The organism is Candidatus Neomarinimicrobiota bacterium (assembly GCA_022573815.1).
Taxonomy (GTDB): Bacteria; Fidelibacterota; SORT01; order SORT01; family SORT01; genus JACZTG01.
Window position 1 is genome coordinate 1 of sequence record JACZTG010000012.1, and the last position, 57671, is coordinate 57671.

The 57671-nt window shown below is 45.9% G+C and carries 53 protein-coding genes and 2 tRNA genes (1 of these 55 running past the window's edge); 15 read left to right on the top strand and 40 right to left on the bottom strand.

The features are described from left to right. The 3 genes from IIB39_06330 to IIB39_06340 all read right to left on the bottom strand — a co-directional run. A partial coding sequence (locus tag IIB39_06330; protein ID MCH8928319.1) for a tetratricopeptide repeat protein occupies positions 1-935 on the bottom strand: 935 nt, incomplete at its 3' end. 15 nt (positions 936-950) lie between these two features. Continuing rightward, complete coding sequence (locus tag IIB39_06335; GenBank protein ID MCH8928320.1) at positions 951-1205, bottom strand: hypothetical protein; 255 nt, start codon at positions 1203-1205, stop codon at positions 951-953. 200 nt (positions 1206-1405) lie between these two features. Beyond that, a complete protein-coding gene (locus IIB39_06340; GenBank protein ID MCH8928321.1) occupies positions 1406-1996 on the bottom strand; it encodes a response regulator in 591 nt (196 codons plus the stop codon). A 385-nt stretch (positions 1997-2381) separates the two neighbouring features. On the opposite strand from IIB39_06340, the gene IIB39_06345 reads away from it, so the two are divergent. Together IIB39_06345 and IIB39_06350 are read left to right on the top strand one after the other, a co-directional pair. After that, positions 2382-4160 (top strand): DUF885 domain-containing protein, encoded by a 1779-nt coding sequence (locus tag IIB39_06345; protein ID MCH8928322.1) that lies wholly within the window; start codon positions 2382-2384, stop codon positions 4158-4160. A gap of 10 nt (positions 4161-4170) precedes the next feature. Continuing rightward, positions 4171-7020, top strand: coding sequence for an insulinase family protein (locus tag IIB39_06350; GenBank protein ID MCH8928323.1), 2850 nt, complete (start codon positions 4171-4173; stop codon positions 7018-7020). A gap of 368 nt (positions 7021-7388) precedes the next feature. On the opposite strand, the gene IIB39_06355 is transcribed toward IIB39_06350, so the two are convergent. From IIB39_06355 to ltaE, 11 genes are all read right to left on the bottom strand, one after another. Then, positions 7389-9119: a DUF885 domain-containing protein gene (locus IIB39_06355; protein ID MCH8928324.1), complete on the bottom strand. Its 1731-nt coding sequence runs from the start codon at positions 9117-9119 to the stop codon at positions 7389-7391. An 83-nt stretch (positions 9120-9202) separates the two neighbouring features. Continuing rightward, entirely contained in the window at positions 9203-10561 is a 1359-nt protein-coding gene (locus IIB39_06360) for a hypothetical protein (protein ID MCH8928325.1), read from the bottom strand. Between the two features lie 100 nt (positions 10562-10661). Beyond that, a tRNA-Gln gene (locus tag IIB39_06365) sits at positions 10662-10732 on the bottom strand. A gap of 191 nt (positions 10733-10923) precedes the next feature. Then, the gene (gene dacB / locus IIB39_06370) at positions 10924-12414 is read right to left on the bottom strand and encodes a D-alanyl-D-alanine carboxypeptidase/D-alanyl-D-alanine-endopeptidase (protein MCH8928326.1); all 1491 of its coding nucleotides are present in this window, start codon (positions 12412-12414) and stop codon (positions 10924-10926) included. Further along, the gene (locus IIB39_06375) at positions 12411-13439 is read right to left on the bottom strand and encodes a dipeptide epimerase (GenBank protein ID MCH8928327.1); all 1029 of its coding nucleotides are present in this window, start codon (positions 13437-13439) and stop codon (positions 12411-12413) included. Before IIB39_06375 ends, dacB begins: the two co-directional genes overlap by 4 nt. After that, positions 13436-14479, bottom strand: a complete 1044-nt coding sequence (locus IIB39_06380; GenBank protein ID MCH8928328.1) for a DUF1611 domain-containing protein — start codon at positions 14477-14479, stop codon at positions 13436-13438. The genes IIB39_06375 and IIB39_06380 overlap by 4 nt, the downstream gene beginning before the upstream one ends. After that, positions 14479-15702 (bottom strand): 2-isopropylmalate synthase, encoded by a 1224-nt coding sequence (locus IIB39_06385; protein MCH8928329.1) that lies wholly within the window; start codon positions 15700-15702, stop codon positions 14479-14481. The genes IIB39_06380 and IIB39_06385 overlap by 1 nt, the downstream gene beginning before the upstream one ends. Before the next feature lie 31 nt (positions 15703-15733). Next, positions 15734-16516, bottom strand: a complete 783-nt coding sequence (locus tag IIB39_06390) for an enoyl-CoA hydratase/isomerase family protein (protein MCH8928330.1) — start codon at positions 16514-16516, stop codon at positions 15734-15736. Between the two features lie 15 nt (positions 16517-16531). Next, complete coding sequence (locus IIB39_06395; protein ID MCH8928331.1) at positions 16532-17917, bottom strand: TrkH family potassium uptake protein; 1386 nt, start codon at positions 17915-17917, stop codon at positions 16532-16534. Between the two features lie 99 nt (positions 17918-18016). Continuing rightward, positions 18017-19360, bottom strand: coding sequence for a Trk system potassium transporter TrkA (trkA, locus tag IIB39_06400; protein MCH8928332.1), 1344 nt, complete (start codon positions 19358-19360; stop codon positions 18017-18019). Further along, complete coding sequence (gene ltaE / locus IIB39_06405; GenBank protein MCH8928333.1) at positions 19357-20412, bottom strand: low-specificity L-threonine aldolase; 1056 nt, start codon at positions 20410-20412, stop codon at positions 19357-19359. Before ltaE ends, trkA begins: the two co-directional genes overlap by 4 nt. A 90-nt stretch (positions 20413-20502) precedes the next feature. Between ltaE and IIB39_06410 the strand changes: the two genes are divergently transcribed. Continuing rightward, positions 20503-20697: a hypothetical protein gene (locus IIB39_06410; GenBank protein ID MCH8928334.1), complete on the top strand. Its 195-nt coding sequence runs from the start codon at positions 20503-20505 to the stop codon at positions 20695-20697. A 419-nt stretch (positions 20698-21116) separates the two neighbouring features. Here IIB39_06410 and murA read toward each other — a convergent pair whose 3' ends face one another. From murA to IIB39_06445, 7 genes are all read right to left on the bottom strand, one after another. Continuing rightward, positions 21117-22379 carry a UDP-N-acetylglucosamine 1-carboxyvinyltransferase gene (gene murA / locus IIB39_06415; GenBank protein MCH8928335.1) on the bottom strand — a complete coding sequence of 421 codons (1263 nt, stop codon included), beginning with the start codon at positions 22377-22379 and terminating at the stop codon, positions 21117-21119. Beyond that, the gene (gene recN, locus IIB39_06420) at positions 22372-24054 is read right to left on the bottom strand and encodes a DNA repair protein RecN (GenBank protein ID MCH8928336.1); all 1683 of its coding nucleotides are present in this window, start codon (positions 24052-24054) and stop codon (positions 22372-22374) included. Before recN ends, murA begins: the two co-directional genes overlap by 8 nt. Further along, entirely contained in the window at positions 24038-24442 is a 405-nt protein-coding gene (vanZ, locus tag IIB39_06425; GenBank protein MCH8928337.1) for a VanZ family protein, read from the bottom strand. The genes recN and vanZ overlap by 17 nt, the downstream gene beginning before the upstream one ends. Continuing rightward, positions 24439-26004 carry an NAD(P)H-hydrate dehydratase gene (locus tag IIB39_06430; GenBank protein MCH8928338.1) on the bottom strand — a complete coding sequence of 522 codons (1566 nt, stop codon included), beginning with the start codon at positions 26002-26004 and terminating at the stop codon, positions 24439-24441. Before IIB39_06430 ends, vanZ begins: the two co-directional genes overlap by 4 nt. Continuing rightward, the gene (acpS, locus tag IIB39_06435; protein MCH8928339.1) at positions 25979-26350 is read right to left on the bottom strand and encodes a holo-ACP synthase; all 372 of its coding nucleotides are present in this window, start codon (positions 26348-26350) and stop codon (positions 25979-25981) included. Before acpS ends, IIB39_06430 begins: the two co-directional genes overlap by 26 nt. Then, positions 26347-27033 carry an HAD-IA family hydrolase gene (locus tag IIB39_06440; GenBank protein ID MCH8928340.1) on the bottom strand — a complete coding sequence of 229 codons (687 nt, stop codon included), beginning with the start codon at positions 27031-27033 and terminating at the stop codon, positions 26347-26349. Before IIB39_06440 ends, acpS begins: the two co-directional genes overlap by 4 nt. 196 nt (positions 27034-27229) lie before the next feature. Continuing rightward, positions 27230-27550, bottom strand: a complete 321-nt coding sequence (locus IIB39_06445; GenBank protein MCH8928341.1) for a hypothetical protein — start codon at positions 27548-27550, stop codon at positions 27230-27232. 255 nt (positions 27551-27805) lie between these two features. On the opposite strand from IIB39_06445, the gene IIB39_06450 reads away from it, so the two are divergent. The 7 genes from IIB39_06450 to IIB39_06480 all read left to right on the top strand — a co-directional run bounded on the left by IIB39_06450 (position 27806) and on the right by IIB39_06480 (position 31807). Beyond that, the gene (locus IIB39_06450) at positions 27806-28195 is read left to right on the top strand and encodes a winged helix-turn-helix transcriptional regulator (protein MCH8928342.1); all 390 of its coding nucleotides are present in this window, start codon (positions 27806-27808) and stop codon (positions 28193-28195) included. Then, the gene (locus IIB39_06455) at positions 28188-28532 is read left to right on the top strand and encodes a mercury transporter (protein MCH8928343.1); all 345 of its coding nucleotides are present in this window, start codon (positions 28188-28190) and stop codon (positions 28530-28532) included. Before IIB39_06450 ends, IIB39_06455 begins: the two co-directional genes overlap by 8 nt. Before the next feature lie 15 nt (positions 28533-28547). Further along, positions 28548-29069 (top strand): (2Fe-2S)-binding protein, encoded by a 522-nt coding sequence (locus IIB39_06460; GenBank protein ID MCH8928344.1) that lies wholly within the window; start codon positions 28548-28550, stop codon positions 29067-29069. 362 nt (positions 29070-29431) lie between these two features. Then, positions 29432-30025, top strand: coding sequence for a hypothetical protein (locus IIB39_06465; protein MCH8928345.1), 594 nt, complete (start codon positions 29432-29434; stop codon positions 30023-30025). 19 nt (positions 30026-30044) lie between these two features. After that, positions 30045-30539, top strand: a complete 495-nt coding sequence (locus IIB39_06470; GenBank protein ID MCH8928346.1) for a DUF302 domain-containing protein — start codon at positions 30045-30047, stop codon at positions 30537-30539. A gap of 18 nt (positions 30540-30557) precedes the next feature. Further along, positions 30558-31286: a hypothetical protein gene (locus IIB39_06475; GenBank protein ID MCH8928347.1), complete on the top strand. Its 729-nt coding sequence runs from the start codon at positions 30558-30560 to the stop codon at positions 31284-31286. Between the two features lie 2 nt (positions 31287-31288). Beyond that, complete coding sequence (locus tag IIB39_06480) at positions 31289-31807, top strand: (2Fe-2S)-binding protein (protein MCH8928348.1); 519 nt, start codon at positions 31289-31291, stop codon at positions 31805-31807. A gap of 245 nt (positions 31808-32052) precedes the next feature. On the opposite strand, the gene IIB39_06485 is transcribed toward IIB39_06480, so the two are convergent. Beyond that, the gene (locus IIB39_06485; GenBank protein MCH8928349.1) at positions 32053-34473 is read right to left on the bottom strand and encodes a TonB-dependent receptor; all 2421 of its coding nucleotides are present in this window, start codon (positions 34471-34473) and stop codon (positions 32053-32055) included. 467 nt (positions 34474-34940) lie between these two features. Between IIB39_06485 and IIB39_06490 the strand changes: the two genes are divergently transcribed. The 3 genes from IIB39_06490 (at position 34941) to IIB39_06500 (ending at position 37939) form a co-directional block, all read left to right on the top strand. After that, a complete protein-coding gene (locus IIB39_06490; GenBank protein MCH8928350.1) occupies positions 34941-35717 on the top strand; it encodes a hypothetical protein in 777 nt (258 codons plus the stop codon). Positions 35718-36431: 714 nt separating this feature from the next. Further along, a complete protein-coding gene (locus IIB39_06495; protein ID MCH8928351.1) occupies positions 36432-37013 on the top strand; it encodes a sigma-70 family RNA polymerase sigma factor in 582 nt (193 codons plus the stop codon). Continuing rightward, on the top strand, positions 37010-37939 hold the full coding sequence (locus IIB39_06500) for a hypothetical protein (GenBank protein MCH8928352.1): 930 nt from the start codon (positions 37010-37012) through the stop codon (positions 37937-37939). The genes IIB39_06495 and IIB39_06500 overlap by 4 nt, the downstream gene beginning before the upstream one ends. 523 nt (positions 37940-38462) lie before the next feature. On the opposite strand, the gene IIB39_06505 is transcribed toward IIB39_06500, so the two are convergent. The 7 genes from IIB39_06505 to IIB39_06535 form a co-directional block, all read right to left on the bottom strand. Next, entirely contained in the window at positions 38463-39578 is a 1116-nt protein-coding gene (locus IIB39_06505) for a tetratricopeptide repeat protein (GenBank protein ID MCH8928353.1), read from the bottom strand. Between the two features lie 38 nt (positions 39579-39616). Then, positions 39617-39700 (bottom strand) — tRNA-Leu (locus IIB39_06510). 9 nt (positions 39701-39709) lie between these two features. Further along, positions 39710-40060, bottom strand: coding sequence for a preprotein translocase subunit SecG (secG, locus tag IIB39_06515; GenBank protein ID MCH8928354.1), 351 nt, complete (start codon positions 40058-40060; stop codon positions 39710-39712). Positions 40061-40068: 8 nt separating this feature from the next. Continuing rightward, positions 40069-40836 (bottom strand): triose-phosphate isomerase, encoded by a 768-nt coding sequence (locus IIB39_06520; GenBank protein MCH8928355.1) that lies wholly within the window; start codon positions 40834-40836, stop codon positions 40069-40071. After that, the gene (locus tag IIB39_06525; GenBank protein ID MCH8928356.1) at positions 40836-42035 is read right to left on the bottom strand and encodes a phosphoglycerate kinase; all 1200 of its coding nucleotides are present in this window, start codon (positions 42033-42035) and stop codon (positions 40836-40838) included. The genes IIB39_06520 and IIB39_06525 overlap by 1 nt, the downstream gene beginning before the upstream one ends. Before the next feature lie 2 nt (positions 42036-42037). Beyond that, complete coding sequence (locus IIB39_06530; GenBank protein MCH8928357.1) at positions 42038-43069, bottom strand: 6-phosphofructokinase; 1032 nt, start codon at positions 43067-43069, stop codon at positions 42038-42040. A gap of 636 nt (positions 43070-43705) precedes the next feature. After that, on the bottom strand, positions 43706-44317 hold the full coding sequence (locus IIB39_06535; GenBank protein MCH8928358.1) for a hypothetical protein: 612 nt from the start codon (positions 44315-44317) through the stop codon (positions 43706-43708). A 447-nt stretch (positions 44318-44764) separates the two neighbouring features. Here IIB39_06535 and IIB39_06540 point away from each other — a divergent pair, with 447 nt between their 5' ends. Next, positions 44765-44971 (top strand): hypothetical protein, encoded by a 207-nt coding sequence (locus IIB39_06540; GenBank protein ID MCH8928359.1) that lies wholly within the window; start codon positions 44765-44767, stop codon positions 44969-44971. Positions 44972-45391: 420 nt separating this feature from the next. On the opposite strand, the gene IIB39_06545 is transcribed toward IIB39_06540, so the two are convergent. From IIB39_06545 to IIB39_06555, 3 genes are all read right to left on the bottom strand, one after another. After that, on the bottom strand, positions 45392-46177 hold the full coding sequence (locus tag IIB39_06545) for a sulfite exporter TauE/SafE family protein (GenBank protein ID MCH8928360.1): 786 nt from the start codon (positions 46175-46177) through the stop codon (positions 45392-45394). 999 nt (positions 46178-47176) lie between these two features. Further along, positions 47177-49090 carry a phage tail protein gene (locus tag IIB39_06550; GenBank protein MCH8928361.1) on the bottom strand — a complete coding sequence of 638 codons (1914 nt, stop codon included), beginning with the start codon at positions 49088-49090 and terminating at the stop codon, positions 47177-47179. Positions 49091-49628: 538 nt separating this feature from the next. Continuing rightward, on the bottom strand, positions 49629-52733 hold the full coding sequence (locus tag IIB39_06555; GenBank protein ID MCH8928362.1) for a phage tail family protein: 3105 nt from the start codon (positions 52731-52733) through the stop codon (positions 49629-49631). A 193-nt stretch (positions 52734-52926) separates the two neighbouring features. On the opposite strand from IIB39_06555, the gene IIB39_06560 reads away from it, so the two are divergent. Further along, entirely contained in the window at positions 52927-53820 is an 894-nt protein-coding gene (locus IIB39_06560; GenBank protein ID MCH8928363.1) for a restriction endonuclease, read from the top strand. 98 nt (positions 53821-53918) lie between these two features. On the opposite strand, the gene IIB39_06565 is transcribed toward IIB39_06560, so the two are convergent. The 8 genes from IIB39_06565 to IIB39_06600 all read right to left on the bottom strand — a co-directional run. Beyond that, on the bottom strand, positions 53919-54767 hold the full coding sequence (locus IIB39_06565; GenBank protein MCH8928364.1) for a hypothetical protein: 849 nt from the start codon (positions 54765-54767) through the stop codon (positions 53919-53921). Between the two features lie 17 nt (positions 54768-54784). Beyond that, positions 54785-55330 (bottom strand): hypothetical protein, encoded by a 546-nt coding sequence (locus IIB39_06570; GenBank protein MCH8928365.1) that lies wholly within the window; start codon positions 55328-55330, stop codon positions 54785-54787. Then, positions 55323-55514: a hypothetical protein gene (locus IIB39_06575; protein MCH8928366.1), complete on the bottom strand. Its 192-nt coding sequence runs from the start codon at positions 55512-55514 to the stop codon at positions 55323-55325. The genes IIB39_06570 and IIB39_06575 overlap by 8 nt, the downstream gene beginning before the upstream one ends. Before the next feature lie 8 nt (positions 55515-55522). Further along, positions 55523-55945, bottom strand: coding sequence for a hypothetical protein (locus IIB39_06580; GenBank protein ID MCH8928367.1), 423 nt, complete (start codon positions 55943-55945; stop codon positions 55523-55525). Positions 55946-55948: 3 nt separating this feature from the next. After that, entirely contained in the window at positions 55949-56440 is a 492-nt protein-coding gene (locus IIB39_06585) for a hypothetical protein (protein ID MCH8928368.1), read from the bottom strand. 259 nt (positions 56441-56699) lie between these two features. Beyond that, entirely contained in the window at positions 56700-57179 is a 480-nt protein-coding gene (locus IIB39_06590) for a hypothetical protein (protein ID MCH8928369.1), read from the bottom strand. Continuing rightward, positions 57131-57442: a hypothetical protein gene (locus tag IIB39_06595; protein ID MCH8928370.1), complete on the bottom strand. Its 312-nt coding sequence runs from the start codon at positions 57440-57442 to the stop codon at positions 57131-57133. The genes IIB39_06590 and IIB39_06595 overlap by 49 nt, the downstream gene beginning before the upstream one ends. Positions 57443-57471: 29 nt before the next feature. Continuing rightward, positions 57472-57671 carry the 3' portion of a hypothetical protein gene (locus IIB39_06600; GenBank protein ID MCH8928371.1) on the bottom strand. Its footprint extends 52 nt past the window's final position, so the window shows 200 of its 252 coding nt (coding positions 53-252); the start codon falls outside the window, past its right edge — the gene reads right to left on this strand; the stop codon is at positions 57472-57474.

Sequence of the window (57671 nt, forward strand, 5' to 3'; positions counted from 1 at the left end):
TCCGTGAATATCTTGAAAGCCTTCGTTGCAAGGAGGATACTTTCGTCTATATCGTCTTTCCGGTGGAATATCTCCGCTCTTTCAAGGTATGAGAGTCCTGCTATGCGTTCATCACCTGCCCGTTCAGAGAACTTAAGGCCGTCACCAAATTTCTTCTGGGCTCTGTCAAGCTCGCCTTTGTTCTTATAGGCGATACCGATGTTATGATGTATCAGCGCTCTCAGCGGGTCGTTGTCGCGTTTGCCCAGTGTGGTCAGTGCAGAGTCGTATGCCTCAAGAGCTCCGTCATGCTCGCCCCGGATATTGAGTATATTGCCCAGGTTCATATAGATCTTAAGGAGCAGGTCGCGGTCTTTCTTCGATGAAGCGAGCTTCTTGGCCGATTCAAACGATTCAAGCGCGCGGGACATCTTTCCTGTCTCTGCGTATAGAATACCAAGCGTGTTCATCGTTGAGGCTAAAGCGATAACGTCGCCTGAGTCTCTAAGGAGAACTTCAGCCGCGTTGAACTCTTCAAGCGCTCTCTCCCAGTTAGCCTGCTTGGCGTATATCTCGCCTAAGAAGCGACTGGCAGATCCCTTGATTGTGCGGTTCGTCTCGCTTGCGGGGCGGCTCTTAACTTCTTCAAGAAGTCTCTCCGCCCTGTCAAACTGTAGGGAAGATATACCGATCCTGGCTATATCTATCAATAACGAATCATAAGCATCACCTTCAAGGTAACCCTGTGATACGCTCAGTATGATCTCGAACTTGGTGTCTATTGATAAGTTGTTACGGTCGTTCGTCGTAAGGTCTGTAGGTAGGATGGTCTGCCACGATTCTTTAAGAGCAGCTTCGTTCTCCTTCAATACACCCGATACTCTCGAACCGAAGTCCCTGCCACAAAGCTTCGTGGCTGCCCTGAGTATCTCTGTGATGAAGTTGTCAGTTACCATCTATCTAAATATCCCTTAGTATGCCCAACCGTAACGTGTAGATTCTTCGTCCTGAGCACTTACCGAACTACCATTATTCTTATCGCTCTTCTTACCTTTTTTGAGGAGAGCATCATCTTCTGAATTGCTCTCATTGGCAGGTAACGCATTCGAAGTAACCGGCGCTTCAATTGCTCCGGGCGCAGTTATCGATGCGTAGTCACACGCAACTGAAAACAACAGCGCAACCGCCATTAAAGTAAGAAGTAATCCTCGTTTAGGTACTTTCATTGGATTTACTCCTGTTTTGATTGTATTACTAAAAGTATTACTAAAATTCAAACTCTGTCTCCTAACATTATCCTTAAGATACAAAATGAAAAAATCTTGACCGTGATAGGTGTCACAAAACTCCCTTTTATTTTTATCTTCCTGTAACTTCTTATTTATTCAGGACTTAAAAAGCGATATAATGCTTATCAGGTTCGCTTTTAGCCCTTACTGCCGTTTAAACCCAGCAAATTAGCCACTTCGGCTTTCAGGTCGGCTAATTTAAACGGTTTTCTGAGGTACTTAGATACCCCTGATTCTTCTAATTTTGCTTCTGCTTCATCGTCAAGAGCAGAAGAAACCACCAAAATCTTAGCGGCAGAGTACTCTTCCGTCTTTTTTACCTGGCGAATTACCTCAAATCCATTGATTTTCGGCATATTCAAATCAATTATGAGTAAGTCAGGCACTGATTTACCTATTTTCATCAGTCCTTCATATCCGTCTGTAGCCGATTCAACGTTCAGGTCAGAATCCATATCTTCCAACGTCATAGCGATAGTCTTAACCATTCCCGGATCATCATCCATAATTAGGACGCTGTTATTAGAGTCATAATTGGACAAGGATTCATCAATCGGCATATTGTTGGCTCTGAGGAATTTAACAAATGCTACCTTTTCTACCCGGAAATGACCCATCGGAGTTTGGAAACCGCTGAGATGTCCCTGTCGTATCCATCTCTTGACAGTTGTAATATTAACTTCACAATATCCGGCAATATCACCTGTGGATAAGTATTTTTTATCCATACTTATACGTAAATCACCCGATTAACTCTTTTGCGCTGATTTGCACGAAATTTTGTAATATATACAGTTTTCAACATAGACTTCAAAATGTAGCATTTTATATGCTTAGAAGCAAACTATTTATTACATAAATTAAGTTAACCACCCCTCACTCCCCTCCTCGAAAATGAGGGGTAAATTTAATGCGGTCATAGGGATTAAATATCATCCTTTGTCATTGCGGGGAGTGATAGAGCCACGACACGGCAATCTCAAATTTCCCTGAATCGGTATATCGAAAATGCCCGTCTGACCGCCGGGCAGGCTTCCACTCTTTCAATTTACATAAGAAAGATGTAAATTAGCTTTCAATAAAATCGAATACTTTTCAAAGGAGAACTTTTCAATGTACAGAAAGATGATTTTAGTAATTGTTTTACTCTTATTCTCATCATGCAGCTCATATACCGGTGTGCAAAAGCAAAATAATCAGGCGACAGGTCAACTCGAACAGCTTTTTGCCGATGACTGGGAATACCAATTAAAAGAAAGCCCGCTCTTTGCCACATTCTACGGTGATAAACGTTATAACGCCGCGCTTCCGTCCGTATCGGTGGCTGATAACCAACGAAGACTCGCTCAGGAAAAAGCATTCCTGACACGATTAGCAGAAATAGACAGGAACGCTCTTTCTGCAACTCATCAACTGAATTATGACATATTCAAACTATTAAAGCAGAACGACATAGCAGAATACCAATTCAAAACTTATCTGACTCCAATTACAAACCGGAGCGGATTTCATGTTTCGTTTCCTCAGTTAGCCGATAGAGTTCCGTTAAATAGCGTGGAAGATTACGAAAATTATATCGCCCGGCTAAACGGATTCGAGGTTTACGCTCAATCATATATTGAGCTTATGCGAGCGGGAATCAGCGAGGGATATGTACTTCCCGGAATCACGCTTAAGGGAATTGAAGGCACGATAGAGCCGCATATCGTCAAAGATGCGTCTGAAAGCTTGCTGTTCGCCGCATTTGAAAAATTCCCCGATGACATAGACGAAGCGGCGCAAGCAAACCTCACAGAAGCGGGTAAATCCGCGATTCTGAATTCGGTTGTTCCCGGCTATGAAGCGTTCTTAAAATTTATTACAGAGGAATACCTCCCTGCCGCAAGAGAAGATATTGCCGCTTCTTCCCTCCCCGACGGAAAAGCGTTTTATGAGCATCGGGTTCGGCTGTTCACAACGCTGGATATAACGCCTAAAGAGGTTCACAAAATAGGTCATTCGGAGGTGAAGCGAATCCGCGGAGAAATGGAGGAACTGATTCGCGAGACAGGTTTTGAGGGAAGTTTTCAGGACTTTGTGCAATTTTTGCGGACAGATGACCGGTTCTACGTTGACAGCCCGAAGGCGTTGATGGCTCAAATCGCTCTGACGCTGAAGCTGATGGACGGACAATTACCAACGCTATTCAAGACACTTCCCAGGTCGCCTTACGGAATCAAAAAGATACCTGATTTCATCGCTCCGAAGACCACAACGGCTTATTATAACAGTCCCGCCGGCGACGGTTCAAAAGCGGGTTTCTATTTTGTAAATACGTATGACCTCAGAAGTCGCCCTACTTATGAGATCGAAGCTCTCTCCTTTCACGAGGCGGTTCCGGGGCATCATCTTCAGATAGCCCTGCAGCAGGAGATGGAGAACATTCCCGAATTCAGAAAATACGCCAGCTTCACCGCCTTTGTTGAGGGTTGGGCGCTTTATTCGGAACGGCTTGGTCTGGAGGTCGGCTTTTACGAGGATCCGTACAGCGATTTCGGTCGATTGACTTACGAGATGTGGCGCGCGCTCCGGCTCGTTGTAGATACGGGCATGCATTATTTCGGGTGGTCACGCCAGAAAGCGATTGATTATATGGCGGAGAATTCCGCTCTGACTATGCATAACATCACAACAGAAATAGACAGGTATATCTCGTGGCCCGGACAGGCGTTGGGATACAAAATGGGCGAGTTGAAGATCAGGGAACTCCGCGCCTACTCCAAAGAAAAATTAGGCGATAAATTTGACGTAAGAGAATTTCACGAAGTCGTTCTCGGCAGCGGAGCGGTTCCTATGAATGTCCTCGAAGCCAATGTCACCGATTGGGTATCGAATAAACTATCAGAAAGGTAGGAATCAGAAGATGACTAAATTCAATCAATTATTTTTAATTATAATAATCTTCTTCCTTACCGGATGCACCGGTCAGAAAGGAAACGAAAGCCTTAAAGGAATCGGACAGCAGTTTTTCCCGTCCCTGGATAGTCCCATACCGGTCAACCCGAATGTGGTTGAAGGAAAATTGGATAACGGTATCAAATATCTTATTCTGAAAAACGGGAAACCGGAAAATAGAGCGGAACTCCGACTAGTTGTAAACGTCGGCTCGGTGTTGGAAGAAGATGATCAGCAAGGTCTCGCCCACTTTGTGGAGCATATGGCGTTCAACGGAACCAAGAATTTCGCGAAGCAGGAAATTGTGGATTATCTCGAATCCATCGGAATGCGGTTCGGAGCCGACATAAATGCGTACACAAGCTTTGACGAAACCGTTTATATGCTAAAAGTCCCAACCGACAGCGCGGAAATGGTCGAACAGGGGTTCCTGATATTAGAAGATTGGGCAAGCGGTGTGAGCTTCGAAGATGAAGAAATCGACAAGGAAAGAGGCGTGGTCATCGAGGAATGGCGACTGCGAAGAGGCGCTGAAGCGCGGATGTTCGATAAACAGCTTCCCGTACTTTTCAAAGATTCCAGGTACGCTGTCCGGTTGCCTATCGGTCAAAAAGCCGTACTCGACAGCTTCAGTTATGATGCGGCAAAACGATTTTACAAAGAGTGGTATCGCCCCGAATTGATGGCTGTCATCGCAGTAGGCGACTTCGACGTAGAATGGATCGAAGGACTGATAAAAGAACACTTTAACCGAATCCCGGCAAGCGAGAATCCGAGAGATAGAGAAGTTTACGGAGTGCCCGACCATAAGGAAACTCTCGTCTCCATCGCCTCCGACAAGGAAGCCACCGGCTCACGGATTTCAATTTACTATAAGCAGGATACGAAAAATGAGAACTCACATGGAGCATACCGGGAAGGAATTATAAAATCAATATACAACGCAATGCTTAATGACAGGCTCGCTGAGATCACCACCAAACTTAATGCTCCGTTCCTTTACGGATTTTCAGCGCAAGGAAGGTTCGTTCGGGAAAAGGAAGTTTACCTCTTAACGTCCGGTGTTCAGGATAACGGAATCGAACGCGGTCTTGAAGCCCTATTGACCGAAGCCGAACGGGTAGCGCTGCACGGATTCACTTCCGCAGAATTGGAACGGCAAAAGATAAATCAGCTTAAAAGTATGGAAAAAGCTTACAACGAGAGGGACAAAACAAATTCCGGAAGTTACGCTTCCGAGTATATCAGACATTTCCTCGTTGACGAGCCGATTCCGGGCATCATATACGAATTTGAGCTATACAAGATGTATATGCCGACCATCACCCTTGACGAAATAAATAGTCTCGCACGCACCTGGCTCTCCGACGAGAACAGAGTCATCCTCGCAAATCTCCCGATAAAAGACAGTATAGTAGAACCAACAGATGCGTCTCTCCTCGCTGTCTTTGACATAGTGAAATCACTGACCATTGAGCCGTACGAAGAGTCAGTGCCTGACCTGCCATTGGTGGCGGATATTCCCGCGCCATCTGCGGTCACTTCCGAATCATATATAGAGGTGTTGGATATTCACGAATTTATTTTGGCGAATGGAATACGCGTTCTGATGAAAAAAACCGACTTCAAAAACGATGAAATACTTATGACTTCGTTCAGCGCCGGCGGCAGATCTCACCTTGTGAGGGATGAATATGTTCCCGGAAAGATATCCGCGAGCGTCATCAATGAAAGCGGTTTCGGAGCGTTCAACAAAATAGCGTTGGAGAAAAAACTTGCCGGTAAAATTGTCGGAGTCTCTCCCTACATCGGGTCGGTGAAAGAGGGAATCTCAGGTTCCTCCACACCCGAAGATATTGAGACAATGTTTCAGCTCATTCATCTTGTCTTTACCGCTCCGAGGAAGGACAGCACCGCATATCTTGCGCTAAAAGAAAGGATAAACGGATTTGTGCTGAACAGGAGCGCAAGCCCCAACGTTGCTTTCAGAGACACTATCAGCGCACTGATGTCCCGCAATCATCCGCGGTATCGACCCTGGTCAACAAAACTTGTTGAAGAGTTCGATCTTAATAAGTCATATAATATTTTCCGAAACGCATTTGCCGATGCAGGCGACTTTACTTTTATTTTCATAGGAAATATCGAACCTGCTGTCATCAAGAAACTTTCCAGGATTTACCTTGGTAATCTTCCTGCTGATGCTGAACATTTATCCTTTAAAGACGACGGAGTTGATCCGCCGGAAGGTGTGATAAAGAAGAAAGTCTTTAAAGGTCAGGAACCGAAAAGTAATACGCAGATTATCTTCACGGGCGATTTTGAATGGAACAGGCAGAACCGCTATAATATCAATTCAATGGTTCATTCTCTCCGAATTAAACTCCGGGAAGTATTGCGGGAAGAGCTGGGCGGAACTTACGGCGTCCGCGTAAGCGCAATTCTTCAGGAGTTCCCCGATGAGGAATATCAGATTCGTATCTCATTCGGCAGCGACCCGGACCGGGTGGCGGAACTGACCGAAACTGTTTTTACCCAGATAGACAGCCTTAGGAATTTCGGAACCACTGATAAAAATCTCGTTAAAATCAAAGAGATCCAGCGAAGGACCCTTGAAACGAGTTTAAAGGAAAACAGTTTTTGGCTCAACACGATTGAATCATATGTGTGGCACAAACAGGATTTTGCTGATGTGATGAAGTTTGATGAATTGGTGGAAGCGCTTTCGCTTGAGACGATCCGGAAAACCGCCCACATGTATTTTGATATGAACAATTACGTTCAGGTATCGCTTTATCCTGAAGGATTTGTAGAATAGAATCTGATAATTAACTGAGAACCACCCCTCTATCCCCTCCTTAGAAAGGAGGGGAAGTTAACCTCTCCCCTTGAGGGGAGTGACCGTTACGTCACTAACATATTAGGAGTGATTTCAGAATTACACCCTCCGTCACTCCGTGACACCTCCCTCAAGGGAGGAGGTTAACTAACTGTTTCCGCCCATATTTTGTTATTCTTTGTCATTCCGAGCGCCTGCCCGACTGATGTCAGGCGGGAAGCGAAAGAATCTCAATTATTTGTTGACGAGTTAATCCTGAGATTCCTTCGTTGCCGTGCTCCTCTGAATGACGACAATGTGCGCGGGTTATCCGTCGGCTGACGGACTGACCGCGCAATCTCAATCTATTAAAAAAGAGAACCGCCATCATCACCCAGCATTGCCTTACGAATCATCGGAATGGGCGGCCCGCCGAATGAGAGGTACATATCGTGATACGCTTTCCACGTTCCGTGCATTCCTCTCGACGCTGTCCAGTCTTCACGGAGTTTCTTTATCATAAGTTTGCCCATAGTGTAGTTCAGATAAGCCGGGTCGTAAGTTCCCCGCGCCGCCTGCTGCCTCGCATTGCCCGGGTCCTGAAAACCCGATTCCATAAAGAGCGCTTCCGATTCTTCAACTGTCATCCCTTCGGTGTGCAGACCGATGGTGGAAAGAAATCGAGCGTTGCGAAGCAGTGCATTAATCAGTTGACCGATATGTATCTCAGGGTCGCCGTCGCTAAATCCGGCATCCCACATCATCTCTTCGGTGTAGTGCGCCCATCCTTCCGCAAACGCATAGCCGACAAATACCTGTCCGAATTTGGAATCAGACCTGTTGGAATGTAGAAATTGCAGGAAATGTCCGGGCCAAATCTCATGCACAGAAACGAACATCAGATCCGCTTTACCCGGAAGGTAATCGTGTTGATCTTTTTCGGACCAGGTGGGATCCGGCGGCGCGATATAATACGTTGACGGCAATCCTTCTTCATACGGACCGGGAATATTTATATACGCGAAATTCCACCTTGCATATTCGGGCGCTTCCGCCACCAGCGCTTTTTCAGTTCCGGGAATAGTTATGAGGTCCTTCTCAATCAGGAAATCTCTGAGCACCGATAATTGTTGACGCGCTCCTTCTACTGCTCCCCCCTCATTCTTCACGCTGCGAGCCTTTTCAACACACTCATGATTTGTCAGTCCGCTCGCGTATTCAGCGCACGCTTCTGTGAGAGATGCGATATTCCGCGCAAGGTCATTTTGTGCGATGACTTTTAGGTCAGCGATAGATACATCAACCCGTTCTGTCGCCCACAGCATTTCCTGAAAATTCTCGGCGCCAATTGCGAATCCATCGGTAGCGTCGGGACGCTGCTCTTCGATCCATGCGTCAAGTTTTTTCATAGCCGCAACGGCAAGCAAGTTCGCTTCTTTCAGATCTGCCTGGAGCTGAGCGTCTTCCACAGTTGCAAATACGTCATAAATATCGTTTTCGAAATAAGTAGCATAACCACCGAAAGTGGTGTGACCTAAATTTACGAATGTCAGTGGAAGCGGAGTGCGCAGGTTTTCCATTATCTGTTCAACCGCTCTTGGGACTTCACCGGCGAATTTTGTGTAAGCCTGCATCCGAACATCAAGCGGAGCATATTCAAGAATTACATAATTGCTCGGATCAAAATGACCCTGGTAAAAATTGGGATTTCGATACTGCTTCTCCGTCGTTTCGAGCCAAAACAGGTCTCCGTCAATGACCGACAGCAAATACTCTCTTTCGAATCGTTGGCCATCACTCAGTGTTGTCCCGTCAAATGCCATTGCGCCAGTTCGTTTGGCGTGAAGCCGCGCTATCTCTTTGTTAAATCCTTCCACGCTCCAATCGGGAAGCTGTCCGTCAAATTCATGCCGACCCGCTCCGATAGCTGTTGTGGGATTTGCGACAAAATAATCTTCAAGGAAATCGGAGACGAATACGTCCCAATCCGCCGAGTGAGTCGGCGACATTTTCACTGTTGATTTTTGACAGCTGACGCTGAGGATTAATAGCATAAAAAGCGTAATAAATCCCGATGTTTTAGTTGAGATAATTCTCATAAGTATTCTCCGGATAAAATTAGTCGGTGATGCTTCGTTTAATCTACGTAAAGTATTTCCAAATGTTCAGAGTGGCAATTTAATTATTCAGAATATTTATTGATTTCAGGTATTTTGAGTTTTCTAAAGATTCGTCTGATTAGCAGGAATATGAGAAGCACTGCCGCTCCCAGATAAGACAAAGAATACTTGCTGCCGAAAATTCCGTCAGACTCCGATACCTGATGTCTAAAAGATTCAGAGAAAAACGGCAAAACTATATTTGTCAAACGAGATGATATTTTGTTCAGATGATCGCCATCATATTCCTGGAAATTGTGATCAATATTACGCTTACTCAATTCTGCTGAAAAACTCATATTCGATATCAACCACTTATCGGCGCTACCAATATCGAAAGACAAAATCTGTCCTCCCCTACGCTGCTCATAGCCCGTCAGGTACTCATCGGTTGCTACCGAAAACTTCATCCATTTTTGCCAAACGTCATCCAAAAATATTTTATTCCCATCTTCATAGACAATCGGCAAATTCACAAAAAACGGCAGATTCAATGGATTAGGAGAAAATGCTGCTCCAAGGGAAATCGCCAACTGTGTCGAAAAACTTAAAGTTTTAAACAGATCAGCGTCGCTGATAAGAGATGCTTCTAACATATTATTTTCAAGTTCTTTGAGCATATTGATTTCAAAATCAAGTCGTGAAGTACTCATTCCATATACAGAACCAAAAATATCCGGGTGTTCCATTCCGAGCCAAACAGCTCCAAACCCTCCCATCGAATGACCTGCGATTCCCCTGCTGGAACTGTTATCTATAGTTTTGAAAGTGGCATCAATCTCATGAACCAATTCTATAGTGATGAAATCATCCCAGTCTCCCATTATCCCTGAATTCACATACCAGCTACCGCCATACTTGTTGTGTGCGCTTGGCATAACGATTATCATCGGCTTGATTTCCCCTGCCTCGATAAGTGAATCGGCAACATTTGTGATGTTCCACCCTTTCCCGAGCCAGAACCGCCCCACCGTCCAGAGATAATAATCCGCATTGAAACCGTGGAGCAGATACAGAACCGGATAACGCCTTTCTTCTGATTCGTTATATCCCAACGGGAGATGTACCATTACCTTTCTGTTAGGTGATTCACCTAACAGATTTCCCTCAAGCGCAATGCTGTGAACTGTGAGAATTATAGTCCGCTGGTCAGGATCTTTCTTTGCAGAAAGAGGTGAAGCAATTAGGATGAATAAAAAGATAGACAAGAAAAGTGGCTTATATTTGGAGGTTGTTCTAATTATCTTTTTGCCTCTTATTGAATCTACAATCTCTATGTCATTCCGAGCGCCTGCCCGGCTACCGTCATGCGGACAATGACAATATTTTTGCCTTTGCCGTGAGCCCGAACGATGATATAGAATTGTGCGGGTTAGTGCCACCGCCGTTGGCGGGACTTACGCTTGCTTTGACCGCACTGAGGTCATCTTTAGGCGTCGGGGCAAGCCCCAGCCGCCACTACGAAAATTTCAAACTCATTTGCTGGGGAGCAGGGATTCGAACCCCGACCGGCGACTCCAGAGGCCGCTGTCCTGCCATTAGACGACTCCCCAAAAGCGACGTGAAATTAATCTGTCGTTCGATTATAGTCAAGGTTATTTACCTGGAATGGCTAAACTTCTGTCATTGCGAGAAGTCTGAAAGACGACGCGGCAATCTCAATATTTACTGTCAGGCGAGAATTGAGATTACTTCGCTTCGCTGGCAATGACAACGGAGGCGGTCAGGACAAGCGTAAGTCCCGCTAATTCCCGCGGGAGTAATTTGAAAGAATGATTCCTATCCGATTCTGAAGTTCATTCGCCATACTCATTGGAAGATTGTAATGATTCACAATGAAACTGAACACAATATCCTCCCCTTCCGCCGTTGTAACGTAACCAGACAAAGCCTTTACATAGCTTAACGATCCCGTTTTTGCTCTAAGATTCCCGGCGGCGTTTGTTCCGCTCATCCGCCTGCGGATAGTCCCGTCCACACCCGCAATAGGGAGTGAATTCATATAATAGTTCGCATACCTGTGCTTCCGCATATATCGGAGCAGCGTCGCCACCTGCTTAACGGTTATGAGATTCAGCCGTGATAGTCCTGAGCCGTCAACGATTTTAACAGCGTTATCGTCAATTCCCGTTTCCCTAAGGAACGACTTGACTACTTTTACGCCCGCCGAAGAACTCCCCGTTTTCTGATATTCCCTGCCAAGTGTTTTCAACAGCTGCTCCGCATAAAAATTCTGACTCGGCTTGTTAACTATTTTAATCATCTCGCTCATTGGAGGTGAAGTGTAAGTCGCCGCCACCATCATATTTTCATATTTTGGTTTAGATGTATGGTCATCGGCGTCCATTGCTTTCCCGCCGACAGATATTCCATTATCCTCAAGTGTTTCTTTAAGTACGGTCACAGTGTATAGCGTGGGATTTCTGACCGAAGCCCAGGTCTTGGATTCTCTTTTCGTCAACGGCATATTACCCCAAAACGTGAAAAGGTTTCCGTCTATTGACCGATTGAAATTATAGTGCATTACAGAATCATTTTCTGTTGTCTTAATATTATTTTTAATCTGTATATATGACGTAGGCGGGTCGATCTCGATAATTGCCGGGTCTCCCGCTTTTTCTCCCGGCTTTATCAAAACATCTATGGCATTATCGTTGAATGACAGCCCGCTGATATGCGCTGAATACCAGTACGGCTCGTCATCCCAGCTCCAGCTATTACCTAATGGAACATCGTCAAAGTAATCATCATCTCCGATAACATCGCCCGTTATTGCGTTGATACCCATTGCTTTCAGACTATCCGCCCAATCGAGAAAAGTGCCGACGATAACTCCCCCGTTGTACCTGCCGGATATAGTCGGGTCTCCCGAACCTTTTACGACAATGTTGCCTTTCAGCGTGCCGTTCTGAACCACGCCATCTGTATATAACCGCGTTTTATATGTGAAGTTGGGACCGAATCTCACAAGCGCCGCAGCCGTTGTGAAGAGCTTCATATTTGAAGCGGGGATGAGAAGTTTATTCTCGTTATGACGGTACAGCACTTCGCGTTTGTCGGGAATTTCGATATAAACGCCCCACGTTGCTGAAGCAAATGCGGGATCATTCAGCAGTTGATCTATTTCAGTTCTTAGATTCCCTAACGGCGTGTCCGGATGTGCCATTTGGGCGGCACAGCCTGAGAACAGTGTGATCAGCAGTATAATCAGTAAGGTAATTTCCAATTTGTTCATTGATTATCTCCAATGGGTTCAACGCCTATTCCCGGTTTATCCGGAAGAATCAGTTTACCGTCAATAACGTCTATTCCGGTGTAAGGATCGTTGCTCAAAAGCAGGTTGCCGTCCAGGTCGGCCCAATCCGCTAATGGAGAGAGATGAGCCGCCGCGCCGATTGCAATCGAACTTTCGCACATACATCCCAGCATAACTTTTACGCCGTAAGAACGCGCTGTATGAATCATCTTGAGGGCTTCCGTCGGTCCTCCGCACTTCATAAGTTTAATGTTTATTCCGTGAAATGCGTCGGCTATCTTCGGAATATCAACCGCCCTGATGCTGTTTTCATCCGCTATGAGTGGAAGCGGAGACCGCTCTTTCAGCCAGATGTAATCATCCAAGTTATCCGCGGGAAGCGGCTGCTCCACGAACTCCACATTTTGTCCGGCGAGCCAATTTATCTTTTCCAGCGCCTCTTCCTTGTTCCAACCCTCGTTTGCATCCACCCGAATGACCTTGTCTGTCAATTCCCGAATTGCAATGATGATTTCCTTGTCGTTTTCAAGTCCCTGTTTCACTTTGAGAATCGGATATTGCTCAGCTTCCCGCACTTTCTGCTTTATAACATCAATCTCGTCAATTCCTATTGTAAACGTTGAAATTAGTGACTTATCCGGGTTCAAGCCCCATAATTTATAAAGCGGCTTGCCAAGTAGTTTTCCGAGAAGGTCCCAATAAGCGATGTTAACAGCGGCAATTGCCGACGGAGTCATAAGAGTGTTGCTTCTGCACGCCTCATCAATATCCTCTATCAGATATGGATCATTGTATGGCGCTGAATCAAAATCGATACTCGCTAAGCCTGTTTCCACCTTTTTAATGTCTTCGCCATAGCGCGTTGTGGGAACCGCTTCACCTAACGCTTTAAGACCCTCGTATTCCAACTCCACAATCATCGAATCGTAGTGCGTCCGTGTACCGCGGGCGATTGTGAACGGATGCGTAAGATTCAATTTTACATATTTCCAGGTCGCTTTCATTTATTCAACTTTACCGCTCTCATTATTGCATTTCCCAGCTTTTCACTGCCGAAACGAACAGGATCATCAGCAGGAAGACCCGTTTCTGCTTCTGCGGCTTCAATTGCGGACAACGCATCTTCTTCATTTAGTTCTGAAGTATACAGACTTACACCGATTAGGTCAACCTCTTTAAAAGGTTTCATCACCGCATTATGCATTTCGATAGCCGCAGTCAATGTTGGTAGTTCACTCCCATAATCGTTCAGTTTCCGCGACGGTTCGTGGCAGATTATCAGTCCGTCCGGCATTGACCCGTGAATTAACCCTAATGTAACTCCGCTATAACCCTGATGAAAAAGAGAACCTTGCCCTTCCACAAGCAGAAGATCGTTATCTTTTTCAATATCCATTATCACGCTCTCAATGGAACCCGCTATAAAATCGCTCACAACGGCATCTACGCAAACACCATAATCAGATAATAATAATCCCGTTTGACCCGTCGCCACGAATGCTGTATTTAGCGGTTGATTTTTCAGGTAAGCAAGAAGTTGTAGTAGTGTGGTCATTTTCCCGATTGCCACATCCGTACCCACCGTCAGCAGGACATACGCTGAACGCTCCCGCCACAGGTCATCTGAAACGCTCAAGTCAACCGGGGGTCGCCTCAAATCCTGTATATTCACGTTGTGTTTTCCCGCGGCTTCCTTGAATTCGTCATCGTCACCAATAAAACTGTGCATCCCGCTAACTATATCCAGTCCGGATTCAATTGCCTGCAACACCATACCGCGCCATTCGTCGGGAAGCCTTCCGCTCATTGGCGCAATACCTATAAGCAGGGCGTTTGGGGCGAATTCAAGGGTTTCTGAAAGAGTGGCCAATACAGGCGTATTATCTCCGTAACCAATCACATCCTCAGCAGTTTTTCCGGCATTGGCGCTGTCTATGAGAGCTACTGCAGAGTCCGGCGCATAACGCAAGATGGCGTTGGCTGTTTTTGACTCTTTTGAGTTGAATTTTCCCTCTACGAGTATTGCGTAACGCCTTAAACTCATTAAGAGTTGGCGTTCTCCACGACGCTCATGATCTCATCACGAGTGAGTATCCTGTCAGACAGTTTCGCCAGGTCAAAGATACCGTCCACCAATGATTTTTCAGGCTCAATCCCCTCATTGCGGAGCCAGTAAATTACGTTGGATTTTCCCGACATAGGACCAATATCGATTATTTGGGTTTTCCCTACCATTCCGGCGGGAACTCCCGAATATATCCGGTCCGCCAACCATTCGTTACCTTTTGCATCCGCTTTAATTACCGCGGCGGCATGCACTCCGGTGCCTGTCCGGAAAGCGTCTTCACCTACCACAGGGTAGTTATGAGCCAACGGGATACCCGTATATTCTGCTGTTTTTTCAACATATTCCGGCAGTCGTGTAAGGTCATTATTTATCACACCTAACAGGCGAAGGTTCACAAGCAGCAAGTCCATCGGAAGATTTCCCACCCGTTCTCCAATTCCCATTGCTGTTCCGTGCACCCTGTCCACTCCTGCTTCAATAGCAGCGAGAGCATTAGGCAGAGCCAATCCTCTGTCCCTGTGTCCGTGCCAATCTAATTTAATTGACTCATCTCTCGTGCTGAGAAATTCCCGTGTCCATCTAACTAAATTTTTCACACCGTCGGGAGTGGCGTGCCCGCAGGTATCGCAAAGGCAGAGTCTGGATGCTCCGGAATCTATCGCAGCTCCGAATAGCGTCGCGAGAGTCTCAGGGTTCGCGCGCACAGTGTCCTCAGTTACGAACATAACCGGTAATCCTTCTTTGTGCGCGAAACTCACCGCTTCGGTAGTCCGTTTAACCATAAGATCAAGGCTCCATTCTTCAGCGTAAACGCGAATCGGACTGCTGCCGATGAAAGCGCAACATTCAATGGGGATGCCCATTTCCTGTGATATTTCCGCTATCGGCTGGATATCCGAAATAACCGTTCGCGCGGCACAGTTAGGCGTTATTTTCATACCGTTTGAAACGATCTCTTTCACCAGAGCAGAAACGTCCGACAGGGCGCGAGGACCCGCTCCGGGAAGCCCAACATCCGCCGTGTGAATTCCTATCTCTTCCATCAGATGCAGAAGTTCTATTTTTTCTTCCAATGAAGGGTCTTTCACAGATGGCGACTGAAGCCCGTCCCTCAGCGTTTCATCATCGAATTCTATTTCGCTCGTTCCCGATAACAGATTACCGTCAATGGTATTCCAATCATAGATAAGTTCGTTCATATCAGGTGTAGATCTTTTATTCAAACCGCTATCATCTCCCTTTGAATTTTGCGTCTCTTTTTTCAAGGAACGCGTTCATCCCTTCCTTCATATCCTCAGTTCCGCAGAGAATGCCGAACCTGTCCGACTCGATAGCAAGACCTTCTTCAAGCGACATATTCATCCCTCTCTGAACCGCCTCAATACACATTTTAACAGCGATAGGAGCATTTGAGATAATCTCTTTCATCATCTCTTTTGCCGCGTTAAGCGCCTCACCTTCAGGCACTACTTTATTAACGATGCCAAGCCTTTCAGCTTCTTCGGCAGTGATGATCTTGCCGGTAAGAATCAACTCTAAAGCGCGACCGGTCCCGATGAGTCGCGGCAACCGTTGAGTACCGCCGAATCCGGGCATAATTCCAAGTCCGACCTCAGGCGCGCCTAATTTAGCGTTCTCGGAAGCGATGCGGATGTGACATCCGAGAGCCAGCTCGAATCCGCCTCCCAAAGCGTAACCGTTAATGGCAGCGATAACGGGTTTCCCCATAAGCTCAAATACTGTCAGAGTTTCCTGCCCTTCGAAAGAAGTTTTCCTCCCCTCCAAAATAGAAGATTTAACCAGTTCATTTATATCCGCTCCCGCCATAAACGCTTTATCCCCTTCACCCGTGACTATCATTCCGGCGACGGAATCATCCTCGCTCACGGCAATTGCAGCGGCTTTCAGTTCAGCGTTCGTTTCGGCATTCATAGCGTTCAGAACATCAGGACGATTTACAGTCACAACGGCGATCCTGTCTTCCACTTCATATTTTATATTTTTGTAGGACATTTCCTCTCCTGTGTATTATCGTTCCTTCCAGAATGTCCTGCTGAATAGGACGATAACAGTAAACAGTTCAAGTCTTCCAAGAAGCATACAGAAATTCAATAAAAGTTTCCCTAAAGCGGGCAAGTGAGCGTAATTATCGGTGGGACCCAAGCTTCCGAGGGCGGGGCCGATATTTCCGATTGCCGATGCCGTTACCGACAAAGCGCTAACCATATCCAGACCCATAGCAGACATAACTATACTTACGGTAACAAATATGCCCATATAGAAAAGGAAAAATCCCAGAACGTTTCTGATTACATCGTCGGAAATGAGACGCTCTCCGAACCGCACCGGATAGACGGCAGTCGGATGAACGAGTTTCCGGATTTCATGGGCGGCGTGTTTCACAAGTATAACAATCCGAATAACTTTCATCGAACCGCCTGTGGAGCTTGCGCATCCGCCGATGAACATCATTGCCAATACGAGCAACTGCCCTGCCGGGATCCAGAGTTCGAAATCTGTAGTCACATAACCTGTGGTGGTGATGATAGCAACGGTCTGAAACACGGCTTTTCGCAGCATTACATCGCCCGTAACGTTTTCGCTGATGGATATTATGACCAGAAATGCCGCCGAAAATATTATCATTAACCCAAGATAATACTGAAATTCCTTATCGCGAAAGTGAGCGGTCAAATCGCCCTTGAACATCCTGAAATGAAGCGCGAAATTAGCTCCTGCAAGCACCATAAAAAAGATGATTACATAATCAATATATGCGCTGTTATAGTGAGCAATGCTTGCGTTTTTAGTGGAAAATCCACCGGTAGCCATTGTTCCGAACGTATGACAGACCGAATCAAAAAAATCCATTCCCCCGACATAAAGCATCACGACTTCAACTCCGCTAATGAGAATATATGTTATCCAGAGCAGTTTCGCCGTCTCTCTGATACGCGGAGTAAACCTGTCTTTCGTGGGACCCGGCGCTTCGGCTTTATAGAGCTGAGCGGCTCCTATGCCTAACATTGGAAGAATCGCAAGGGAAAACACAATAATTCCCATCCCGCCGAGCCAATGAGTCAGCGAACGCCAAAAGAGTATGCCGTGCGGAAGAGCTTCAATGTCTATGAGGATTGATGCGCCGGTAGTTGTAAACCCTGACATAGATTCAAAAAATGCGTCAACGGGACTTGCAATACTACCCGATATAAGAAAAGGTAAAGCACCGAATATCGCGCTTGTAATCCAGCCGAATGTGACTATAGCAAATCCGTCTCTTACTTTTATCTCGGATTCCCCTCTTGTCGTAAACCATGCAACAAAACCTGTCCCAACGGTAATCCCGATAGAGATGAGAATAGCGTTAAAATCGCCATCCCCGTAGTAGAGCGAAAACGGAAGAGCCAGTGCCATTGCTCCGCCGAGGAATATCCAGAGTGCACCTAAAGTATTCAGTATCTGCTTAAATTTCACTTATAATCGTATTTCAGTTAAAGTAACAGTTTATGTACATTATGGAGAGAATAATTTTTCAACTTCCGGGATCGCGTCAGCACGTGTGAAGACCACTACCTTATCTCCCGGCACGATAATACTATCCCCGGTCGGTATTGTAATCTCGTTCACGTGCATCTGCGCGCCGATGATAGTTCCTTTCGGGAAATTACAATCTTTAATAGGTTTTTTTGTTACTTTGCTGTCCAATTGAGGAATGAGTTCAATCGCTTCAATGTCGGTTCCCTCAAGCGAAGTTACAGAAACCACAACTCCTTTTCGCACGAACTTCAGGATAGCGTCCACGGTGGCAACGCTCTTGCTGACCACAGAATCGACTCCGATGTGGTCAACCACAGGCATCAGGTCGGTGCGGGTAACATGCACTATTGCCTTTTTCACTCCCAAATCCTTTGCGAGAATAGCGGAGACGATGTTTTTCTCATCAAGCTGTGACACCGCTACGAACGCGTCAATATCTTTGATACCTTCGCTATTCAGAAGCTCTATATCCGTACCGTCGCCTTTTATTATCAGCGTATTTTTAAGCATTTTTGCCGCTCTTTCAGTCTTTGATACGCTTGTATCAATAATTTTTACAGATATTTTATCTTCAAGGAGCTGCGCAAGACGTCTTCCTATCTTCCCTGCCCCAAGTATCATAACGTTTTCAGCAGGCTCCTGCTCTTTACCGGCTAATTTCATCACATCGGAAATAGAATCGGTTTCGGCAATAATGTACACATGATCCTTCTGTTCAAATATTTCCGTGCCTGTAGGCATAATCGTTTCACCGTTCCTGCTGATTGCCACAGTTCTGTAAGATAAATCGGGATGATTTAGGCCGACATCCGTCAAGCTTTTCCCTATCATAGGCGAATCATCGCGAAGCTTCATCCCTACAAGCTGAACCCTTCCGCCGGAGAATTCCGCTACTTCGCTTGCGGCGGAGCGTCGTATTAGATTTTTAATCTGTTTTGCCGCTTCTTCTTCAGGATGAATCATTTTGTCCACACCAAGCTGAGCAGGCGTTATAAGAGCTCTCGGCTTTGAATATTCGGCGTTTCTCACACGGGCTATCTTCGTTTCCACTCCCAGCCTGTTTGCAAACATACAAGCCATTATATTTACTTCGTCCACACTTGTTACTCCGATGAGCATATCAACTTTCTTTATACCTGCTTCGGAAAGCGTTTCCGCGCTGGCTCCGTTCCCTTCCAACACAAGCACATCCAAATGCTCACGCGCCCGCTGGCACTTTACCGCATCATCGTCAAGCATAGTAATATCGTGGTTCTCTTCTGATAACATTTTTGCGAGATAAAATCCTACTTCCCCCGCTCCTACAATAATGATTTTCATTGGTTGCTTCCTGTGTGAAATGCCTCTGCTTTGTGAACATTATTAAATGCTTCTACCGCTCGATTCGTTCCCTCTTTATTTACATCCAGGTGAAAAACAGCTCTGAGCCGCTGCGGTGCCGTTGCCAAAATTGCCACTCCTTCTTTGCCTAAAGCTTCCGCCCATTCGGCTCCCGTGCCTATAGACGGATCGATGTCTATCATAACTATGTTTGATTGAACCCAATCGAGATCGACAGATATTCCTTCTAAGTCAGCGATTCCTTCCGCAAGAGTCCGAGCGTTTTTATGGTCATCCTTCAATCTTTCAACATTATTCTCAAGAGCGTAAATTCCCGCCTGAGCGATGATACCCGCCTGACGCATCCCTCCGCCGTAAGTTTTCCGGTAGCGGTGAGCCTTTTGAATAAATTCTTTTGTGCCTGCAATCAGAGATCCGACCGGCGCGCCGAGACCTTTCGAAAGACAGATGCTTGCCGAATCAAAATACGACGCCCATTCATCGGCGGCGATTCCTGTAGCAGCGACAGCATTCAGAAGCCGCGCTCCGTCGAGGTGCATATTGATATCACGCTCTCTGGCAAGAGCGGAGATTTCTTTTATCTGCTCTATCGGAAAGATAGTTCCGCCCGCCCTGTTATGCGTGTTTTCCAACGCTATGAGAGCTGACTGCGCAAAATGAGAGTTATCCGGTCTGATATTCTCTTTTACCTGATCGGCAGTGAAAGAGCCCATATGACCCTCGAGTGTCCTGAGCATTACTCCGGAGAGAAGAGCCGGACCGCCCGCTTCATAATTATATAGATGGCACCCCACTTCGCAGATGACCTCATTTCCGGGCTGTGTGTGAACGTTGATGCTGATTTGATTTGCCATCGTGCCGCTGGGCAGGTAAAGAGCGGCTTCTTTACCTAATAGTTCCGCAACGATTTCCTGAAGCCTGTTAATACTCGGGTCTTCACCGAATACATCATCCCCGACTTCCGCATTCATCATCGCCTCTCTCATCCCGGCCGAGGGCTTTGTGACTGTGTCGCTCCTGATATCAATCATGCCGAGCTTCTATTCTCCAGAGGATTGAATTTTTAGCATCCCAAAATTTAAAATAAATGAAGTTAACTAAACAGTAAATTCATACAGCTAATGATAATATTTTTTCGGCTGATTTGGCGTAAAATTGTGTGGGTTAAGGCCACCGCCGTTGGCGGGACTTACGCCTACCTTGACCACATTCTATTCTCTCCCCTTGAGGGGAGTGTCCGTCAGCTGACGGACGAGCCTGCCCGACTGACGTCAGGCGGGGGGTGTTATCGTCTGGTACCGATGAATATTGAGTGAATCTCAGAATCACACTCTCCCGATAAATCGGGATAAACTCACATAACTCAGGGAGGAGGTCTAATTCCCCTCCTTTTCAAGGAGGGGACTGAGGGGTGGTTTAATCTCCATTGCTAAATTGAGATTCCTTCGTCATCCGCCAGCTGGCGGACTCCTCTGAATGACGATAAAACAGTGCGGGTTAGGATAAATAGCCCAGCCATAAACGGCTGGGAAACGAGAAATAGAATAATAAAAATAGGGCGTTCTCGCCCTTTTCATTCTCCCGATTAAAACGCCGTAAACGGCGTAAGATTATTAGTTTAACTAAAAACCCCAGCCATAAATGGCTGGGCTAAACATAATGTGTGCCGGTTAAGGCCACCGCCGTTGGCGGGACTTACGCCTGACCTGACCGCACTTTATGATCAATCTTCTAATTAAACTTCGGGGCCTTTTTCTCGTGTGATGTCGGCTCCGATGCCCCGCAGTTTTTGCTCGATATTTTCGTAGCCTCTGTCAATATGATAGATCCTGTGAATGTCGGTTCTACCTTCCGCCATCAGCCCGGCGATGATAAGGCTTGCGCTTGCGCGTATATCTGTGGACATCACCGGCGCGCCTTTCAGTTTTGAAACACCTTTTACTATAGCGGCATTATCTTTCAAGACCACATCTGCGCCCAGGCGCGCCAGTTCGGGAACGTGAGTGAACCTGTCCTTATAAACGGTATCCGTTACGGTGCAATTCCCATTGGCTCTACTCATAAGCGCTATCCACTGAGCCTGCATATCCGTCGGGTAGCCGGGATAAACAGCGGTAGTCACATCCACAGCGTTCAGCGGAACGCCGCCTTTAACTATAATGCTGCTCGACTTCACATCTAAATTCGCTCCCGCTTTTTTCAAATTATCAATTACCGAAGTGAGTTGTGACGGGTCAATTCCGTCAACGGTCACTTCCCCTTCCAATGCCGCAGCGGCAACGAGAAACGTTCCCGCTTCTATCCTATCGGGAATCACTTCTATCTCCGCGGGTTGCAACACATCCACGCCCTGAATCGTCAGCATGTCGGTTCCGCCTCCCTGTATATCCGCTCCCATAAGGTTAAGAAAATTTATCAGGCAGACGATTTCAGGTTCTCTGGCAGCATTTTCGATGGTAGTTTCTCCCTTGGCTGTGACAGCCGCCATAAGCAGGTTTCCTGTTGCGCCCACGCTTGAGATAGCGAGATTTATTGCGCTGCCTTTAAGCCCGCTTGTTCTCGTCTTGATATATCCTTCAGTGAGGTCAATTTGCGCGCCGAGTTTTTCCAGACCTTTCAGATGCAAATCAACGGGTCGCGGTCCCCACGCGCAGCCTCCCGGCAGACTTATCCTCGCTTCTCCGAAACGCGCCGTGAGCGGCCCGAGAACATAGAACGATGCGCGCATAGTTTTCACAAGTTCGTAAGGCGCTTCGGGATTATTTGCTCCCGCCGCGTCTATCTCAATAACGCCGTCCTCGAATCTCACCTCCGCGCCGATAATAGTGAGAAGTTTCGCCATCGTCCGAGTATCACGCAGGTTAGGCACATTTCGGATAACGCTTTTCCCGCGTGCCAAAAGCGCGGCTGCCATTACGGGCAGGACGGCATTTTTCGAGCCGCTAACTTTGATAGCGCCGTTAAGCGGCTTTCCGCCATGAATTACGAACTTATCCAAGAAGCATCTCCTCCGCCTGTTTTCGCGCGCTGTCGGTAACCTCGCTTCCGGCGAGCAGCGATGCAACTGCTTCTTTCCGTTCGGCGAGGCTAAGTTCCCTAACCGTGGAGAAAGTCCTGCCGGATTTCACGTTTTTTTCCACAAGATAATGTGTGTCGGCTTTGCTCGCTATCTGCGGCAGATGAGTGATACAAATAATCTGATGATATTTGGAGAGTTCGTGCAACCGTTCGCCGACCGCTTCCGCTACCCTGCCCGAGATTCCGATATCTATCTCATCAAAAACGAGAACGGGTATATTGTCCTTTTCGGCGAGCATCGCTTTGATGGCGAGCATGATACGGGAAATCTCACCGCCCGATGCCACCTGAGCAAGCGGTTTCATGTCTTCACCCGGATTGGTGGAAATATAAAATTCCATATTATCAATTCCGTTTTCCGTGGCGAACAGCGTTATGCCTGTGTCCGTCACCCAACCCGATTCAGATTCCTGTCGCCCCATTTCGGTTAGGAATCGTGAATTTTCAATCCCTAATCCCTTCATAGATTGCACTACGTCAGTCGCAAATATTTCTGCCGCCGTTTTTCTCCGGTCCGAAAGTTTTATGCACGCATTCGAGAACGCAGCTTTTTCATCTTCAAAACTTTTCCTCGCCTTATCAATGTCGCCTTCAACTGATTCCAAAGAATCAAATTCCTCTCGCGTCTCTTCGTATAGTTTCAGCATCGCTGCTTCGCTCCCGCCGTATTTCCGCGCCAGCGATACGAGCAGAGTGTGGCGCTCTCTCAGCTGTTCGAGCCGGGCAGGGTCAAGGTCGATTTTATCCGCATAGCTGGAAAGGCTTGCCGCCACTTCTTTGAGAGCGATGGACGCGCCGGCTATTTCCGTAGTTTCTTCTTTCAGATCAGGGTCTATTTTAGAAAGCTCTTCCAAATCCGCGCGTATGAATTCCAAGACCTCATAGAGTGACGCATCTTGCTCATACAGTCGGTTCGCCAATTCCTGACTCTTTTTGAGGAGTGTTTCGCCATGTTCCAAAAGCCTGAGTTCTTCCTCGATTTCTTCGGTCTCTCCAGCCTGCGGATCTGCGGAAGAGAATTCTTTCATCCGAAAACTCAGCAGTTCGCGCCGCTCCTCCGCCAATCGCTTTCGTTCCAACAGCAGGTCGAGTTCGTCCTTCGCCGATTTTGTCGAATAATATCCTGCTTGCACTTTCTCCTTCAATCCGCTTAGTTCGCCTCGCGCATCAATAAAACCGCCGTGACGTTTCGGGTCCAGCAGCGATTGATGTTCGTGCTGTCCGTGCAGGTCGATGAGATGCGAGGCTATTTCTCTCATTGCCGAAGATGATTGAGCCAAATCGTTGATTGACGATTTCGATTTTCCGTTTGAATTTATCACCCGTTTGAAGAGAAGCCGCGTGACATCCAGTCCATCGTCAAATTGAGCCGCGATGTTTTCGTTAATAATGAATTCGGCTTCCACCACCGCTTCATCCGTATCTTTCCTGACGGCATCCGATTTCGTGCGTTTTCCCAGAAGCATACTAATGGAATCTATGAGCATTGATTTTCCCGCGCCCGTCTCACCCGTGATGACGTTCAGCCCTTTACCAAGAGCGATGTCCACCTCTTTGATGAGGCGGAAATTTGTTATTTTAAGTCGTTTTATCATTTATCCGGTTTCTTGATTGATAGCTGTCATAGAAATACGCCAAGCTGAACAACGCTATCGTCACTCCCGAAAGGTCTGCGATAACGTCAAGCCAGCTGGACGTTCTGCCGGGAATAAAACTCTGATAGAACTCATCCGATAAGGGAAATATAATTCCTATTTTCAATGTATAGGCAATCCATTTCATTCTGCGTCTTCGGTCCGGTGAATAAATATACGCCGACGCAATGAGCAAGGTGAAGATAAAATATTCAACAAAGTGAAAAACCTTATCCCACGAAAACACTTCCTGACTTGGAAGGTAGTTTCCCGGAATACTCGAAACTGCAATTATCCCGACAGCATAAATAAAGCTCAGCGTTCGAAAATTTATCTTCTCGAAATTCATTCGATTGCTCGATACATTTCGGGGAACGAGCGAATCAAATCGGACGCTTTCATCGGTCTCATTCCCATTTCATCCGCTGCTATATCCCCCGCCAATCCGTGCAGATAAACTCCGGCTACGGCAGCGTCTTTCGATGAAAGACCCTGCGCAATCAGCGATCCTATCATACCGGTCAGCACATCACCCGAGCCCGCTGTTGCCATTCCCGGATTTCCCGTCGGATTCAGATAAACCGTTCCGTCGGGGTCTGCCGTCACGGATGGAGCTCCTTTCAGCACGATATTGATTCCGTATTTCACCGCTGTTTCCCTGGCAACGGAAATAGGATTCTTCTTTACCATTTCAATCGGATATTCAAATGTATTGGCGAATTCCGCGTGATGCGGAGTAAGAACAGTCGAACTTCCCAAATGGGCAAGCAGCGATCTCCGCTCCTTAAATACCGCAAGAGCGTCTGCGTCTATGACCATCGGAATACGGGTGCCCTCCGCTACCTTCAGCACGAATTCCGCTGTTTCGGGCGTCTTGCCGAGTCCGGGTCCGATGAGAAGAACATCCGCCCATTCATAATAATCTGTCAACGCCGAACTCGATTCAGCTGTGAAGTGACCCTTCGAATCATCCTCCAGCGGAAGCGTCATCTCTTCGGTGAGTTTCACTTCAAAGATTTCGTTCAGACTCGCGGGAACGGCGGTGATGACAAGCCCGCATCCCATTGATAGAGCGGCTTTGCTCGAAAGGGTAATGGCTCCCGTCATCCCGCGTGAACCGCCGATAGCCAGAAGTTTCCCCGCCTGCTGTTTATAAAGGTCAGCCGCCAGCGGAGGAACGAGTTTCCGGACATCACGCTTTTCAAGCATAAATATATCTACTTTTCCCTCGCTAATAGCCGCGGCGGGAAAGCCGATTGGAGCCACACGAATTTCCCCGCAATGTTCAATTCCCGCATTGAAGAATTGACCTATTTTCGGGATTCCCATACTGATTGTTATGTCCGCCTTAACGGCGTTCTTGCTCTTGCTGCCGTCTTCGGCGCTGATGCCCGTCGGCATATCCACCGCCACCACCATCGCGGAAAGAGTTGAAAGATGCTCCACTACGGAATTTATCGGCTCGCGAAGATCGCCCTTGGTTCCCGTGCCGAGGATAGCGTCAACTATCAGGTCATAGGAAGAAAGATCAATATCTTTTGCATCGGTGACGAACGAAATCGTGTCGGGCTGAGATTTTTGGAGAATCTTCAGGTTAGCCAGCGTATCGCCTCTCAGCGAGTTTTTCGCTCCGAAGATAAAAACGTCATTGTCAATCCGCTCTGCCGTGAGATATTTTGCCGCCACCAATCCGTCACCGCCGTTGTTTCCTTTTCCGCAAAGCAGTGCGACTTTCGGCTCGGGTAAATCTTCCAAGAGTTCAAGCACAGCGTCGGCGACATTTAATCCTGCCGCTTCCATAAGCGCTGTTATGGGAACTTTAAAAGATTCAATAGCGCGTTTTTCAATGCTGCGCATCTGATCTGAATTAACTACCGGAATCAATTCAGTTCTGAGAGTTAAGGATGGCAACCGCTACGGCGGACTCGTCTGAATGGGAGACGCTGAGAGAAAGATTATGATTGGAGAACCGCTGAGCCGCTTCGCCGTGCAATCGAACTTTCGGCGCGCCCCCTTTCTGAGTCAAGATTTCCACGTCGCGCCACTTCATCGTAACATCTGAGGAAGATTTTATCGCTTTTGCCACCGCTTCCTTTGCCGCAAACCGAACGGCGAAATGCTGCGCCGGATGATGACGCGCTTCGCAGTATTTAACTTCATCAGGCAGGTAAACTTTGGATTTGAACCTATCTCCCCATCGTTTAAGCGCCGAGCGAATTCGCTCGATCTCGATTATGTCTATGCCGACTTCCGTCATTTAGCGTTTTCCTTTTTAATTATATCCAGGATGTCGTTGAAATCGTCTATCTCGTAGTCCGCGCCGGATTCTTTTGTATCGAATGTGTCGCCATATCGGGCGAAAACGGTTTTCATCCCCACAGCCGCCGCTCCCACAACGTCGCGCTCGGGCCAATCGCCAACCATGAGCGCATCGCTTGCGGGAATGTCAAGCCGCCGCAATATTTCCTCGAACGGAGCCGGATCGGGTTTACGTTTTCCCGTATCGGTAAATGTCACCACATCGTCAAAAACGTTGTGCAGATTGAGATAGCAGAGCCGGAGCCACGCCTCCCTGCTTGGAGCGTCCGACACTATTCCGAGTTTTATTCCGGTTTTCACGAGTTTATAAAGAGTGGAAATTACCTGCGGATACGGAACGAGAGCCGCTTCCTTCGCCCTCCGGTAGCCTACGATTCCCGCTGCGAGAATTTTGTAATCGAGAACTCCGTTGTTGAGTTCAAGAATAAAATCGTTGAACACCTCCTGATATTCCCACCCTTTATCCTCGTAAATCTCCATAATTCTCTTGTGAGCGGAGTCCATATCCAATTTAAGACCCGCTTCCGCCATTCCGGCAAGCCCGGCGTCAATAGCGTTCTCCTTCAATCGAACGAAGTCTATCAAGGTGTTGTCTAAATCTAATATCAGCGCGCGAATCATAATAGGATGTGAATTTAATAGAGAAATGCGGTCAGGGCAAGCCCTAACCCGCACTTAATAAGACAACCACCCCTATATCCCCTCCTTTCTAAGGAGGGGCGGATTTTGTTCCGATTGTTCGGGACGAAAGACGGAGTGGTTCCAATGCTGAGATTCTTTCGTCCGCCAGCCGGCGGACTCAGAATGACGAAGAGGTTTAGTAATCCTTATACGGTATCAAGATTTCACCAAGCTGCAGCTCGTTTCTTCGCAGCGCAATCATGTATGCATCTTCCAATGATAAAATCAGCAGATCGTCCTTCTTTTCGCTTTGGGAAATCCATTCTTCCGCCGAATTTCGCGACTCAAAGAAATTGACATAGTGGCAGAAACTTTTTATCACATCAGACCTGACCTCATCCGTATCGGGGATCATAAAGGATATAACGGTTTCATTTGGCTCAATGTCGGATATTCCGCTATCGGGAGTTACCGTTAGCGAGATGGTTTTTTTGGTCAGAGGGTCTCTTGATTCCACTCCGGCTGTTTTTCCGATAATTTGAGGAATTCTTCATTAATACCATTATAACGTTCAATAACTTGCTCCTTTTTATTATTATTTTACTGTTTGCTCAAATAGGTTTACGGTATCTATTGTCATAATGTTTCATAAATATTTATTAATAATCACTAATATCAATCGATAAAAGTACTTGACATCTAAATTTGTGAAACATATCTTAGCTGCGTACGTATAATCATTTGAACAACTGTTCAAATAAAAGGAAAAGAATTGGAAAAAACAATAGCAAAGATTATCGAACTTTCCGAAATCACCTGTACACGGAAAGAAGTTGATATTGATAATCTCAGAGAACTGCAAAATAAAATGCTCAATCGACCTGATTTAGCTGCGATTGCAAAAGCGTTTGACATTATAGGCAACGAAACACGGATAAAAATCCTCTTCATCCTTTCCGAAGCGGGCGAGCTCTGCGTCTGCGACCTGTCAGACATTATCGGTCACACGGTCTCCGCTATTTCTCACCAGCTCAAAAAACTCAAAGAGATCGGTTTCGTGAAAACACGCAGAGAACCGCCGACGATATATTACTCAATTTCTGATAACTCGTATCTGAATCTCCTTGTGAATCTCGTTAAGATGGGCGGATTGTATGGTTAAAAGTTCATTCGCATCTATGGGCTCGGTATTTACTGCCTTTATTGCCTCGAGTTGCTGTATCGGCCCTTTAGCCTTTACTCTTCTTGGAGTAGGTGGTATAGGATTTGGCGTAGGCTTGGAAAAATACAGACCAATTTTGTTGGTCGTCACTTTAGCGCTTCTCGGAATCTCTTTTCAAATGGCATATCGCCCTATAGAGGAAGCCTGTGTTGATGGAAAATGCGAAGTTGAACCTATAAGGAAATCGAGAAAAATAAACAGAGCCATCCTTTGGATTTCCGCCGGCGTGGCGGTTGTGTTTATGTTTGTCCCTCAATTACTGCTGATAATCACTTAGCCAGAAGAAAATATTTTGACAGATACAAATATCATAATTAAAGAAGCAGAATCCACGCATTCAGCTGAAGTGGATTCTTGCGGCTGCTGTGTTGTTCCGGAAAAGATTGAAGCGCCGGCAAAGGCTGAGTGTCCGGAATCAGGCACGCTGTCTAAAAAAGTTTATCATGAAACTTTGGAAAACCTCATCGTTCAGGATAAAAAACATCTAATCTCAAAAGATGTTCAGTATTATAATTGCAGCGACCCTGAATGTGAAGTTGTATATTTTTCGAATCAGGAAGCGCCTTCATTCAGCGTCGATGATCTTTCAGTCAAGGTATTCGCAAAAGATCCGGGCGATGATGTGAATGTCTGTTACTGCTTCGATTGGACGCGAGAACGCATCATAGATCAAATCGAGACTACGGGCAGCTCAACGGCTTTTGATGAAGTTACAAAAGAAGTGAACGCTGATAATTGCGAGTGCGAAAGGAAAAACCCTAAAGGCGCATGCTGTCTCGGTGACATAAATAGATTCATGAAAGAAATTGCCTAATGCTTAATAAACTTTATCTGTTCATATTCGTCCTGATAATTTCTTATGCCTCCCCTGCCTGGGGGCAGTGACCCCTTTGAGGGAATATAACGCTTCCGGTCGGCAGCGCAATTGAAGGTATAGGTCTTCGGAAAGACCAGATTCTCATCGGAAGCGGAGGAACACAATCGTATTCTTCTGAAATTCTCAGCAGCGATAACGGCAGTGGCGAATCCGGGCATGCCGGAAGTCTTACTATAACCGAGCTGAATCTGTTTGTAGGTTACGGGGTCTCAAGCCTTCTCAATCTGTATGTCAATTTACCTATTAAGCGTATATCACAAAATCCCGCTGAAGAAGACTTCCATCACCGAACTGAAAGCTTGAACGGAATCGGAGACACGCGGATAAGTCTTAAATGGGTGTTAAGGAATCAGCGTTTAGGTCCCGGCTGGCGATTATTCTTTGGTTCCGACTTTGTTCTGCCAACGGGCGATTCTTTTGACGTCAATCCATTTTTGACGTCTGCCGATTTCAGTGATCACAGGCACTTTGCTCTGGGCAACGGAACGAAACTTGCTGATGTTTCTCTTGAAGTATGGAACCGCTCAGAATTTCCGTTCATAATAGGCGCAACTATCAGACAGGGAGTTTATTCTTCAACAAGTAACGTCGGCTTTAATCCCGGCTTAAATTCCAAGATAACCATTCACGCTATCAGGCAGCGAGCGCTGTTCAGGAATGTATTTCCATATCTCAAACTTACAACGCGAATTAAAAGAAAAGACGAGTGGAACGAAATCAATCCGCCAAATTCGGGCGGCACTTTTATCGAGGGAATGTTAGGCTTGAATCTCGAGATAAACGACAGAGTGTCCGGTCTTATCAATTTTGATTTTCCCATCTGGAAGTCCGCTACGGGTAATCAGCTGGATTCGTTTAGATTCGTTTTTTCGTTCAGGCGAATTATTAATTAAATATCTTAGGGGGGGGAATATGAGCGCTGAATCAAAAATTAAAGTATTGCTGATAACTGTTCTTACTTTTTTAATCGGCAGCAGCGGTTTCAATTCCGCAATGGCGCAGAATAAAAAAATGATGAAAGCGCCTGATTTCCATCTGATTACAAAATCAATTTACGATTTCTCTGACACTGTAGAATTGCTTAAAGCAAGTATTGAAGAGCAGAACCTGATGGTTATCAACGAAGTTGACCCTCAGAAAATGTTACGGCTTGTTGGAGTTAAGACAAAAGGAATGAGGCAAATATTCTTTTTCCATCCGCGTTATATGAAACGAATATATGAAACGAACAAACTGGCATCAATTGAACCGCCACTGAAGATTGTAGTGATGGAAATGCCCAACGGTAAAGTGATGGTACGCTATATAAGACCTTCTCACAAGTTCAATCCTTATATGGGTCTTAATGAGCTTGCTGCAGAGCTTGATGAATTATTGGTAACGATAGCTAAGACTACGACCAAATAGTATTTTTTTACCGCTGTTTTGCTTAAAAATAATCAAAGAAAATATCTCATTCTTCTCGCGCTGTTCACCGGTGGAGCTGTTCCTATTCAGTTCGTAACTCTTTCGTTTGGTTACGCTCAGCTCATCAAGCAGGTATCGTTAGGTCCCAAAGTAGTAATTACAGCTCACGAGTTTGCTTCATATTATATTCCACTGATTTATATTCCGTCCATACTGGTTCTTATTGCGATTACAGTTTACAGCCGAAAAAAATATCCCGATCTATTCAGAAGAATTGTTGTAGGATTAGGTACGGGAGCTATCGCCACTATCGCTTTAGACGCGGTCAGACAATCGGGAGTTATTCACGGCTGGCTGCCTGCTGATATGCCTATTCTTTTCGGAAAAGCTGCAACAGGAAGCGGGAGTTTCGCCGTTTATTACCCGGTTGGATTATTCATTCATTTTTTCAACGGCGCAAATTTCGGATTAATCTATGCTTTCATCTGGGGGAAACGGAATAATTATAAATCAGCTGTTTTGTGGGCTACTTTTTGGTTGTTATTGATGGAACTCGGTATGATGACCGCACCGCCTATGGGTCCCATGGTCGGTCCATTCGGAATCAATTACCTATGGCCACAGTTATTTATTCTTACTCTCATCGCTCATGTAGCATTCGGAGTTGTGTTAGGCTTGTTAACACAACACTTTTTAAAAGAGGACGACAAGGTCGGGTTTTTACAATTTATTAAAAATAGAGGATAGCTATGCATGACTGCTGCGATGTTTCGATAGATAAAATTATGGCGAACGAACACAAAGCCGGCGGAGTTTGCTGCCTTGTAACGGAGAAAACAGATGCTCCCCTGCGAGCCGACTGTCCACAATCGGGAACGAGCTCCCGAAAAATTCAGCGCCGAACTGTTGAGCATTTGGTAAAACCTGAATTGATTGGAAACTTATCAGATTCGCAGTATTACTATTGCGACGCTCCTGATTGCCTCGTAGTATATTTCAGTCAGAATGGTTCCGGTACTTTTACCAAAGGTGATTTGCAGGTGGCGGTATTCGCAAAAGATTCGGGCAGAGATGTGAACGTCTGTTATTGTTTTGATTGGACGCGAGGACGTATTGAAGAAGAGATCAAAGAAACAGGCGCCTCCACCGCATCCCGTGACGTGGCTGAAAAAGTCAAAGCAGGTCTTTGTGAATGTGACATAAAGAATCCAAAAGGAACTTGCTGTCTTGGTGATCTGAATCGGGTAGTAGCGGCGCTTCAGGAATAAAATAATTCCTCTTTCAATCCTATCTGTCATTACGAGGAGTCGCAGACGACGTGGCAATCTCTGATATAGCCTGTAATTACAGATCTGAGATTCTTTCGTCCGCCAGTCGGCGGGCTCGGAATGACGAAGAAGTGTGCGGGTTATCCGTCGGCTGACGGACTGACCGCTCCAATATGACAACCACCCCTCCTTAAAAAGGAGGGGTGGTCGATAGAGTCAAAAGATGTAGGTCTTACCCCTCTTACCTATAGAAAGTAATCGAAACCTACCGACATCTGTCGGAATAGACCCGGTTTTATCCCTTCAGGTCTGCGGGAAGCTATGTATTTGCTGTTAAATATATTTTTCAATGCGAATGACACCCGCATCGGAAGCGTGCGCAATTGATATTGACCTGTAACATCCCAAATCTGGTACGAAGGTATAAGTCCTATGCGTCCATTGGCAGAACCTTCAATCGTATTGGCATTATCAGCGAATTGTTCGCTTACAAAAGTACCGTTTAACCCTAAGTTAAATCCGCGTTGACCAACATATTGAAACCGCAGCGAAAAAATATTCTCCGGAGCGTACGGGAGTCTGAATCCCTTTACGTTCACGCCGTTGATAAACCTGTCGGAGGAAAACTTGGCGTTTGTATGCGTGAAAGTCAGATTGGCTGTCAGGCTCGAGTTCACATCAAATAGCCGGGCAAAATCATAACCGATATTTCCTTCGATTCCTTTATGTTCGGTCTCTCCCTGATTGACTTTCGGCAGATCGGAAACCGCGCCGCCTGATTCGGATGTGGGGATTATCTGGTTGGAAAAATCCATCAGAAACAGTGTCGTTTCAAATGACAATCCGCCGTCTGTTTCAAATCGGGTGCCGACTTCGAGATTCAGACTCCGTTCAGCGTCCAATAAGATAGAGATCGCCTGCGTTCCATCTGCTGTTATGGCAATCGCATCTTTAATTCTGGGCGGAGCGAATCCCCGGAACGCGCCTGCGAACAGCGTAAAAGAGTTGTTCGGCACATAGCTGATACCGAAACCGGGAATCAATTCAAAGAGATCGTCTCCTGACCTGATATCAACATCTGTAGGGACCCTAACGCCTTCAGTATTGGTAACTCTTGTGCGCAGAATATGCCTGTTATAGGAAAACCGCTCCAATCTAATTCCGGGAGTCAGCCGTAATTTTTCATTAATGAATATGCTGTTTTGGATGAAAGATGAAAACGCTTTCCCCGAACGCACTTCATCGTCGCGAATAATTCCTGTATTGGAGTCCCCTCTCTCCCCGTTTATCCGCTGTTCGTGAGCCCGTTCGGAGTGAACACGGACGCCCGCATCAAGTTCATTCCTGAAGTTGGCTATCGAATAATCTATTTTCAGGCGGGGCTCAAGACCGACAACCTCAAATGTTCGGTTCCGGTTGCCTGTGCTGTTCTCAACAATTATTTCCGTTCCATCGTCCGAATAGTGATAATCCTGCCTCTGCCAATTCCTTGTTGTCTGATACGCATAAAACGTGGTCTTTAGGCTTGCTTTCGAGCTGAAGTTATATTGATGCGTGGCGCTTGTGGAATACCGCCGAATCTTCAACCGGTCATCAGGCACGGGATTAAAGTTAGGATCTGTATCATATCCTTTTTGGGTAAGCCCCACATAGGTCGAGTTAGAGGCTTCGTCATACGCATTCACCTTGAATCCGACAGTTGACCGCGCACTCAGGCTAACAGTCGTCTTTACCAGAATATCGGTGACATTAAAAAAGATGCTGCGGATGCTGTCGCCCTGCTTTCGGAGAACGTTCAGAAGCACAGCCGCTTCTTCGTATTTTTTGGCGAACTGACCCTGAGCGATAAATAAGCCATTCTGACCGCCCTGGAAAATAAAGCGTCCTTCGGGAGCTTGACGGGGATCTATGGTTACATAATTTATGACCCCGCCTATGGTTTGAGGTCCGAAAAGGATAGACCCGCTTCCCTTCACGACTTCAATTTTACTCATCCTATCTATGGGAGGCGTGTAATACATTTCAGGTTCTGAATATGGCGCAAGCGCAATAGGAACTCCATCTTCCAACATAAGAACCGTTCGGCTCCTGTCGGGATCAAGTCCTCTGATACTGATATTCGCGCGCAATCCCAGTCCTTCTTCTTCCTGAATATGAATTCCCGGAATTTGCCTGAGAATCTCATTTCCGCTAAGCGGCTTTGTGTTCATGAGCCTTGCGGACGAGATAAGAGTTCCCGAGCCCGGTATGCGTTGGAGCGCCTGACTCCCTTCGCCTATGATGAAAACCTGCGGAGAATTAAGCGTGGTTATCTCCATAAACAATTCGACCGAGGAAGCGCGACCGCTGCTGACAAATACGCTTATATTTATTTTAGAGTAGCCGATATAACTTCCGGTAAGGATGTGCCCTCCGGCAGTGATATTCTCCAAAATAAATCTTCCGTTCAAATCTGTCGTAGTTCCCCTTCCTATCTCTTTAATTATGATATTCGCACCCGCTAACGGCTCATTCGTCCCGGCATCAATGACTCTTCCAAGTATTGAGCCGAACTCCTGAGCAAACAGTTCTGTGGCGTTTTGACTGCTTATCAGTAATATTACAAATATAAATAACCGTGTAAACGAATGGCTGGGTGTATTGTTTTTTAGTTTACTGTATTTCAATTACATGCTCCATAGTATCAAATTCTTAATTGAGAACGAGTCTCATTCACAATAATCAATCTATACTCCATAATGAAGACTGTCAAGGTATAATTTATAATCAGATGAACTTTTCTGAACCGGCTATTACCTCATATAGGTAACCACCCCTTAATCCCCTCCTTGAGAAAGGAGGGGAAATACCCACGTGCCGTCGGTTGATAAGATAATTATCGTTGCCTGTCTGTCTTCCGGACGAGCGAGGAGTCGAAGACGACTAAGCGCGAGTCAGAATTTACGTCAGTTCCGCCAATAGCAGTGGTCATAACCGCTTAATAACCTGATTGGAAAGTTGTTTCTCATATCACTTAAACCAAATGTTATAACAGTTAAATCCTTTTATGTGATTTGCAGCAAAATTAATTGGAACTTTACTCTTATGTTGCTGTTTAAGACTGAGTGAATGCAAAAATAAATAGGAGAAAAATATGAAGGTAATTATACAGTTTCTTTTCGTCGCTGCAATATTTACAGCGTGCAGTGATGATCCAACAGCGCCTGCTGGGGATGGGACAGCTACATTTACTATGCAGCTATCATCTTCAACGGGCAGTGCGTCAAAATCCACTTTAAACTCAGTAGTCACAGATACAATATTTTCAGTGACCGACTTGAGTGGAACACTCTTCTCCATCAAAGAAGCGCGCGTCAGTGTCAGGAACATTCAATTCGATTTTCCCGATGGCGTAGTTGATACTCTCGGCGAAGATAAAATCAGTATTGATGGTCCTTTCGTCATTGATCTGATGACAGGTGTCAGCACTCCCGCGATAAGTGAGTTCACAATAGAACCCGGAATATACAAGCGTATTGACGTCCGGTTAGATGATTCGAAAGCGAGTGACGGTCTTGTAGATTCAAGCGATGCTCTTTTCGAAAATACTTTAGTTGTGGCAGGAAATTTCGATTACGATGATGTAACGGGAAGATCTTTCTCCATAGTCTTGAAATTTAATGAAGACGTACGGTTTGAAGAACCGGGTGGTATAGTTATAGATGAAGATGCGCTTAATAATGTCGTGATAAATCTATTGGTGGATGAATGGCTGCAGGGAATAGATATCACCACCTGTTTGGATGATGGAGATTTAACGTTTGATAACGACGGTAACCTTCTGATAGATGACAGTTCAGGAGGCGGTAGTTGTCAGGATATCGAAGGAATTATCAAAACAAACATTAAGAATAATTTCGACCTTGATTAAAGCGTTTTAGTCAAGTGTTTCTGTAGCAATCATTGGAGCTCAAATCAAGATATTGAAGAGAATCGTCTTGATTTGAGCGTCCAATTAATTTTCCAAGAAAGAAAAGCAGTGAATTCAGTTTTACACTGATACCCCTTTTGCAATCCACAATGGTCTCAATGACAAGAATTTAGGCGCGGTCAGAGCAAGCGTAAGTCCCGCCAACGGCGGTGGCCCTAACCCGCACGTAAGTACCCTCTCCCCTTGAGGGGAGTGCCCGTCAACTGACGGGCGAGGGGTGTAATCGTAAAGTACCCCCAAAATATTATCAAGTTTCAGAATCACACCCTCTCCCGATAAATCGGGATAAACTCACCTCCCTCCGGGGGGAGGAGGTTGACTTCCCCTCCTTTTTAAGGAAGGGATATATTTAAGTGCGAGTTAGGGCTTGCCCGCCTGGAATTAGTCTGACAGGCCCTGACCGCTAAACCAATATCTGTCATCTCCCGGCTCCGGCGGGATTCGTGACACCTGCCTCCGGGGGAGGAGCTTGACTTCCCCTCCTTTTCAAGGAGGGGACTGAGGGGTGGTTGTTAACACCTGGTAATCTCAATATTATCCTCATCCGACTGATTTGAAATTCCCCCACTATTCGGAATCTTGACTATTACTAAGGTTCAAAGTAACTTACCGTCGCTTTTGTGCAACAATAAACTACATCAAACGTAAATAGATATGAATGCGGAAGATAGGAGCGACTACGAGCTCATAGATGAATCCATTAGTGGAAATGAAGACGCATTCGGTATCCTTATGGGGAGATATGAAAATTCTCTCTATGGGCTGATATTCAAGATGGTAAGGAATCATGAGGAGACACAAGACCTTGTTCAAGAAGCGTTTATCAAAAGTTATAATGCTCTGGCATCGTTTAATAAGCAATATTCGTTCAGCACATGGTTATTTAAAATCGCCTCGAATAATTGCATCGACCATCTCAGGAAACGTAAACTCAAGACTACCTCAATTGATGCTCCAATTCAGACAGAGAACGGCTCTCTCAGTCAGGACCTCCCCGATAATTCTTACAACCCGGAGAGAGACTCCCTCAGGAACGAATTATTTTCGTCCATAAATTCAATAATTGAGGAGCTTCCCGAAAAATATAGAGTAGTGATAAATTTGAGACATAAAGAAGACAATAGCTACGAAGAAATCGCGCAGGCGTTGAATATCCCCATTGGAACCGTCAAGGCAAGGATATTCCGCGCACGTGAAATATTAAAGAAATCCATAACAAAGATGAAGCTGCTGTGAATCCATTATTAAAAATCTGCGCAATGCTTTTCGCAATGCTTTTCACGGTAGATTCCTCTTATGGATTTCTTCCGCAAAGGATGGCGACTTTCTCCCGGAGCGAACGGTTGGAAAATCAGGATAACCTCTATGCTAAGCTTGTGTTGGGGGGCGGCAAAATATGGCTCTCGAAATCATCTCACGGAGAACTTCTTTCTGTTGAAGTGGAATACAGCAAAGAGGAGACTAAACCTGTATTTGATTTCCGGGACAACGAAGATGGGGAAGCGTTACTCTTTTTCAGCATTACATCAAAAAATCATTATTACGATAATTATGATGTCTTTGAAGAGATGGACTTTTTCGATGAAGACCACGATATATCTTTGGGTCTATCATCTACCAAGAAAACATCCTGGGACCTGAAATTTACCGATGAAATCCCTATTGAGTTCGAAATCGCAGTGGGCGCCGCAAAAGCCAACCTGGATTTTACCGGAATGAAAATCAGCAATCTCAACATCGAAGCAGGCGCAAGTCGAATGTTTATTAACTTCGATGAACCTAATCCAATAATAATGGACGAGCTGAATATCGAGATCGGACTTGCGAAATTCAAAGGAAAAAACCTCCTTAACGCAAATTTTGACGAGCTGAATATCGAAGCCGGGTTGGGTTCTATCACTCTTGACCTGACAGGGGAAATAAATCGCCGCGTATATGTGAATATGGATTTAGGGTTAGGCTCCACGACTATAATTCTTCCTTCGAACGCAGGCGTAAAGTTATATATGGAATCTTCATTTTTTACATCGGTTGATATTGATGAACTTATAGAAGTGAAGGACGACGTTTATGAAAGTGAAAATTGGGGCGAAACTGAGGCTGAATTGATACTTGAAATTGATGCCGCTCTTGGCTTAGTCAAATTCATATTCGAAAATTAGCCAGTAGAAATCTTTCCTTTATAATTTATGCTTCCCTAACCGCTCATTATATGCCAACCTCCCCTTTTTCCTTCCTTTTCAAGGAGGGGTAGCCGATCAAATAAGAATCTTATTAGGAAGGACTGGCGTGTGTGGCAGTTCGGTTAGTTGCGGTAGAGAGCTGTACGACCGATGTCGGGAATTGAATCACCATCTTTCCCTAAAATTTTCATAATCAAACGGTCACACCCCTCCCTCCTTCGGAGTACTCCCCTCAAGGGGAGAGGATATAAATTTAAAGAGTAAATAAGGCTCAATTGATAAAAATCAAAAGCACCGAATTATGTGCGGGTTAGGGCCACCGCCGTTGGCGGGACTTACGCTTGCCCTCCGAGGAGGAGATTTATTTCCCCTCCTTTTCAAATAGGGGATATTTTTAAGTGCGGGTTAGGGCTTGCCCTGACCGCACATAATATTCCCAATAAAAAACAAAACGGCGACTTAGAATAAGTCGCCGCTCTGGTCTTCACCTAAGAATTTTAAGCTAATTCAAATTGTATTTATCTTTATTCACGATTATGTCGATATTGTAAACGGCTACCTGTCTCCATCTGCTGTCCCGTTTTGCTTTTTCAAATGCCGCAAGCGCTTCGGCTTCCATACTTAAACATTTATAGGAAAGACCGAGTTCAACCCACGAACCGCCGCTGGTCGCTTTTAGCTTCGTTGAGATAAGCGCTGCTTTCTGCGCTTCATCGCATTTCCCAAGTTGATTATTTGCTTCGGCGAGATGAAAAAACGCTCTGTAATCGCGTTTATTCAGCGTAGTAGCTTTGGTCTGAAGCTCAGCCGCCTTATCCCATTTATCTATTTCTGAATAGGCTATTCCCTGGTCACGGTAAGCCCGCGCTAATTTCGGATCTGCGTCAATCGCATTTTGTGTAACTTTAATTACCTTGTCATAATTTTTTCTGTTCAGCTCGATAACTCCGATATTTGCCCATGCTTTCGCATTTGTCGGGTCAAGCGATGCCGCTGTCTCGAAATCCCTAATCGCGCTATCGTAATTCCTGTCCGAAAGGTATGCGTTTCCTCGAGCGTAATAAGATTTTCCCGAAGTGGGGCTCGAGTTAATAGCCGCTGTAAAATTCTTTATCGATTCCTTGATATTTCGCTGAGTTCGAGCGATTATCCCTTTCATATAATGAGCGTTAGCGTAACCGGGATCGAATTTCAAAACCGTATTATATTTTTCCAATGCCTTCCGATAATTTCCCTTTTTATATTCTAAATTGCCTTCGTTATAGTTCAGACCTATGATATTCTTAAGCTCTTTACCATATTTATCGTTATCGGGATCCAGCTTAATCGACATTCTGATATTTTTAGCGGCGGCGTCATAATTTTTTTCTCTAACGCTGATTTTTGTGCTCAGAAAATAAGCGGGAGCGAATTGAGAATCTATACTCATAAGCCTTTTCAAAGAATCTTTTGCTGCCGGTAAGTTCGAGTCAGTGTAGGCTTTATTTGCGCCAACCATTAGATTGTTTATGATTCTCTCACCCTTTTCCTGCTCCGTTTCCTCTTCCTGCGCATAAAGCGGAAAACTAAACGAGAATATGAATATACCAGTTAACAATAAAGTTATTTTAAGATTCATATCTAATAATCCTTATAAAATCCGACTTTAAAATCTTGTGCCGAAGGCGGGATTCGAACCCGCACACCCGAAAGAGCACTGCCCCCTCAAGACAGCGTGTCTACCAGTTCCACCACTTCGGCAAACAGCGTTCAATTTCCGGAGTTCTCTTCTTCAAGCACCGGTTTAAGGGATGAAGGTGCAGGAAGAGTTGCTCCCGGACCGGAAAATGCTTCCCTTGCCGCTTCCTGGATGATGCTCGTGCCCTCTTCTGCCGATCTGGAGGTAAACCCGATTAAAATAGCGACTACCATAAAGGAGACTACCAATCCTGTCGTCAGTTTTTGGAGGAAACTCGCGGCTCCTCTTCCGCCGAAAACAGCGCTTGTTCCCGCTCCGCCGAAAGCTCCGGCAAGGCCTCCTCCTTTACTCGATTGCATCAATATACTGATTACGAGAAAAAGACTTATAAAAATGTGAATTGCTACTAATAAACCGTACAAACCTATCATTACTCCTTACTTAGTTCTTCAGCTACTTCCGCAATGCCTATAAATGAGTCTGCTTTCAGACTCGCTCCGCCGATAAGCGCGCCGTCAATATTCGGGCTGCTCAACAGCTCTTTGGCATTCGGCAAAGATACACTACCACCATACAAAATCAAAATACTTTCTGCTTTTTCCTCTCCCGAGGATTTTTTTATCAGATCCCTGATATATTTGTGCATTTCTTCCGCCTGCTCCGGTGTGGCTGTTTTCCCCGTTCCGATCGCCCACACGGGCTCATACGCGATGACGATTTTCGACAAATCACCAGCTGCCTCTAAAATATAATCAAGCTGTTTCCTGATAACGTCATTCTGAATCCCGGCTTCTCTCTCTTCTAACGATTCACCGATACATACGATGGCCTTAAGACCATTTTGAAGAACGTTTTTCAGCTTTTTTGCAACTGTTTCATCGTTTTCGCCAAAAAGTTTTCGCCGTTCCGAATGCCCGATTATAACCCAATCGGCTCCTGCCGATTTTATCATATCAGCGGAGATTTCACCCGTAAAAGCTCCCGATGCTTCAAAATGACAATCCTGAGCAGCCACCAAAACAGATGAGTCCTCAGCCGCATGCGATACTATTACAAGCGATATGAAAGTCGGGCTTATAAGCACCTTAATATTATCAAACTTGGAGGTTCCTTTCACCACGGCTTCAGCAAGTTGTAACGAATCCTTCAAGTTAAGGTTCATCTTCCAGTTGCCAGCTATAAATAACTCCCTTTTCATCAATTTTTCTCCTGTAAAACTTCAAGACCGGGTAATTCTTTGCCTGATAGAAGCTCCAACGAGGCTCCTCCGCCTGTGGAAATGTGAGTGACTTCTTCCGTGAGTCCCAACACCTTCAAAGCGGCTGCCGAATCTCCTCCGCCAACGATAGTCGTTGTCCCGGATTTTGTCAGGTCGGCAAGTTGTTTTGCCACCGAGGCGGTACCGTTAGACCAGTGTACCACTTCAAATATGCCCATAGGGCCGTTCCAGATGACGGTTTGCGCTCCTTCCAGAACATGGTCGAATTCCGCAACCGTCATAGGCCCGATATCTACGCCTATCAAATCATCGCCCAATTCATCTATCGTACATACTTCCCCTACTTCGCTCGGATCAACTTTCGTCACGGCGATACAATCAGTCGGCAGATGATAATTAACGCCTGATTTTCTCAATTCCATCAAAATTTCTTTGCAAGTTTCCACCATATCGTTATCGCACAACGATTTCCCGATTTTTTTTCCTTCAGCCTTCAAGAATGTAAACGCCATTCCGCCGCCGATCAGGAATGCGTCAGCCACTTTCGCGAGGCTTTTGATAACAGGAATCTTATCCGTGACCTTTGCCCCGCCTAAAATCACTACAGTGGGCTGTTTCGGTTCAGCTATCAGATCTGATAAATATTTCACCTCGTCACTCATCAGGTAGCCGGCAACGGCAGGATCAAGAATTTTCGCTACGCCGACTGTAGAAGCGTGCGAGCGATGCGCCGTTCCGAATGCGTCATTAACGAACAGCTCACCGTGGACTGCCAACGCCCGGGCGAATCCGCTGTCGTTTTCTACTTCCTTATTGTGAAACCGAAGGTTTTCAAGGAGAAGGGCTTCACCCGGTTGAAGCGATTCCGATGCTTTCAACGCTTCTGCTCCGATGCAGTCAGGAACGAATTTCACCTCCTGGTCGAGTAACTCCGATAACCTTTCCGCCACAGGTTTAAGGCTCAGATTCGGAACCGCGTGACCGTCCGGTCTGCCTAAATGACTCATCAGCACAAGACGCCCGCCGTCAGAAAGCACTTTAGTTATGCTGGGAAGAGCAGACCGAATCCTGTAATCGTCCTCGATGACTCCCTTTTCAGAAACTGGAACATTGAAATCCACCCGCATAAGCACACGTTTACCGGATAGTGGAATATCGTCGAGAGTGAGTTTCGCCACTATCAGTTGAAAAAGGTTTTTGCTAATTCGTACAGCTCGGGAGGAACGAGTTTCAGTTCGCTTGTAGCATCTGCGAGCGGAACAGGAACAATTTCAGTTCCCCTGAGCGCTGCCATAACGCCGAATTTTCCCTCGTTGATATATTCCGCCGCCGCAATCCCGAACCGTGTGGCAAGCATCCGGTCGTATGCCGTGGGAGGACCGCCGCGCTGAGTATGACCGAGAACAACGGTTCGTATTTCATCCCCTGTCTTTTTCCCCACTTCGCGGCCTACGTATTCGCCGACTCCGCCCAGCCGCACATGTCCGAATTCATCCAAAGAATCGTCTTTTGTCAGCGCGTCATCACCACCGCCGATCAAGGCTCCCTCGGAAACTACAATAATATGGAACTTCTTCCCCGCCTCTTTCCGATTGTTGATGATGTCCACTACTTCCTGAATGCTCATCTCAAATTCCGGTAGCATAATACAGTCCGCGCTGCCTGCTATTCCCGAATGAAGCGCTATCCAACCGGCGTGCCTTCCCATTACCTCCACCACCATCGTTCTGTGATGCGACTCCGCAGTGGTGGTTAGGCGGTCAATGGCTTCAACCGCAATGGAAACGGCGGTATCGAACCCGAATGTGGAATCCGTGGCTGAAAGGTCATTGTCAATAGTCTTCGGAACGCCAACACACGGAATCCCTTCTTCCGTCAGTTTGGTGGCAACGCCAAGCGTATCGTCTCCTCCGATTGCCACTATCGCGTCCAGTTTAAACTTTTCGATGTTGGCTTTAACGCTCTTAATAGCATGGTCATCGTTATACGGATTAGTCCGGGAAGTGCCGAGTATAGTCCCGCCTTTCCTGATTATCCCGCCTACGTCCAGATGCGTAAGCTGAAACAGATCGCCGTCAACAAGCCCTTTCCAACCGTCACGAATTCCGAAAACCTCATGTCCGTAACCGCCAATGGATTTCCGTACTATCGCCCTGATAGTAGCGTTTAATCCGGGGCAATCTCCCCCTCCCGTGAGAACTCCAATACGCATTTGCTGTTTCCTTATACTATTTTATTGTGCGGGTTAGGGCTTGCCCTGACCGCCACATTAATAATAATTTTTAATACTATATCAATATTATCGGTCAAAAATATTACCGAACCAGAAAGGAATATGCAAGGTATAAATTTTTTGGGAGCTATTTAAAGTACAGTCATTGCGGGGAAGAACGTAGTAATTATGTGGCAATCTCGGGTTTCTCTTGATCCGACAATATTGAGATTCCTTCTTCCGCCAGCCGGCGGTGGCCCTGACTGCAAGTCAGAGAGTCAACCACCCCTTTATCCCCTCCTTATAAAGGAGGGGAAATCTCCTCCCCTGAGGGAGGTGAGTTTATCCCGATTTATCGGGAGTGGGTGTGATTTTGAAAATAACTCAATTACTTCCGTTACCGAACGGTCACACCCCCTGCCTGACATCAGTCGGGCAGGCTCCCTCCTGCGAGGTACTCCCCTCAAGGGGAGAAAATATATGTGCGGTCAGGATTTATACTGACCGCACAATCTTTTCAACAGCAGCATTTTTCCCGTTTGGATATTGTAGAATTCCATCGGAGAATAATCGTTGCTATTTTGAATTCACCGTTGCTTTTTTTCGTAATTCAGAAAGACTTAATAGTTACATAACCTAAAATACATTTATTGCTTTCGCCATCGCATCCGCACCGGGAAACCCGGCGAGTGGTCCGTTGCATTCCACCATGAGTTTGCTGATGTCTTCGGGGCCGTCGTGCCTTCCGGATGTTACCTTTTCAAATACCATTATCATATTTAGACCTTTTGCAACAAGGTCCACGCCTTCGCGATATTCCAGCGTACCGCCTCCATTGTCATTCATTACAAGGTCACCTAAACTATACCATTGGCTTATTAAACCGGCTACCTCATCAAAGGGTGGTGGCTCAGAAACGATCCCCTTTTCCGGATCCCCATCGACGAACATCTTCTGCATATACGCATGTGCGTCAATTTCAAATAGGAATGCCTCATATCCTGTCTCTGATGATGGAAAATTCATCACTTCTACCCGTGCTTCACCTTTTTCCCAATCACCAACAACGTAACCCTTTGCACCAATGAGCGGCTTGTCGATGTAGGTTTTCCTTACAGTTCCCTCATTGATCTCCGAAACTGCTCGAGAACTTTTGGCAACCGGCATTTTCTCTTCAGCGGAAGTACAGGAGATTACAGTTATAAAGATTATAAGCGCTACTGTAAATAATTTAGGGTAATTATACATATCCGACTCCTAATTTATGAGTGTATTAGTATTTGCTCCATACGACCTAACGTATTGAACCGACATACTCGGGAAATACCTACTATTATCAAATAATTAAGCCATATGAAATATTGTAGCATAAAACATATACTATAATCAGTCACAATAACAATATAAATTTCGCACAATGTACCATCTATGAAACACACAAAAAGTGTATCAGAATCGGTGGATTTTTTAACAGTTCGCCCCATCTTTCCCTTCCCGATTTATCGGGAGTGGGTGTGATTCTGAAATTCTTGCTCATATTAGGGATGCATAACTATTACACCCCTCCCCTCTGCGAGGTACTCCCCTCAAGGGGAGAGGTTATTATATGCGCGGGTTAGGGCCCACCGCCGTTGGCGGGACTTAAGCTTGCCCTGACCGTACCGCACCTATATCTTTCAGAGAAGGAACCAGTTAATGACAATCATATTCGTACTCGTTTACATCGCGCTCACCCGTTTAGCGATGTGGCTGTTTGACAGAACTACAATCAGCTGGACAATTCGACTTATCATCATAATTGCCATAAACGCCGGAGCAACAATTTTGATGTTCGATTATATTGATAATCAATTCGAACCCATCAGAAGGGTTTTCGAGAAGTATTACGAACGATATGAATGAGTCGTCTCCGGAAGCCGCTGGTAGATAACCACCCCTTTGTCCCCTCCTTAGAAAGGAGGGGAAATCTCCTCCCTCCTGCCCGACATCGGTCAGACGGGCGAGGGAGGTGAGTTTATCCCGATTTATCGGGAGTGGGTGTGATTCTGAAATTCTTGCTCATATTAGGGATGCATAACTATTACACCCCTCCCCTCTGCGAGGTACTCCCCTCAAGGGGAGAGAATATATATGCGCAGGTTAGGGCCACCAAATCCCCCCTCCTTAGAAAGGAGGGGTAGTTCTGTCATTGCGAGCGAAGCGCGGCAATCTCGGGTTTCTCCTTCGTCTTAATAAATTTAGATTGCCACGTCAATACGTTCCTCGCAAAGATTGACTTTTGCATTTATCTGCGAAGATGAAAAAAGACGGGTCAGGATTTAATCAGATAATCCCCGTGCCCAAAAGCAACGCCAGCAAGAGAAGCATCCCTACCACACTGTTGCGGACATGAATCATTTTAACTTTTTTCATCAGCCTGCTTCCGACAAATGAACCGATAAACGCCGTAACCGTTGCGGCGATTATCAGATTCATACCTCCTGAATCGGACACTATCGTCAACGTTCCCGCAGATATTGATGTTCCATAAACGGTCAGGCGGGCTAAATCCACAACCACCGCGCAGACGACACCCGTTCCGATGAAGCGGGTCTTATCGCTGATTGAGCGGAGCAGGAATGCGCTCCGCAGCGCGCCCTGATGCCCGGAAAGTCCGCCGAAAAAGCCTGATAACGCCCCGCCGAGCGGGATATACCGCTTGGAAAACTTGAATTTCTCTTTAGTCGGCATCAGCTCAAGGAGCGCAAAAAATATCATTAGAATCGCCACCACAAGTTTAACTATAGTGATTTCCCGCGTACCGTTCAGCTCATACGTCCAGAGCGGAGCCGAAACAGAAATACGCGTCAGTAGATAAGCGCCCAAAGCGGAGGTAACCAGTCCGGGCAACACGAACCGCCATACGATACTCCAATCTGCATACTTACCCATAATTCCTAATTTGAACAGATTATTGCTAAGGTGAACAACTGCGGTCATAATTATCGCTGATTCAATGGGAAAGAAGAGCGCGAAGACAGGCATCAGAAGCATCCCGATTCCGAACCCGGAAAAGAGAGTGAGAGCCGCAACTACCAGAGCGGCAAGCATCACTACCGCGTACATTATCATTTTATTATTAGAGTAGTGAGTTTCAAGCGGATAATATAAAATAGATTCAGCTTAATCGGAAGTTCAATTCGGTCTGCTCCGGCAGCACAACCAAGAATCTGTCATTCAGAGTCAACCACCCCTTTTATCTCCTCCCTGGAGGGAGGTGGCACGAAGTGACGGTGGGTGTGATTTTGAAAATAACTCAATAACTTCCGTTACCGAACGGTCACACCCCTCCCTCCTTCGGAGTACTCCCCTCAAGGGGAGAGAGAATATATGCACGGGTTAGGACTTGCCTGTCCCGCCAGTGGCGGTGGTCCTGACCGCACACTCTCTGTCATTCAGAGGAGCGAACCCAGCCAGCGGCGGTGGATGCGACGAAGGAATCTCACAATTTACCTCAGTGGACAGACTTGAGATTCTTTCGCTCCGCTCAGAATGACGGAAAGGATAAATATCAGTGCGAGTCAAGACCACTGCCGGAGGCAGTGGATAAAATGTTTATTTGGAGTGCATTGACTATGTCAATGCGGCATCAACACAGTTGATGCACTCCTATAAAAACGCATAGGTCAGGCGGAGAGTGTGATTTATCAATTTGCTCTATACCTTTCGCGATCAAACGGTCACACCCCTCCCTCCTTCGGAGTACTCCCCTTAAGGGGAGAGTTATATGCACGGGTTAAGGCTTGCCTGTCCCGCAGTGGCAGAGACCTGCCCGCAGTCAGAGTCAACCACCCCTTTGTCCCCTCCTTAGAAAGGAGGGGAAATCTCCTCCCTCCTTCGGAGTACTCCCCTCAAGGGGAGAGGATATAAATTCAATGAGTAAATAATGAGCAATTGATAAAAATCAAAAGCCCCGAGTTTCCTCAGGGCTTTTCTTCGTTTTCATCTATCCAATACGGGTTAGTATGCCCACCCGTACATTGTCCGCTTCATTATCTTACTCCTTTGTTTCCCTCACACTGATATATACGCATATTTAGGCAATTTGTTCCGTATTTTACCTTACAATTACCCTAAAATATGCAATTCGCGTTTATTCACAGAAAGCCCGCTGTTACTCAGTCTCCGGTCATCCACACGTCTGCCCATCAGGTTGCCAACACTCTGATTCAGCCGGCTATTTCGTCTCGCTTCATTCCGAAGCGTTTTCGGAAGCCTATCAACGAAATTTTCTATTTCGTACTCCGTTTTCCACGGCTCCAATAGATCAATTTTTTTCGATTGCACCCGGGCGCTTATGTCAATTCCGAGCTCATCGTCCTGCACTAAAATGGTGTCTCCCACTTCGATTTTGTCGTATTGGAAAGCGTCCGGGTCCATCTCATAAAGATCAACCGCATTTATGATATATTTTGTTTTCGGAGTTTTATTCTCCTGAAGAGCGTCGAACCCTTCATCCCAGAGCAGTCGCGCTCCGCTGATGGGATAAAATTCGTTTGGAACGCTCAGTCGCGCCGCTTTTTCCACCATAACTGAATCCACGTAAAATTCCGATTGAGCGGAATTTGAGAGTATCTTAACAGTTCCCACAGTTGTTTTAGCCGTAATCCCCTCAACAATGAGCTGCGTCCATACGCCGATAATTGAGGTTTCCGCCGTTTCGCCTGAGGCTGACGGCTGGTCATCAACGCCGTCATTGAGTTCAAGTTTTACATTACCTGATATAACATAAACCCATACGTATAACGAATAAATGCTGTCCGTTTCTAATATGACAGATTGCTTTATTCCCTCTCCCACATCGGCTTCTTCGATCTTCTGACTCTTTGAACCGTATCGCACGAAATTTGGATCGGTCACCGCGGCTACCGGAAATGATCCGCCGATTGTGACAACAGACCAGTTTTCCCCGATTCCGGAAACGAACTCCCGTGAAAAATCAGGATTGAATAGTAGATTTCGCGCCTCAACTATGGATTTATTGAAATGAGCCGCTTCCACCGTTCCGTGAGATGCGATAGAAGCTGCGTCTCTTATGTAATTAAAATCCGTTCCCGACGCATCGGCAACTATCTTGAAATAATCGCCTACCGTCAGGCTGCTCAGAGCGGTTGTTATCACCACCTGACTTCCTGCAATCGAGTCTATTATTTCACGCCGCACTCCAATTGATACTCCGCCCACCGCTCTTGTCACCTCGAAATGATAATTATTCCACGAATCGTCCGACGGTACTAACCGATTGTGAGAGTTAATGGTAGCGCCGGATATGGATTCGACAATATGTTCCGCTGATACCGTATCGAGGATATTGTCTCCGCCGATATCCGCTGGCGGCTCTCCACCTCCCGCCGGATATACGACATTGAAAAGGTCCCGCGTATCAATATTTCTCCTGATGCCCGTGAGATTCCGCGTATAACGCAGCCGTGCGCTTCGGTTTGTCCCTCTTGGGAGGATACTGACAGATTTATCATTGTTGACTATGAGGTCGCTTCCGAGACGTTCCCGCACATCGTCCACCAACTCAAGCACCGAGCCGAAATTCAGCACTACATCAAGTTTGGTGGCGGGGCTGATAGTGCCTACCGTAAATGACGACTCTCCCATTATCTCATTCATCACCGTCAAAGGCTCAGCCTGAACGTACGGAGTCCATTTCGGATAGATTTCCTCCAACATATCGTATTTAATATGTTCGCACTCCAAAAATCCTGTAGGCGAATCTTTCTCCGTACGTGTGTCCTGTTTTTGTTTTATCCTGAACGGCAGATAGCTCTCATCATCGAGATTCACCACCCGAATAAACTTGCGATTTTCTATCATAGACCAGCTGTCGCTATCTCTTGAAATGCCTATGGATAAAGAGTTATCGCCGTTTAATTCGTCAATCATTTTCGCGAAAATCAGATCGTCAGTGGGAATTATGAGCTCCCGGGACGAGTTAGCTGAGTCGTACAGTTCCAGCCGGAATTTAGCCATATTTTAGTGCCTTATTTTATTGTTCGCCATCAGCCTGTGTACCTTTAAGCCCATATATTCTTTCGTCGCATCCACCGCCGGAGGCAGGGGATAAAATGTTTTTTTTGAGTGCATTGACTATGTCAATGCGGCATCAACGCAGTTGATGCACTCCTATAAAACGATAGGCCGTGCGGGAAGTGTGTGATTTATCAATTTGCTCTAAACCTTTCGCTATCAAACAGTCACACCCCTCGTCCGCCGGCTGGCGGACACTCCCCTCAAGGGGAGAGGAATTATTTACGGTCAGGGCCTGTCCGACTGATGCCAGGCGGGCAAGCGTAAGTCCCGCCAACGGCGGTGGCCCTAACCGCCATCAGCTGATTTTGCGACACACCCCGCCCTCAACCTCGGTTGAGCCACCCCTCCCCGCCAGACCAATGTCGGGCTGGTTTATAGAGGGGAATTGAACGACGGCTGCTGCCCTTTGTTGCCTCCCCTCCTTTTTAAGGAGGGGACTGAGGGGTGGTTTTCCATACCATCTCATTCCTGCCATTCTTTAGAGCCACCGCTTTCTGTATTTAATATTCATTCCACCGTTTGCCGTTTTATTGAAAATAACCGATTTGCCGGATTCTAACTTCGGCAAGATTGCGCCTACATCCATAGAGGCTACGGCGTTTGTGAAAGTTCCCGCTGATGAATCGGCAAATTCCACAGTTTGCTTTCTGCTGTCCAACAGCAACCGGTCCCCTTCCGCAAGAACTTTTGTCATACTGAATTTCGCGTTATCATTCTTCAATGCGGTTGCTGAATTTGCATACTTCAGCGCTTCTACTCCTGAAAGTTCACGGGAAAAGAGGTAGAGTTCGTCAACTATCGCGTCGGGAAAGAGCGTCTGAGCCCCATCGCTCATATACAAGGTGGCGGGATTACCGCTTAGAGCCGAAACATTTGAATTCGTTACGTTTCCGGCGATTCCGTTCAGATATACTTTCACGCCTCCCGCTCCGTAAGTGCCTGTAAGACAGAGTGTTTCCCCTGCGTTAAAAGTAGGCGCAAGCAGTTCAGCATCGTAATCAGTCCCGCTGACTTTTTTCCTGAAGACAAATTTCCCGTTGGTCCCGTCATAGAAAAGTCGCAGATAGTTATTCGCGTCATACCGAATCTCGTAAAATACCGCATCCTGATTATTGCCCGTCCAGCCGGAACCGAAGAGCGGTTTCAGCCATACGATTATGGAACCTTCGTCTTTATTCGCCGTGACATTCCACGATAGCGTGTCGTCTCCGTCTAACAATAAGCCCTGCCCGAACCGTTCCTGTGAATACGAATCGAATTCGGGTGTTGCTTTTGAGGCGGCATTTGCGGTTACGGTGTCGAGTTCGATTATATGAACATCGTCAATCCAAAAAGTATTAGTACCGCTTTCAGCGGTCCGGATTCTTAAATCCCCATTCGTATCTGAAGCGCCGCTTTTTATAAGCAGATAGTATTTAGTCCAATTCGTTGAGATATTTGTTATAGTCTTTGAAGTCTCGCCAATCGCTCCAACCAATCCCTCAACATTAATAATGACGTCTTCAGTCCCGTCACTGCCTTTTAGCCATACCGCTGCGAGAAACCATTTGTTAATCGGGAAAGATACTCCATTCTGACGAATACCCTCGCCTATTGCATCGGTGACTATTTTTTGAGATGCGCCTCCTGAATGAACAGTCGAGTTATCTTCCGTTATAGTTGGCGTGCCCATCAAAGTCCAACTGTCTGCCAGACCCGCTGTGAAGTTTTCCATACCTCCATTGTCTACGTTACTAACCTGACAATCCATCTGGTCTACTCGTATTTCAGCATCGCCGTTGGCGTTTACTTTTCTTAGTCTAAATTGATGCGCTACAGCGCCGTCAGCTTCAAACGTTCCCTCGAAATATAACCATTTTCCCGTTGCATAGGATACGCCCATATCATCAGTAACATTATCTAATCGTCTTGTATGAACAGTTGAATTTCCTGCAATATCAAGAAATAATCTATCGTTGAAATGTAAGGTTTGAGCATAAACCCATAGACGATAGAAGTAATCCTGGTTATCAACAAGTACGACGGTAGACCTGAATGCATATTCTTCTGTAAGGGCAGAAGTCCAATCTAATTGTGCCGATTGTGCATCATATTTTACTATAGCCGCCTCGTTAGTTACTGAGGTATTTACACCAGAGCCACCTGTTCCTCCGTAAACCCACTCAGCCGCCGGATCGACTTCTTGGTCGCCATCTGTGAACTTATTATCCACCCACGGATATTGGACGCTCACAGGAACCCCGGAGGATAATTCGCCCGCCGATAAAAGTTTCGTGTCGGGAGTAACGAAAGGCTCAACACCCGCACCCGAATTATATAGCGCCGCAATTTCCGCATCAGACAATGCTCGCTCCAAAATTTGCCAATGGATTAAACCTTCCGTAATTTGAGAGGCATTTAAATTTTCATCCTGTCCTATTGAAAGTGTAGCGTCCACATCGCCAACGGCAATAGTTGATTTAGTATTGCCTCCTTCCCTCGATGTGTTTACGTCAATCTGCAAACTGTTATTTGATGAGTCTATCTTATTTTTCAAGTCCCATCTTGCGGTAATCATAACCCAAGCGCCGGCAACTATATCACCGGCAACACCTGAAATAGAAGCGCTGTTAGTTGCGGTCGGTTCTCTATATGTGAAAGTTATTCCGGGAGTCGTTTGATTATCAATTTCTATAGAGATAAAATTATTACTGCCAAACTTCTCTATGAAAATAGTATGACCTAATAAATCTCCTGCCGTGAAATAAGGTTTGAGCCAGATTACGACAGTACCCTGATACGGATTGAAATTCTTGTAATTGAAGCCATTCAGAAGACTTCCTCTATCGAAGTATAGGTTATCCTTCCGATTAATCTGTATTCCCTTCGACTGTCGGCTCGAAAGGTTTTTGAAAGTTCTGTAACCAAATTGATTTGTGTAATTTCCCGCAATATCAGAAAGCGTTACATCCGACAGATTGTCGCTATAATCAAAGTGCGCTATCGCTGCCTTATCGCCCTCAACAAGAATCGGGTTTGTGACAGCCCCTTTTATCTCAATAATAGAATCGTTGTGAGCAGTTCCGGTGGGAAAGGTCTTGAATTCATCGGCGGAACCCGCCATTGTGGCTTCGGACAAAGCACTCGCAACGGCAAAAGGCTCGTCGCATCTGAACCGCGCCCGAAACCGTTTTATGTCGTTACTCATCCAGCGATGCGATATTTCCGGAAGATCAAATATTCCATCGAACACAGCGTTGTAATACCTACCCGATTCATCGCCGAATTCTAACCTTCCGTATTCCATCCCGTCGGAGATAGTCCTGTTTCCCGTCGGCAACAGTTCATCTTCCATTGCGAAAAGCGATTTCAGATTATCGATATTGCTCATCAAATTTGAGTGTGAAGTTCCCTCAACAGTTCCCTCTATCTCAATGATACGAGGCTTGTACGTCTGCTTGAAAGCCATCTGTCCGTGCCGCCCGGGAATCGAAATACCTTTCACGTTCACCCGGGGTTTCCCTCGTCCCATTACTTCCGTTATCTCCGCGAAATAATCACGCAGCGATTTGCCGTTCCATTTGATTGAATCGGTGAATGCCATTCAACTCTCCCGTTCAGAATTGCCAACTGCCTGTCATTTAAACGGGTTTAGGTCAGGTTTTTGCTTGATGTGGAGGGATGAGTTAAATTGCTTGCTTGATTTGGAGCTGACGGACTAAATTATCTTATTCTCGAGAATCGGATTTTCATGGGCTGTAATATAACTGATAGTGTATATAGAGTATGGATAGAAAGTGAAACAAGGAACTGAGTTCGAAATATTGACAACGGAACTGTTCTCACGATTATCAAAGGATAGAGAGTTTGAATCAGTTGAGCATAATATTTGGCTTGATGGTCATGATGGTAAACGACAAATAGATGTATTATTGTCTGGAAAAGTTGGTCCTTTTGATGTGAAAACAATAATCGAATGTAAAGATTTTTCGAAAAATGTAAATATTACCGAAATCGACGCACTTCCTTCAAAGAGGATGGATGTTAATGCTCATAAAGCGGTGTTGGTAGCAAGAAAAGGTTTTTCGAAGAAAGCAATAAATAAAGCAAAAAGATTAGGGATTTCTCTTTGCACAGCACACAGTGCTTCAAAGGAAAGATGGAAATTTGCTCTTGAGCTTCCTATCGTAATCACAGAGCATGCTTGTGATGTATCAACTCCAAGTTTTGAATTTAGAGCAATTGGAAATTCTCTTAATCTTGATTCAATAACAAATTTTAATGATATTCCGCTTCCTAAAATTATTGCAAATTACTGGAATGACACGGAAATAAAGTGTAAAGATGGCTTGAATGATCACAAATTTTATCCCGATATTCCAAAACCTCAGTGGATACGGGTACCTGACGGTAGAAAAATGATAATAGAAAATTTTAATATAATTATGCATATACAAAAATCATATTATTTTGGATACGTGAATAATCTTGACTCAGCTAAATATCTTCAATTTTATGATGAAAATAAACGCCATGTAATTTTTGATCCGAGAGATTTATCGGATTATCGTACAAAATTTGTGAAATTTATTAACAAAGAAGAATTGCCCAATATTGACGATACAGTCTTTATTAGTGTTAAACATTTGCACAATCCGGATGCAGTATTCAATCCGAGTGAAACTCCATAGTCGGACAGGTCACGTCGTCTTCGATTCCTCGCAAAGTCAGATAGTCTATAAATTTACAACAAGTTGGGCTTTAGTTTCATCGCTTCAAGCAGAGATTATTACTTCCGCATAACAGCGGCGAGTTGTAAATCGTTCAGATAGAGTTGAAGCAGGTTCCGCTGCGTTCGGACGGGACCCAGCCGGTCGTTCAGCTTCTTTCGCCGGTCGTCCCGGAGCTTCTCAAAAGTCTCTTCAATGCCCATCATTGCGGCGGCGTCTTTTTCTCTGTCGCCCACAGCCAGCGGATTCGATTTTTCTTTCACAGTGGGCCAGACAGATTCGAAATAATTTATCAGTCGAGTATTATTTTCAGATAACGACTTCCGGTATTTATCCAACGCCTCAAGCGGATAGTGTCTGATGAGTTTTGTCAGCTCCCGCTGCTCCTCTATTTGCGCTATCTTCCTCAGATTCACCGCTGTTTCCAATGCGAGTTTTCGGCTCACCTTATCGTCCGACAACACAGCGTCATTTATCCCGTTTTTCGCCTCACTCACAAGCGACCGATACGACACTTCTTCCTCGTCATCGGCATAGATAATTGATTCCTCCTCGGACTCCAGCCCCGCTATTCTGTTCTGAATTGCAGCGCTGTGATTAGAATCCGCCGTTTGCAGAAGCGAGTCGTATTCCCGACCGATTTTTTCCGATTCGTTCTTTATGAATTCTTCCGAATACCGTTCATCATCCTGAATCTGGTCAAGCTCGGTATCTCGCTGAAGCCGTAACTTTTCCACTTTCATATTATACTCTTCCACAAATCCGGGAAAGAGTTCTTTCAACGATGAAATGACGTCCGTTCCGTAAATCGGATTCATATTTGAGTCGGCGGCTACCGCCGATTCTTCTGCCACTTCTTCTTTTATATTTTCAATGACTTCCATCTTCTCTTCCGGTTGCGCAGTCATTTCTTGCTCCATCTGTGTTAAATTCTAATTCCCACCGCTCGCATCTGCGAAACAGTTTCGTTTGCCAGTCTTTCGGCGATAGTCGAAATTTTCTCGCTGTCGGAAAAGCTGATATCACCGTTAAAATTATTATGGATTTCAACTACTTTATCAGATTGCTCCCCTGTGGAAGAATTGAGACTTCCATCCGCGAAAGTGTTCCGCCAGAGGTCCAGCGATTCCTGCTGAATAGCGCGACTTGTGTTCAAAATCCCGATAAGCAGATTCGCCTGTATCTCGGTAATCCCCACGAAATGCCGAAACGACGTTGACCGATTATCTGCTGCATCTCCCCCGGGCAAGCCTCCGTCCGGTTCGTCATCATCTCCGTCTCCATCGCCATCAGAATTATTTCCAGAATTCAATTCATCGTCAATATTTAAGTCATCGTCGTTATTATCATCGTCATCGTCGTCATCATCCGGCTCTTTTATCGCATCTCTAATACCTTCGAGAATGAAGATTATTTTTCGTTGCTCCTCGAATGTTGTGCCAAGGACAGCTTCTGTTCTTTCTTTATCCAATTTCGCCACCGAATTTTTTAAGCGCACCGGTTGATGCGGATTTATTTCCTTTTGTCTCGGGCTGAGAGCCGTAACGGGGGTATCTGTTAGCCACAAGCAGAAGCTGCGGATACGAAATCCCGTGCAGAATATAATCGACTTTCCAGTTCGTCAGGGCGACGATCGCCGCCACTACATCTCCCATATCCAAAGTCAGACCACCCTCAGCCCGCTGATTTTTTTTAGCAGATCCTCCACGTTGTGCATATGGAAGATTTTATCTATCAGGTTAGTTATTTCCCGGATATCCATCTTTTCGATGGAATCCGCGGTTACAATGGGGTTTTCAGAATCGTATTCCCGATTCTCATCCAAGAACATCTGAATTATCGTAATAATATGGTCGTACGGCATATCGAGGATCTTATCCACCGCCGGTTTCAGCTCTTCCTCTTTCTTGGAATTCAGAGCCTCCACACCCACGTAAAGTCCGTCGCTGTAACGGGCAATTGCTTTCGATATCGCCCTCATCTGAAAAAGCGTTCTCGGTTTGAGAGTATAAGATTTCTCTCCGATTTTGAATTCTTCAGTCGCCGCCGTTATGATGTCCGCCGCTCTTTCCGCTGACTTATTCATCCGTTACGCCGTTGCGTCGTTAATCGTGAAAAACGTATCCACTCCGTCCGATGAAGGCAAAATCTCGAACTCCACAGGCACGAAAGTTATTCCGTCTCTTTTGAACGAAGATTCCGAGTTGCCCAGCGAGACTATCTTGCTGAAACTCAAAGTCCTGTCGAATCCGGCGGGGTTTCCGTTTGTTACAACGAAACTACCCGTAACGGCTCCCCGCTCGCTCCCTCCGAAAGTCAATGTCTGACCCGAAATTCCGCTTGCCGGAAGCCCGTAACTCACCGCGAAATTCGCCAGCGCCGCTTCAGCAACATTGGTCTTGCCGAAGAGTCTGCGTCTGACCAACTTCTTTTTCTGCACTCCAACCGATTGATCCACCATCGCGTCGAACCAGTCCTGTTCCTGCCTGAGCGTAAATCCGCCTTCTGTGGCTCCGAGAGCTACGCTGTCGATACTCAGTTCGCCCTCGCCCACAAGTATATTGTTAGTTGTTATAGCCATCAGGTTATCTCCTAATTAGGTTTTCAATTATATAGTTTCCGTCAGGATTAATTTCTGACTTGTGCATTAAAATCCAACCACCCCTTCTTTTGGCTGCACCAAAATTCACCCCTCCTTCATAAGGAGGGGGCTGGGGGTGGTTTTCATTTAAATTATATAATAGATCTTCTGTCGATCACCCCTCACATAAAATCCGTGGTGCGGCGTCCTCCGTCAATCATGGGGGAATATGAATTAACGCTTAAAGGCTCCAGCCGCATCACGTAGTCTTTATAGCGAACATCCGGAAAATCAATTCCTGCCGATGTTCTTTATGATGCTGTGCGTCATAGATCGCTTCTGTGCTGCTGTCAAAATAAATGCTTCTGATGCGTCCGCCGTTGATGGTCATATCTGCGCTGTGCAACAGGTCAACCACCCGATCCGTAATATTTCCTAACGTTGTCAGGTCGGCGTTTCCGTTCTCCAGATCCTGAACGTAAGCCGTTATTACAAGATTCCATCGCTCCATCGTAGATTCGCTCAGTGTCCGATTTCCATCCACGGTCAGCAGTGGATTATCAGTCTGATTCGGACGTTTCGCGCCTGTCCAGATCTTCCCCGTTCCGCCGAGAAACGCCGATGATTGCAGTGTTGCGTCAGCGTTCAGCTGCCGCCAGACAGCCGAAAGCAGTTCATTTTGAGAAAACATCAGCTCCGGCTCCTCTCTCTTAACAATATTTCCCAGTGGGAACGCCAATCACGCTTCGCCACGATTTCATACTCCGTTCCCCCGTCGGAGACAAGGTCGTGGACGCGGAAATCCGAACTTATCTTCGTCGCCGTGAACATAATCAGGTCTGCGCTGATTTCTTCTCCCGAAGCATCCCGTACAATATCGCCCCGCTTAGTCGTGTACGGCTGAATATCGCATTCTATATTTACCTGAATTGTTACAGTTGAAACCGTGTACTCGCCGGTCACAGGGTCCTGCGTGCCGGCATTTTTTCTGATAACTGTCACCGTCCGTTTTGCTGTGTTGTCAATGAAAGTCACCGCTCAGTGCCACCATTTTTCAGTTCTTTCAGAGAAATTTTAATCTCATTCAACGCTTTCTCGATATTTTGGAGCCGCACGTCAATAACGTCTTTCCGGGCGTATTCATCTTTAAATTCTTCCAACTCCTCTTTGTATCCGGCAACCCCGCCGTAATTGATGCCCGCTGTGAAGATAAACGCGATAATAGCTATCA

Bases quoted from the DNA above. Each gene is read 5' to 3' on its own strand.
- IIB39_06335 (MCH8928320.1), bottom strand. From the start codon at position 1,205: ATGAAAGTACCTAAACGAGGATTACTTCTTACTTTAATGGCGGTTGCG.
- IIB39_06340 (MCH8928321.1), bottom strand. From the start codon at position 1,996: ATGGATAAAAAATACTTATCCACAGGTGATATTGCCGGATATTGTGAA.
- IIB39_06345 (MCH8928322.1), top strand. From the start codon at position 2,382: ATGTACAGAAAGATGATTTTAGTAATTGTTTTACTCTTATTCTCATCA.
- IIB39_06350 (MCH8928323.1), top strand. From the start codon at position 4,171: ATGACTAAATTCAATCAATTATTTTTAATTATAATAATCTTCTTCCTT.
- IIB39_06355 (MCH8928324.1), bottom strand. From the start codon at position 9,119: ATGAGAATTATCTCAACTAAAACATCGGGATTTATTACGCTTTTTATG.
- dacB (MCH8928326.1), bottom strand. From the start codon at position 12,414: ATGAACAAATTGGAAATTACCTTACTGATTATACTGCTGATCACACTG.
- IIB39_06375 (MCH8928327.1), bottom strand. From the start codon at position 13,439: ATGAAAGCGACCTGGAAATATGTAAAATTGAATCTTACGCATCCGTTC.
- IIB39_06380 (MCH8928328.1), bottom strand. From the start codon at position 14,479: ATGAGTTTAAGGCGTTACGCAATACTCGTAGAGGGAAAATTCAACTCA.
- IIB39_06385 (MCH8928329.1), bottom strand. From the start codon at position 15,702: ATGAACGAACTTATCTATGATTGGAATACCATTGACGGTAATCTGTTA.
- IIB39_06390 (MCH8928330.1), bottom strand. From the start codon at position 16,516: ATGTCCTACAAAAATATAAAATATGAAGTGGAAGACAGGATCGCCGTT.
- IIB39_06395 (MCH8928331.1), bottom strand. From the start codon at position 17,917: ATGGCACTGGCTCTTCCGTTTTCGCTCTACTACGGGGATGGCGATTTT.
- trkA (MCH8928332.1), bottom strand. From the start codon at position 19,360: ATGAAAATCATTATTGTAGGAGCGGGGGAAGTAGGATTTTATCTCGCA.
- ltaE (MCH8928333.1), bottom strand. From the start codon at position 20,412: ATGATTGATATCAGGAGCGACACAGTCACAAAGCCCTCGGCCGGGATG.
- IIB39_06410 (MCH8928334.1), top strand. From the start codon at position 20,503: ATGATAATATTTTTTCGGCTGATTTGGCGTAAAATTGTGTGGGTTAAG.
- recN (MCH8928336.1), bottom strand. From the start codon at position 24,054: ATGATAAAACGACTTAAAATAACAAATTTCCGCCTCATCAAAGAGGTG.
- vanZ (MCH8928337.1), bottom strand. From the start codon at position 24,442: ATGAATTTCGAGAAGATAAATTTTCGAACGCTGAGCTTTATTTATGCT.
- acpS (MCH8928339.1), bottom strand. From the start codon at position 26,350: ATGACGGAAGTCGGCATAGACATAATCGAGATCGAGCGAATTCGCTCG.
- IIB39_06440 (MCH8928340.1), bottom strand. From the start codon at position 27,033: ATGATTCGCGCGCTGATATTAGATTTAGACAACACCTTGATAGACTTC.
- IIB39_06455 (MCH8928343.1), top strand. From the start codon at position 28,188: ATGGTTAAAAGTTCATTCGCATCTATGGGCTCGGTATTTACTGCCTTT.
- IIB39_06470 (MCH8928346.1), top strand. From the start codon at position 30,045: ATGAGCGCTGAATCAAAAATTAAAGTATTGCTGATAACTGTTCTTACT.
- IIB39_06480 (MCH8928348.1), top strand. From the start codon at position 31,289: ATGCATGACTGCTGCGATGTTTCGATAGATAAAATTATGGCGAACGAA.
- IIB39_06490 (MCH8928350.1), top strand. From the start codon at position 34,941: ATGAAGGTAATTATACAGTTTCTTTTCGTCGCTGCAATATTTACAGCG.
- IIB39_06495 (MCH8928351.1), top strand. From the start codon at position 36,432: ATGAATGCGGAAGATAGGAGCGACTACGAGCTCATAGATGAATCCATT.
- IIB39_06505 (MCH8928353.1), bottom strand. From the start codon at position 39,578: ATGAATCTTAAAATAACTTTATTGTTAACTGGTATATTCATATTCTCG.
- IIB39_06520 (MCH8928355.1), bottom strand. From the start codon at position 40,836: ATGAAAAGGGAGTTATTTATAGCTGGCAACTGGAAGATGAACCTTAAC.
- IIB39_06530 (MCH8928357.1), bottom strand. From the start codon at position 43,069: ATGCGTATTGGAGTTCTCACGGGAGGGGGAGATTGCCCCGGATTAAAC.
- IIB39_06535 (MCH8928358.1), bottom strand. From the start codon at position 44,317: ATGTATAATTACCCTAAATTATTTACAGTAGCGCTTATAATCTTTATA.
- IIB39_06540 (MCH8928359.1), top strand. From the start codon at position 44,765: ATGACAATCATATTCGTACTCGTTTACATCGCGCTCACCCGTTTAGCG.
- IIB39_06550 (MCH8928361.1), bottom strand. From the start codon at position 49,090: ATGGCTAAATTCCGGCTGGAACTGTACGACTCAGCTAACTCGTCCCGG.
- IIB39_06555 (MCH8928362.1), bottom strand. From the start codon at position 52,733: ATGGCATTCACCGATTCAATCAAATGGAACGGCAAATCGCTGCGTGAT.
- IIB39_06565 (MCH8928364.1), bottom strand. From the start codon at position 54,767: ATGACTGCGCAACCGGAAGAGAAGATGGAAGTCATTGAAAATATAAAA.
- IIB39_06575 (MCH8928366.1), bottom strand. From the start codon at position 55,514: ATGGGAGATGTAGTGGCGGCGATCGTCGCCCTGACGAACTGGAAAGTC.
- IIB39_06580 (MCH8928367.1), bottom strand. From the start codon at position 55,945: ATGAATAAGTCAGCGGAAAGAGCGGCGGACATCATAACGGCGGCGACT.
- IIB39_06585 (MCH8928368.1), bottom strand. From the start codon at position 56,440: ATGGCTATAACAACTAACAATATACTTGTGGGCGAGGGCGAACTGAGT.